This is a genomic window from Stenotrophomonas mexicanensis (genome assembly GCF_032911605.1).
Lineage (GTDB): Bacteria > Pseudomonadota > Gammaproteobacteria > Xanthomonadales > Xanthomonadaceae > Stenotrophomonas > Stenotrophomonas maltophilia_A.
Map to the genome: position 1 here is coordinate 1 of NZ_JAWJTG010000037.1, position 46,499 is coordinate 46,499.

Consider the following 46,499-nt stretch of genomic DNA (forward strand, 5'->3'; position numbering starts at 1 on the left):
GGCGGTGTGGGTTGGCAGGACCGTTGGCGCCATGGATGGCGCCATCGAGCCCCCAAGAACGGGTTTACGGCGTGTCCTGCCAACCCACACCGCCCCGCCCAACCCGCAGAAACGCAGAGCCGCTTTGGCTTTGGCTTCTGCCGTAGATTCTGCCCGCCGCAGGCGGACCTCCGCGCGTCAGCGCGGCGCCTCCACATCCAATCCGATCGGACAGCTCACCCCGGTGCCGCCGATACCGCAGTAGCCGTTCGGATTCTTCGCCAGGTACTGCTGGTGATAGTCCTCGGCGTAGTAGTACGCCGGTGCCGGGTACACGATCTCGGTGGTGATCGGCCCGTAGCCGGCTGCGGCCAGCTGCGCCTGGTAGGCCTCGCGGCTGGCCAGCGCGGTGGCGTACTGCGCCTCGTCGGTGGCGTGGATCGCCGAACGGTACTGGGTGCCGGTGTCGTTGCCCTGGCGCATGCCCTGGGTCGGGTCGTGGCTTTCCCAGAACAGCTGCAGCAGCCGCTCCAGGCTCACCACCGCCGGGTCGAACACCACCTGCACCACTTCGGTGTGGCCGGTCAGGCCCGAGCACACCTCTTCATAGGTCGGGTTCGGGGTGATGCCGCCGGCATAGCCCACCGATGTGCTGTACACGCCCGGTTCGGTCCAGAACTTGCGCTCGGCGCCCCAGAAGCAGCCCAGCGCGAAGCGGATCTGCTGCAGGCCGGCGAAACGGTCCTTCAGCGGATGGCTGTTCACGAAGTGCTGGTTGCTGTGCAGCGGCAGCGGTTGGTCACGCCCCGGCAGTGCTTCTTCCGGGCGCGGCAGGCGCTGCTTGAAGGCGCCGATGCCGAGGATGCCCTGGCCAATTCCCAACATGATGCGCTCCTACGCCGGAAGGCCGGCTATGTCGTCTGCATCGGAAATGGGGGCGTCCGGCGCGTGGCCCAAGTCCAGCGCCGCCACGATGTCCTCGGCCTGCGGCCGTGCCGCATCAGGGATGCCCACCCGCAGCACGCCGAACAGTGGCAGCTCGCCCATGCCGCCCAACAACGACTCGCCGAACACGAAGGCCGGGATGCCGGCATCCTCCAGCGCGTGCTTGACCAGGTGGGCGTCGAACAGGTTGTCGGCCTTGTACACGATGTGCATGCGGCAGCTCCGTGGGACAGGGTTCCAGCATACGCCCGGGGGCTGAATAGTGGTGGTGACGGCGCATGACCGTTCTGCCGGCCAGCGGCCGGCACTACCCAATTGCACGGCGATCCACATTCCGCCGGCCAGCGGCCGGCGCTTCCGGGAAGAGGGCCTAGTAGTGCCGGCCGCTGGCCGGCATCCCCACGCCCCACCGGGCAGCCCTGCCCGGTACGCGCTAGACTGTTGGTCTTTCTGCCTTTCTTTTCGCCGACTCATGTCCGAGCACACCCCCGCCAGCCCCGAGACCCCCGCCGACAGCCACGAAAAGCGCGATTTCATCCGCCAGATCGTGCGCGAGGACCTGGCCAGCGGAAAGCACCAGGCGATCAAGACCCGTTTCCCGCCGGAACCGAACGGCTACCTGCACATCGGCCATGCCAAGTCGATCTGCCTGAACTTCGGCATCGCCGGCGAGTTCAGCGGCGTGTGCAACCTGCGCTTCGATGACACCAACCCGGCCAAGGAAGACCCGGAATACGTGGCCGCGATCCAGGACGACGTGCGCTGGCTGGGCTTCAGCTGGAACGAACTGCGCCATGCTTCTGACTACTTCCAGACCTATTACCTGGCCGCCGAAAAGCTGATCGAACAGGGCAAGGCCTATGTCTGCGACCTGTCGGCCGAGGAAGTGCGCGCCTACCGCGGCACCCTGACCGAGCCGGGCCGCCCGTCGCCGTGGCGCGACCGCAGCGTCGAGGAAAACCTCGACCTGTTCCGCCGCATGCGCGCCGGTGAATTCCCGGATGGCGCGCGCACCCTGCGCGCGAAGATCGACATGGCCAGCGGCAACATCAACCTGCGCGATCCGGCGCTGTACCGCATCAAGCACGTCGAGCACCAGAACACCGGCAACGCGTGGCCGATCTACCCGATGTACGACTTCGCGCACGCGCTGGGCGACTCGATCGAGGGCATCACCCACTCGCTGTGCACGCTGGAATTCGAAGACCACCGCCCGCTGTACGACTGGTGCGTGGACAACGTCGATTTCGCCCATGACGACACGCTGACCCAGCCGCTGGTCGACGCCGGCCTGCCGCGCGAAGCCGCCAAGCCGCGCCAGATCGAGTTCTCGCGCCTGAACATCAATTACACGGTGATGAGCAAGCGCAAGCTGATGGCGCTGGTTACCGAGCAGCTGGTGGACGGCTGGGAAGACCCGCGCATGCCGACCCTGCAGGGCCTGCGTCGCCGTGGCTACACCCCGGCCGCGATGCGCCTGTTCGCCGAGCGCGTGGGCATCAGCAAGCAGAATTCGCTGATCGACTTCAGCGTGCTGGAAGGCGCGCTGCGCGAAGACCTGGACAGCGCCGCGCCGCGCCGCATGGCCGTGGTCGACCCGGTCAAGCTGGTGCTGACCAACCTCCCGGAAGGCCACGAAGAACAGCTGACCTTCAGCAACCACCCGAAGGACGAGAGCTTCGGCAGCCGCGAAGTGCCGTTCGCACGCGAAGTGTGGATCGACCGCGAGGACTTCGCCGAAGTGCCGCCGAAGGGCTGGAAGCGCTTGGTCCCGGGTGGCGAAGTGCGCCTGCGCGGTGCCGGCATCATCCGCTGCGATGAAGTGATCAAGGATGCCGACGGCACCATCACCGAGCTGCGTGGCTGGCTGGATCCGGAATCGCGTCCGGGCATGGAAGGCGCCAACCGCAAGGTCAAGGGCACCATCCACTGGGTCAGCGCCGTACATGGCGTGCCGGCCGAGATCCGCCTGTACGACCGCCTGTTCTCGGTGCCGAACCCCGACGACGAATCAGAAGGCAAGACCTATCGTGATTACCTCAATCCGGAATCGCGCCGCACTGTCACCGGCTATGTCGAGCCGGCCGCGGCCAGCGCTGCCCCGGAGCAGTCGTTCCAGTTCGAACGCACCGGCTACTTCGTGGCCGACCGCCGCGACCACACCGAAGCCAAGCCGGTGTTCAACCGCAGCGTGACCCTGCGCGACACCTGGTCGGCCTGAGGACCTGCGCGGGCGCCAGCACGGCGCCCGCATGACCCCGACGATGATCACCGCCCTCTCCGTCCTGTTCTGGTTCATCTCGCAGCATCCGCTGCTGACGTTCTTTTCGGCGATGGTGCTGGCCGGGCTGGTCTCGTGGTGGCGGCGTTTTCCGGGCTACGCCATCGTGGTGTTCCCGCTGGCGATGCTCAACATCTTCCTCGGCCACTTCCTCAACGCCGCCTTCCTCAACGTGGTGGGCGAGCCTGGTGAAGCGGTGATCGTGAAGTCCGAGCGCACAAGTTCGACGATGAACGAGCAGTACATCTGGCGCTACGAAGGGGTGCTGCGCACCGCCGAGGGCCGCGACGTGGAGGTGGTGTTCCACACCAACACCGCCTCGCTGTGGCCGCTGGAGAACGCGATCCGCATCCCGGCGCCCGACCAGCCGTTCGTGGTCAAGTACACGCCGGGTTTCCCGCGCAACTTCGTCATCCTCACCAATGAATCGCCGCACGGCATCGCCCAGGCCCGGGCCAGCGCGCGCGAGCGGGTGGAAGTGGCGGCGCGCAAGCTGCACTTCAGCCCGGGCAATGCCGATTTCCGCGCGGACTATCGCCGCGAGCTGGAAACCTGGCTGCGCGACCACGGCAACGATCCGCAGCAGCAGTCCGACGCGCAGCGATATCGCGCCGAACTTGACGCGCTCGACCGCTAGATCCCCAGGCGTTGCCTGGATGTTCCACCCCATCCATCCACAGGCCTGACATGACCACGACCTCCACCGACCTCCTCCCGCTGCTGCAGCAGGTCCTGCAGGAGGCCGGCATCGCCAGCTACGTCGACGGCGACGCGCTGCTGCTGGACAGCGGCCTGCGCCTGACCCCACATGCGATGGCCGCGCACGCGCGCGACAACGGCGGCTGGCAGACCTCCACCGTCATCGAAAGCCAGCATCCGCAGCTGTTCGCCGATGGCCTGTTCGAGTACCAGCACGCCAACGGTGCCGATGAGCAGGCATCGCTGTTGTCCGGCTTTCAGACCTGGGTGCGGGTGGACCTGGCAACGCTGCAGACCGCGATCGGCGCCGAAGACGCGCAGGGCCTGCCGATGATGGGCCTGACCTATCCAGCCGGTGACGATGGCGAGGAACACGAGCGCACCGTGGTGCTGGGGCCGTTGGCGCACTACCGCGCGCAGGAGGTGGATGCATCCACCTGCAGCGAGGACGACCACGGCTCCTGCCCCTGCTGCCTGTTCACCCGCAGCATGGACGCCTTCGATGAGCTGCTGAAAGCCCGCCAATTCCTCGCCATCCGCCTGTTCGCCTCGCGCGATGCCGACGGCCTGTGCGAAGCCGACTGCCGGGTCAACGGCCACGACTTCGCCGCCGCCCTGCCCCTGCTGCGCGCCTATGCCGCCAGCTGGCCGCAGGCCGGGCTGGAGTTCCGCAAGCAGTACGTGGTGATCCGCACCGGCTCGCCGGGCTGACCCACCGCCACACCCGATACAGGCCGGTGCGGCTACACTGCGCGCCGGTTTCCCAAGCAACCGCACCTTCTTCCATCCCATTACGAGGCACCCCGCGATGCTGTACGCGCAAGTCCACCTGACCCTTCCCGCCTGGATCCACGACCAGATCGACCTGGATCGTCGATATCCGGGCGATGAGGCCAAGGTCGCGCTGGCGATCGAGCTGTCGCGGTTGAACGTCGAGCACGCCAGTGGCGGCCCGTTCGGTGCAGTGGTGTTCGGCCCGGATGACAAGGTCATCGCCGCCGGCGTGAACCGGGTGATGCCGCACGCGACCTCGCTGGCGCACGCCGAGAACATGGCCTACATGCTGGCCCAGCAGCGCCTGCAGACCCCGCGCCTGAACGCGGTGCTGTCGCCGGTCACCCTGGCCACCAGTTCGCAGCCGTGCTGCCAGTGTTACGGCGCCACCGTGTGGGCCGGCATCGACCGCCTGCTGATCGGTGCCAACTCGGCCGACGTCGAAGAGCTGACCCCGTTCGACGAAGGCCCGCTGCCGGCCGACTGGGTGGGTGAACTCAACAAGCGCGGCATCGAAGTGGTGCAGGGCCTGAACCGCGACGCCGCACGCAGCGTGCTGCGCGCCTATGGGGAAAGCGATGGCGCCCGTTACTGAGGCCGGCATCGGCCTGCTGTGCCTGTGCCGGCAGGGCTTCGAGCCCGAGCTGGCCGGCGAACTGCAGTTCCGCGCCGGTGAAGCCGGTTTCGCCGGTTATGCGCGCACCCAGCGCAATGATGGCTACGTGCTGTTCATGTGCGACGAAGCTGCGGCACTGGCGCCGCGCCTGCGCTGGCGCGAACTGATCTTCGCACGGCAGAAGCTGGTGGTGCTGGCCGAGCTGCCGCAGCTGGACCCGGCCGACCGCATCACCCCGATGCTGGAGGTGCTGGCCGATGCGCCGCGCTTCGGCGACCTGTGGGTGGAACATCCCGATTCGGACGCCGGCAAGCCGCTGTCCGGGCTGGCCCGTGCCTTCGGCAATGCGCTGCGCCCGGCGCTGCGCAAGGCCGGCAAGCTCACCGACAAGCCGAGCGACCGCCTGCCGCGCCTGCACGTGGTGTTCGTCGACGGCACCCATGCCTTCGTCTGCGTGGCCGACCCGGCCGACAGCGCACCATGGGCACTGGGCATTCCGCGATTGAAGCTGCTGCCCGAAGCACCTTCGCGTTCGGCGCTGAAGCTGGACGAAGCGCTGCTGACCCTGCTGACGCCGGAAGAGCGCGAGACGCTGGCCAGGCCGGGCATGCGCGCGGCCGACCTGGGTGCCGCACCGGGCGGCTGGACCTGGGTGCTGACCCGCCAGCACATGCACGTGCTGAGCATCGACAACGGCCCACTGCGCCAGCACGTGCTGGACACCGGCCTGGTCGAGCACCTGCGCGCCGATGGCTTCCACTGGCACCCGGAACAGCCGCTGGACTGGATGGTCTGCGACATGGTCGAGCAGCCGCGGCGCGTGGCCGAACGCATGGCCACCTGGTTCCGCGAAGGCTGGTGCAGGCACGCGATCTTCAACCTGAAACTGCCGATGAAGAAGCGCTGGGACGAAACCCGCTTGTGCCTGGACCTGTTCCAGGAGCAGGCCTGCAAGCCGCTGGTGGTACGCGCCAAGCAGCTCTATCACGACCGTGAGGAGATCACGGTACTGGCCTCGCCGCTGCGCTGAGGAACATGCCCGCCGGGCATGGCCCGGCGCTACCGAGGAAGGGAACCATGCGATACCACCCGCTCGCCATGCTGATCACCGTGCTGGCAGCCGCACCGGCCATTGCCCAGCAGCTGCCGCACACCCCTGCACAGAGCCAGCCACTGGGCCCGACCGGCGGCGCGATCCGCCAGCAACCGCTGGATGCCGGCCGGGTCAGCGGCAGCGTCGAGATTGCACGGCCGGCCGGCGAGGCACAGGTGACCGTGCGTTCGCTGGAACCAAGCAGCGTGGTCGGCCAGTACCGCATCCACTTCGCTGCGCTGGATGTGAACAGCGATGGTTTCATCAGCCGCGAGGAAGCGCAGGCCAATCCGGCGCTGGCCGATGAGTTCAATGCGTTGGACGTGAAGCGTCGCGGCAAGCTGGATCGTGCCGACCTGGCTGGTTGGCTGGTTGATTGAAAAAGGGGACGGAGGGGATTAAGTCGTATGTGCACATACGACTTAATCCCCTCCGTCCCCTTTTTTGCATCAGACCCCGGCGGCGCGCTTCCAGAACGCCTGCACCAGCGGCGGCCATTTGCCGACGCAGCCCAGTGCGCGTCCACGGGCCAGGGTCAGGTGCATTTCGTCGTTGGAGAACAGGCGGTTGATCGCATCGAAACTGTAGGCGGCGATGTGGTTGTCGCTGCGCCGTTCGCGTGCCCAGCGCTGCAGGCGCTGCGGCGACAGCCGCGGCTGGCCGCGGCGTTCGGCCGACGGCGCCAGCCACTGCTGCAGGGCGGCGACATCGCGCAGGCCCAGGTTCACGCCCTGCCCGGCCAGCGGATGCACCACATGCGCAGCATCACCCAGCGCCAGCACGCGGCCAGCCACGTAGTGACGGGCCAGCTGGCGACGCAGCGGGAAGGCCGCACGCGGTGACGCCAATCGCAGTTCGCCCAGGCGCGCAGCGAAGGCACGGGTCAGTTCGCGGTTGAAGGCGTCCTCGTCCAGGGCCAGCACGCGAGCCGCTTCATCCTCGGGCAGGGTCCAGACGATCGAACTGCGGCGCTCGGCCACCGGCAGCAGCGCCAGCGGCCCGGTCGGCAGGAAGCGCTGCCAGGCCGTGGCCTGGTTGGGAAGATCGCTGTCCACATAGGCCACCACGCCACGCTGGTGGTAGTCATGCTTTTCAACCTCGATCCCGGCCAGCTGGCGCAGGGTTGACTCGGCACCGTCGGCGGCCACCGCCAGTGCCGCTTCCAGGCGGCGCCCGTCATCCAGCCGCAGGCGCACGCCGTCTTCATCCTGTTCCAGCGCTTCCACCCGTGCCGGGCAGTGCAGCTGCACGCCCGCCGCCGGCAGCGCCGCCCACAGGCGATCCTGCAGCAGGCCGTTCTCGACGATGTAGCCCAGCTCACGACGGCCGAAGCGATCGGCGTCGAACAGCAGATCCTCGCCACCGGCCGCATCCCACACCTGCATGCGCCGGTAAGGCCAGGCGCGGGCCTGCGCGATCGCCGGCCACACACCCAGGCGGCTCAACAGCTGCACGTTGTCAGCGGCGAAGGCGAACACGCGCACGTCCGGCTGTGCGGCCTGCCACGGTGCCGGTTCACGGCCTTCCACCAGCGCTACCGACAGGCCGGCATCGGCCAGCGCCAGCGCACACGCGGCACCGACCACGCCCCCACCGACGATGGCCACATCAAGCCGCGTGCGCCGGCTCATGCGGCTTCTCCACGGCACAGGCGCGGCACTTCACCACGGAAGCCCATCGCACCACCAACCAGCATCGACTGCACCGACGCGCGCTGCGCGGCCACCAGGCCGAGGCTGCGCAGCGGCCGCATCAGCGGTGCCGCGTTGCTGGTCAATCGTGCCAGCCCACCGGAGAACGCCACCGTCTGCCGGCGATCTTCCTCGCGACGCGCGACGTAGGCCTTCAGCAGTGCATCACTGCCGGCATCCTCATGCGCATCCTCCAGCAGTTCGGCCAGAGTCAGCGCATCGCGAAGGCCCAGGTTGAAGCCCTGTGCGCCCAGCGGATGGATGGTCTGCGCGGCATTGCCGAGCAGCACCGTGCGCTCACCGGCCAGCGCGCGCGCCAGCACCTGGATGAGCGGGTAGGCGCTGCGCGGGCCGGACTCGAGCAGGCGGCCGGCACGCCAGCCGATCGCGCTCTGCAGGCGTTGCAGCCAGGCCGCATCGTCCAACGCCATCACCGCATCGGCCTGGTCGCGCGCTACGCCGTGCACGGTTCCGAAGTGGCGGTCACCGCGAGGCAGCAGGGCGGTTGGGCCGGTATCGGTGAACCGCTCCCAGGCGGTGCCGTCCGGCGCACGCTGGCTGCGCACGCGGGCCACGAACAGGGTCTGCTGGAAATCATGACGGTCGACCTCGATGCCCAGCGCGCCACGCACGCCGCTGGTGGTGCCATCGGCCCCGACCACCAGCCGTGCCAGCAGCACGCGCTCGCCGGCCTCGTCAGCCACCCGTACCTGGCGGTAACCATCGACCACCTCACCCAGCCCAAGGAACCGCATCGGCCGGTAACGGCGCAGGCGCGGCAGTTCCTGCAGGCGCGCTTCCAGCGCCTGGCCGAAATCGCGCGCGACCACCACCTGGCCGAACCACGGCCGGTCGTAATTGGCCGCTTCGAGCTGCACACGGCCGAAATCGCCGGCACGACTGACATGGATGCGCCGGATCGGGCCCGGTGCCATCGCCAGCTTCTGCATCACCCCCAGCGCGGTCAGCGCATTGACGGTGGCAGCGGCGAAACTGAGATTGCGCTGGTCGAACACCGCAGGCAGCTCGCCGGCCGGGCTGGCCTCAAGCAGGCCCACGTCGCGGCCCAGGCGGTCCAGGGCGATGGCCAGGCTGGCACCGACCAGGCCACCACCGACAATCAGCACGTCATGTCGTTCACTCATGTGTTCATGATACGCGCTCGCCCCGACTGTACGCCGAACGGGCGGCACCTGCGCCAGCCTGCGCGGCGGGCTAGAATGAAACCTGAATCCGCTCCGGGCCCCCACCATGTCCGATACCGCCAACCGCGCCTTCGTCCTGTCCGTACTCGTACTGCTGCTGGCGGCGACCCGGGTCAATCACTTCGCGGCCATTCCGGATGCCTCCTGGGCCGTGTTCTTCATCGGTGGCTTCTACCTGGCGCGCTGGACGCGCTGGGCGTTCCCGCTGCTGATGGTGTTCGCGGTGCTGGTGGACTGGATCGTAATCCGCAGCAGCGGTCTGGATTTCTGGCAGCACTACTGCGTGTCGCCGGGCTACTGGCTGCTGCTGCCGGCCTACTTCTCTTTGTGGGCCGGCGGCATGCTGCTGGGCCGCAACTACCAGAGCGCGCGCTGGCCGGTACTGGCCAAGGGCGCACTGCTGCTGGTCGCTTCGGTGGCGGTCTGCCACCTGCTGGCACAGGGCGGTTTCTACTGGAGCAGCCGCAACGTGGCCGAGCCGACCCTGGCCGGCTGGGCACAGAACTACGCGCAGTGGTTCGGGCCCTACCTGCGCACCACGGCGATCTATGTGGCGCTGGCCGCCGCCCTGCAGCTGGCCGTGGAGCAGGTGCTGAAGCTCCAGCAGGCCCGCCGCGACATCCGCCACTGAGCCGCGCCATGGGTCATCGCCTCTCGCGCATCTACACCCGCACCGGCGACGACGGCAGTACCGGCCTTGGCGACGGCCAGCGCGTAGCCAAGGATGACGCCCGCGTGGCGTCCTTCGGCACCGTCGACGAGGCCAATGCCGCGCTCGGCCTGCTGTTGGCCGCGCCCCTGCCCGAGGATGTGCGCGCGCTGGTGGTGCATCTGCAGCACCAGTTGTTCGACCTGGGCGCCGAGCTGTGCATTCCCGGCCATGCCGCGATCCACGCCGCCGACGTCTCGGCGCTGGAACAGCAGCTGGACCATTACAACGCCGACCTGCCGATGCTGAAGGAATTCATCCTGCCGGCCGGCGGCGAAGCCGCCGCGCGCTGCCATCTGGCCCGCACCATCGTCCGCCGCGCCGAGCGCGAAACGGTCACCCTGGCCCGCCACGAGGCCGTGCGCAGCGAGGCGCTGCAGTACCTCAACCGGCTGTCGGACCTGCTGTTCGTGCTGGCCCGGGTGCTGGCCCGTGCCGATGGCCACGGCGAAGCGCTGTGGCAGCCACAGCAGCGCCAGCGCTGAGTCGGCACGATGCTGGTCTATACCCACCCGTCCTGCCTGCTGCATGACCCCGGCCCCGGCCATCCGGAGTGCCCGCAGCGCCTGCAGTACGTACTCGACGCACTGCACGCCGCCTTCCCTGATCAGCTGGACTGGCGCGAGGCGCCGCCGGCCAAGTTCGGCGAACTGACCCGGGTCCACGACAGCGCCCTGCTCGACTTCGTGCTGCAGCCGCAGACCGCGCCGCTGCGCCAGCTGGACATGGACACCTGGACCTCGCCCGGCTCGGCCAGCGCCGCCGTGCACGCCGCCGGTGCCGGTGTGGCCGCGGTCGATGCGGTGATGCTGGGCGAGGACCCGCTGGCCTTCTGCGCGGTACGCCCGCCGGGCCACCACGCCACCAGCAGCACGGCGATGGGCTTCTGCCTGCTGAACAACATCGCCATCGCTGCCGCCTATGCCCGCGACCGCCATGGCCTGGAGCGGATCGCGGTGGTCGATTTCGACGTCCACCACGGCAATGGCACCCAGGACATCTTCCAGCACGATGCCCGGGTCTCCTACTACAGCACCCACCAGGCCGGGCTGTTCCCCAATTCCGGCCTGCGCCGCGACCGCGGTGCCGGCAACCTGATGAACATCCTGTTGCCACCGGGCAGCGGCGGCTTCCGCTTCCGCAACGTCTGGGCCGACGAGATGCTGCCAGCCATCGACGACTTCCGTCCGCAGCTGCTGCTGATCTCCGCCGGCTTCGACGCCCACCTGCGCGACCCGCAGGCCGATCTGATGCTGGAGACCGACGATTTCGCCTGGATCACCCGTGAACTGCATGCGCTGGCACGCCGTCACGCCGCCGGCCGGGTGGTCTCGATGCTGGAGGGAGGCTACGACCTGCTGGCCCTGGCCGAGTGCAGCGTGGCCCATGTCCAGGCCCTGATCACACCCTCTGCGGGTGCCTCCGCCGGATGAACCCGAACCGGCAGGCTCCGGCGCCCTTCATTGCCCCTATGCAAGGGATGGGGCAAGCTACCGTCCGTTTTCGCCCGAATCCGAACCGCGTGCGCCGAGCCCTCCGCCTGCTTCCCCTGCCTCTGAGCATCGCCATCAGCCTGCCGGCGATGGCCGATGATAAGCCGCTCAACTGGGGCCTGTGCCCGGCCACCGACGTCATTCCCGCGTTCACCGACGCCCCCACCCCGGTCCCGGCACAGGACAAGGCTGCTGCCGCAGCCGCCCGCGAGAACCAGCCGACCGACATCGAAGGCGACCAGCTGCTGGGCACCACCACGGTGCCGCAGTACGAGGGCAACGTGGCGCTGCGCCGGGGTGACCAGTTCGTCGGTACCGACAAGCTCAGCTTCGACACCGAGACCGGCAACTACATCGCCGACGGCAATGTCCGCTACCAGGACGGGTCGATCCGGATGGTCGCCAAGCGCGCCGAAGGCAACCAGGAAAGCGACACCCACAAGATCTCCGACATCAAGTACCAGCTGGTATCGCGCCGGGGCAACGGTGATGCCGAGTCGGTCGACCTGCAGGGCGCGGTCGGCCAGATGCACCGCTCCACCTACACCACCTGCGACCCGTCGCAGCCGGTATGGAAGCTGTCGGCGCCGCAGATCGAAGTGGACAACGACGAAGGCTTCGGCACGGCCCGCAACGCCGTGCTGCGCATCGGCAAGGTGCCGGTGCTGTGGGCGCCCTACTTCAAGTTCCCGATCGATGACCGTCGCAAGACCGGCCTGCTGTTCCCGCAGCTTGGCATGTCCGGCCGCAACGGTGTCGACTACGCGCAGCCGATCTACTTCAATCTGGCGCCGAACTACGACGATACCCTGACCCCGCGCTACATGAGCCGGCGCGGCCTGCTGCTCGACAATGAGTTCCGCTACCTCTACAACGGCGGCCGTGGCGAGGTGCTGACCAGCTACATGCCCAACGACAAGCTGCGCGACCGCGACCGCGGCCGGGTGATGTTCGACGGCTACCACAACGTGAACAGCCACTGGCAGGCCCGCGCCAACCTGGCCTGGGTGAGCGACGAACGCTATGTCGAGGACTTCGCCAACCGCCTGGTGGGGGTGACCGCCTCCAACCTGCAGAGCACCATCGGCCTGTACGGCACAGGCCAGAACTGGACGGCCGGCATCATGGCCGACCGCTGGCAGCTGACCGACTACACCCTCGACGAGCGCGCCCTGCCCTACAACCGCGAGCCACGCCTGTTCTTCAACTGGAACAAGCCGGTGCTGCCGTGGCTGGAAACCGGCATCTACACCGAAGCGGTGCGTTTCACCCACGACGACGTCAACTTCAAGTACGACGCCAGTGCCGGCACCGACCTGCAGTACACCCGCAACGGGCAGGTGCAGCGCATGTTCGGTGGCTCGCGCCTGGACGTGAAGCCCTACGTGTCGTTCCCGATCAGTGGCGCAGCCTGGTACGTAACCCCGACCCTGGCCTACCGCTACACCGCCTATGACCTGGATCGCGGCCTGGCCGACAGCGTCCGCCGTACCGTGCTCACCTCCCAGGGCATCGATCCGAACACCGCCACGCCCGAGCAGCTGCGCGGCAATACCTCGCCCAGCCGCAGCCTGCCGATCGGCAGCCTCGATGCCGGCCTGTTCTTCGACCGCGAGACCACCATCCGCGGCAAGTCGTTCCTGCACACCCTGGAGCCGCGCCTGTTCTACCTGCGCACGCCCTACCGCAACCAGGACGAGCTGCCGATCTTCGACACCCGTGACTTCACCTTCAGCTGGGGCCAGCTGTTCCGCGACTCGCGCTATACCGGCGCCGACCGCCAGAACGATGCCAACCAGCTGACCCTGGCACTGGGCACCCGCTTCATCGACCAGACCACCGGCAAGGAACGCTTCTCGGCCGCGATCGGCCAGATCCAGTACTTCGACGAATCGCGGGTGAGCACCACGCCGGGCGGCGCGCCGGTGGAGAAGGGCAAGTCGGCGTGGATCGCCGACGGCAACTACATGATCAACGACCGCTGGACCCTGGGCGCCACCTACCAGTGGGACCCGAAGTACAAGCGCGAGGATCTGGCCAGCGTCCGCGCCCGTTATCTGATGCCCAACGATGGCGTGATCAACCTCAGCTACCGCTACCGCATCAATGCCGGCGCCCCGGCGACCGCCAACAAGCATGACCGGACCCTGCTGGAGCAGGCCGACCTGTCGTTCCTGTACCCGCTGAATGCGCGCTGGAGCCTGGTGGGCCGGTATTACTACTCGCTGCAGGACAAGGAACCGCTGGAGATCATCGCCGGCGTGCAGTGGGACAGCTGCTGCCTGGCCGTGCGTGCAGTGGCCCGCCGCTACGTGCGCAACCGCGAAGGCGACATGAACAATTCCATCCAGCTGGAGTTCGTCCTCAAGGGCCTCAGCTCCATCGGCCAGGACACGGACCGTACGCTGCGCCGTGCTATCCTCGGCTACAACCGCGACGACCTCTATCTCGTGCCGCCCAGCAACACCGGGGCGACCCGGGATGACTACGATCCGAATCAGATCCCATGACCAAGCGCTTCCCCGTTCTTCTCGCCTCCCTGCTGGCGGTGTCCAGCGTGTCCGCCCCCCTGCAGGTGCTCGCGCAGGAGGCGCAGCCGTTGGACCGCATCGCCGCCGTCGTCGACGAGGACGTGATCCTGCAGAGCGAGCTCCAGCGTGCGATCGCCAACATCAAGGCGCAGTACGCCGGCCGTGAAAACCAGCTGCCGCCGGAAGACGTGCTCAGCCGCCAGGTGCTCGAGCGCCTGGTGCTGGTCAAGCTGCAGGTGGCCCGCGCCCAGGGCAGCGGCATCCGCGTCAGCGACCAGGAGCTGAACCAGGCGATGAATGCCATCGCCCAGCAGAACGGCTCGAACCTGGATGCACTGCGCCAGCGCCTGGCCCACGACGGCATCGACTTCAACGATTTCCGCGCTTCGGTGCGCGATGAAATCACCGTGCAGCGCCTGCGCCAGAGCTTCGCGCAGAGCCGCATCAGCGTCAGCGAGGGCGAAGTCGACGCCGCCCTGAAGCAGCAGGCCACGGTTGGCAACCAGTACCACCTGGCGCACATCCTGATCGCCCTGCCCGACGGCTCCAACGCCGACCAGATCGCCACCGGCCAGAAGAAGGCCGAAGGCGTGAAGGCCCTGCTGGACAAGGGTGAGCTGGACTTCAACGCCGCCGCCGTGCGTTATTCGGACAGCCCCAACGCGCTGGAAGGCGGCGACCTAGGCTGGCGCAGCCTGGACGAAATCCCGCAGGCCTTCGCGCAGATGATGGAAAAGATGAAACCCGGCGAAGTGGTCGGCCCGATCCGCGGCCCCAGCGGCTTCCAGCTGCTGAAGCTGGTGGAAGTGCGTGATGCCAGCGCCGCCAGCGGTGGCGAGCACACGGTCACCGAGTACCACGGCCGCCACATCCTGGTGCGCGTGGACGATCACCAGACCGACGCTGCCGCCAAGGCCAAGATCGATACCCTGCGTGCCCGCATCGCCGGTGGCGCGGACTTCGAGACCGTGGCCAAGGAGTCCTCCGAGGACAACAACAGCAAGGGCCAGGGCGGCGATCTGGGCTGGTTCCCGGCCGACGCGTTCGGTCCGGCGTTCGGCCAGCAGGTGTCCGGCATCCAGGATGGCGGCGTCAGCCAGCCGTTCCGCACCGATGCCGGCTGGCACATCGTGCAGCGCGTGGGCACCCGCCAGACCGACGTGACCACTGACAACCAGCGTGCCCAGGTCCGCGAGACCATCGGCCGCCGCAAGCTGGAAGACGAGTACAACCGCTTCCTGCAGGAACTGCGTGGCGAAGCCTACGTCAGCTTCCGCAGCGGCGACCGCGCGGAAAACACCGCCACGCCGCCGCAGTCCTGACCGATGCGCCCCGAGCTCGCTCTGGTACCGGGCGAGCCCGCCGGGATCGGCCCGGAGCTGTGTGTCCGCCTCGTCCAGCAGCCGCGTGAAGATTGCCGGCTGCTGGCCTTCGCCGACCCGGATACCCTGCGCGCGGCCGCGGCCGCGCTGAACCTGCCCCTGCAGCTGTTGCCCGAGGACGCCGAAGCACGCGTCCCCGGCGATCTGCGTGTGCGTGTGGTGGCCAATACCGTGCCCAGCCACTTCGGCCAGGCCAATCCGGCCAACGCCGGCGCCGTCATCGGCGCCCTGCTCGGTGCCGGCCAGGCGTGCCTGTCCGGCGAACTGCACGGCGTAGTCACCGGCCCGGTGCACAAGGCGGTCATCAACGAAGGCGGCATCGCCTACAGCGGCACCACCGAACTGCTGGCCGACCAGGCCGGGGTGAAGGTGGTGATGATGCTGGCCAACCACATCGTGCGCGTGGCCCTGGCCACCACCCACCTGCCACTGCGCGAGGTGGCCGACGCGATCACCGCGCCCGGCCTGGAACACACCCTGCGCACCGTGCACGCTGCGCTGCGCCGCGAATTCGGCCTGCCCGCGCCACGCATCGCCGTGCTCGGCCTGAACCCGCATGCCGGTGAAGACGGTCATCTGGGCCGCGAGGAACTGGACCTGGTCATCCCGCTGCTGCAGCGCCTGCGCGCGGAGGGCATGGACCTGATCGGGCCGCTGCCGGCCGATACCGCCTTCCTGCCGGCCAAGCTGGCAGGCTTCGACACCGTGCTGGCGATGTACCACGACCAGGGCCTGCCGGTGCTGAAGTATTCGGGCTTCGAGCAGGCGGTGAACCTGACCCTGGGCCTGCCCTACCCGCGCGTGGCGGTGGACCATGGCACCGCGCTGGACCTTGCCGGCCGCGGCATTGCCGATCCTTCCAGCCTCCAGGCGGCAACGACGTTGTGTGCGCAGCTTGCGCGGCAACGTACACTGAGCGCATGAATTCCCCGCATTCCCCCTCCGGCCCGGTGTTCACCGCCCCGGCCAAGAAGCAGCTTGGCCAGCATTTCCTGGCCGACCGCCACTACATCGACAAGATCGTGATGGCGGTCAACCCGAAAGACGGTGACCGCCTGGTCGAGATCGGCCCCGGCCAGGGCGCGATCACCCTGCCGCTGCTCCGCGTGCATCCGAAACTGACGGTGATCGAGTTCGACCGCGACCTGATCGCGCCACTGACCGCCGCCGCCGAGCCGCTGGGCGAGCTGACCATCGTCCACCGCGACGTGCTGCGCGTGGACTTCACCGAGCTGGCTGCCGGCCAGTCGATCCGCCTGGTCGGCAACCTGCCCTACAACATCTCCTCGCCGATCCTGTTCCATGCACTGGAACATGCGGCGGTGATCCGCGACATGCACTTCATGCTGCAGAAGGAAGTGGTCGACCGCATGGCCGCCGGCCCCGGCAGCAAGGTGTACGGCCGGCTCAGCGTGATGCTGCAGGCCTACTGCCAGGTGACCTCGCTGTTCGTGGTGCCGCCGGGCGCGTTCCGGCCGCCGCCGAAGGTCGATTCGGCCGTGGTGCGGCTGGTGCCGCGTGACCCGGCCACGATCAACATCCACGACCACGAGCGTTTCGCCGAGGTGGTCAAGGCCGCCTTCGGGCAGCGCCGCAAGACCCTGCGCAACGCCCTGAACAACGTGGTGTCCGCCGAACAGTTCGTTGCCGCCGGCGTGCGTCCCGATGCCCGCGCCGAACAGCTGGACGTGGCCGAATTCATCGCTTTGGCCAATGCCTCCTGATTACACTGCCGGTATGGAAGACGCTGACGTTTATGCCATCTCCGTCGAAGTCGCACCGCGCTTCCTCGACGATCAATCCGCGCCGGAAGACGGGCGCTATGCGTTCGCCTACACGATCCGCATCCACAACCAGGGGCGTGTTGCCGCGCGTCTGGTCGCACGCCACTGGCGCATCACCGATGCCAACGGCCGCGTCGAGCACGTCGATGGTGACGGGGTGATCGGCGAGCAGCCGCGCCTGCGTCCCGGTGAAGACTTCCATTACACGTCCGGTGTCATGCTGGGGACCGATCACGGGACCATGCAGGGCCACTACGACATGGTCGCCGACGACGGCACCGAATTTGCCGCGCCGGTCGCACCTTTCGTGCTGGCCATCCCGCGTACCCTGCACTGACACGGAGGCCGAACGATGAGTGTGTGGGCGATCGGCGACCTGCAGGGCTGCTATGACGTCACCCAGCGACTGCTGGAGAAGATCCGTTTCGACCCGGCGCAGGACACCCTGTGGTTCTGCGGTGACCTGGTCAACCGCGGTGGCCAGTCACTGGAAACGCTGCGGCTGGTGCATTCGCTGCGCGAGCACAGCGTGGTGGTGCTGGGCAACCATGACCTTTCGCTGCTGGCCGTCGGTGCGCGCACCGAAGAGGAACAGCGCAAGGTCAACCCGGACCTGCTGCGCATCGTGCAGGCCGAGGACCGCGACGAACTGCTGGACTGGCTGCGCCTGCAGAAGCTGGTGCACGTGGACCGCGAGCTGGGCTGGATGATGGTGCACGCCGGCCTGGCGCCGAAGTGGACCACGCAGATGGCCGAGAAGCATGCGGCCGAAGTCGAGGTGCAGCTGCACGGCGCCGGCTACCGCAAGCTGTTCCGCAACATGTACGGCGACAAGCCGAGCTGGGCACCGAACCTGTCCGGCTACGACCGCTCGCGCGCGATCATCAACGTGCTCACCCGCATGCGCTACTGCACCCCGCGCGGGCGCATCGGCATCGAGGACAAGGGCACGCCGGGCACCCAGGAACAGGGGCTGTATCCCTGGTTCGAAGTGCCGGGCCGGGTCGAGCGTGACCTCAAGGTCGTCTGCGGCCACTGGTCGGCGCTGGGCCTGACCATCACCCAGGGCGTGCACGCCATCGACACCGGCGCGGTCTGGGGCGGCAAGCTGACCGCGATCCAGCTCGATACCGATGAACTGCGCGTGGTGCAGGTGCCAGGCCGCGACGTACCGGCACCCGTGCCCAACGCCCGCCCACCCGCACGACCGGCGCACGAGCGCCCGGCCGCACCGGCGCAGGGCAAGGAACAGGGCGGCGGCAATGCTCCGGCCGCCAACCCGGGCAACCGCGGCCCGCGCCGTCGTCGTCGCCGTGGTGGCGGTGGTGGTGGCTCCGGCGGCCCCAACAACAACAGCACCCCGCCGCAGGCATGACGCGGCACGGCTGGGCACCATGGACGGTGCTGCTGTCGCTGGCCCTGGCCAGCGGCTGCCAGCCCGGCTCGCCGACTGCTCCCACGGCTGCGGACAGCGCTGAACGCACACCGACGCCACTACAGGCGCCTTCACCACCACTGGTGGCAGCGGCGCGCGCGCAGATCGGCGTCACCACCCGCTACGACCCTGCCTATCAAGTGCTGGCCTATCCCGGCGGAGACGTGCCACTGGATCGCGGCGTGTGCACCGATGTGGTGGTGCGCGCCCTGCGCAGCCAGGGCCTGGACCTGCAGGCACGCGTGCATGAAGACATGCGCGGCAACTTCAGTGCCTATCCGGCGATCTGGGGCCTGTCACGGCCGGACCGCAACATCGATCATCGTCGTGTACCGAACCTGATGCGCTGGTTCGAACGGCAGGGCTGGCAGCAACCGATCACCGCCCTCGTCACCGACTATGCGGCCGGTGACATCGTTGCCTGGAAGCTCAACGGCAACGGCCTGCTGCATGTGGGCATCGTCTCCGACCGGCAGCTGGCCGATGGCACGCCGCTGGTGCTGCACAACATCGCGCGCGGCACCCGCGAAGAGAACCTGCTGTTCCGGCACGCCATCATCGGGCATTACCGGATGCCGTAGGCAATCCTGTAGAGCCGGGCCATGCTCGGCTATCGGATGTGTCCGCGGAAAGCAGCCGAGCATGGCTCGGCTCTACAGGTGCGTTGCGATCAGCGGCGCACGTAGTGCACGAAGCGGAACGCGTACGCGTGACGTTCGTCGGCCGGGTGCGGCTCGCTGCTCACTTCCCGCCAGTCCTGCACGTCCACTTCGGGGAAATGGGTATCGGCGGGGACTTCAGCATCCACCCAGGTAAGGTACAGGTCATTGGCCTGCTCCAGCAGCTGGTGGAAGATCTCACCGCCGCCGATGATGCACAGCTCGCTGGCGCCCTCGCCTTCGGCAATCGACTTCGCTTCGTCCAGCGACGCCACCGCACGCATGCCCTCGAACGGCACCTGGCCGCTGCGGGTCAGCACCAGGTTGGTCCGCCCCGGCAGCACGCGGCCGATCGACTCGGCGGTCTTGCGCCCCATCAGGATCGGCTTGCCCAGGGTGAGCGCCTTGAAATGCTTGAAATCATCCGGCAGGTGCCAGGGCATGGCATTGCCCTGGCCGATGCCACGGTTGCGGTCCAGCGCCACGATCATCGACAGCTTCATTGCTACCACCTCCTCAGCTGGCGTCGATCTGCAGGCGTTCGCAGGCAGCGTTTGCGGCACTGGCGGCCTGCAACGCCGTAGCCAGCGCAGGGCTGGACGTGGTCTGCTCATCCAGGCCAGCGAGGATCTTCTGCTTCTGCGCCTCTTCGATCTCCTTCAGGCCCGGTCCCGACAGGATCTCTGCCGACAGCGCAGCGATATCGTCGCTGGCGCCGCGCGCCAGGAACGCTTTCAGCTGGTCGTTGGAATAGACGGTGGCCAGACCCTGTTCAAGCTCACGCTGATACGCCGGGTTCTCGACGCCCGCCTTCAGGTGCTCGGTCATCGCCGTGTACATGCCGGTTACCGCCTCACGCATCTGCGCCCGGCAGCCTTCCGGAACATCCTGGGGCAGCATCGTGCTGCCGTTGAATGCTCCGGCGAACGCCTGCACTTCCTCGCGCATGTGCTTGTGCACGATCTGCTCATTGACCTGCCTGGCCAGCGACAGTGTATCCGCCGCTGCGGCCTGGGCCATGCCCAGAGGCAGCGCAGCGCACAGCGCCAACAGGCACCGGGACAGCATGCGCGCGCTCATACCGCCACCGGCGCCTTGATCGCCGGATGCGGATCGTAGCCGTCGATGCGGATGTCGTCGAACTGGAAGCCGAACAGATCGGTCACCTCCGGGTTCAACCACAACTTCGGCAACACGCGCGGTTCACGCGACAGCTGCTCGCGGGCCTGCTCGAAGTGGTTCGAATACAGGTGCGCATCGCCCAGCGTGTGCACGAAGTCACCCACGCCCAGGCCGGTGGCCTGCGCCACCATGTGGGTCAGCAGCGCGTAGCTGGCAATGTTGAACGGCACGCCGAGGAAGATGTCGCCGCTGCGCTGGTAGAGCTGGCAGCTGAGCTTGCCGTCCACCACGTAGAACTGGAACAGGTTGTGGCACGGCATCAGCGCCATCTGCGAGAGCTCGCCCACGTTCCAGGCGCTGACTACCAGCCGGCGCGAGTCGGGGTTGCGCCTGATCTCGTCCACCAGCCATTGCATCTGGTCGATCTCACCGCCATCGGCGGTAGCCCAGCTACGCCACTGCTTGCCGTAGACCGGGCCGAGGTCGCCGTTCTCGTCGGCCCACTCGTCCCAGATCCGCACCTGGTTGTCCTTCAGGTAGCCGATGTTGGTGTCGCCCTTCAGGAACCACAGCAGCTCGTGGATGATCGAGCGCAGGTGCAGTTTCTTGGTGGTGACCAGCGGGAAGCCTTCGGCCAGGTTGAAACGCATCTGCCAGCCAAACACGCTGCGGGTGCCGGTGCCGGTGCGATCGCTCTTCTCGGCGCCGTGTTCCAGCACGTGCGAGAGCAGGTCCAGGTAAGCCTTCATGCCTTGCCCTCGGCAGCTACCGGCGGCTGCGGCTGCAGTACCGGCGCGCGGCGCGACATCACCAGCAGCACCAGGCCGAAGGCGATCAGCGGCAGGCTGAGGATCTGGCCACGGGTCAGCCAGTCGAAGGCCACGTAGACGCCGTTGTCGGGCATGCGCACGAACTCGACGGCGAAGCGGAACAGGCCGTACATCAGCGCGAACAGGCCACCGACCAGGTAGCGGTGGCGCGGCTTGGCCGACACCGTCCACAGCACCACGAACATCACCAGCCCTTCCAGCAACGCTTCATACAGCTGCGAGGGATGGCGTGCGAACTGATTCAGCGCGCCGGTGGCGAACTGCGCCTGCAGGGTGGCGTGGTCAAGCTGGTTCAGCGGCGCCGGCAGGCCGGACGGGAACACCACGCCCCAGCTACCGTCGGTGTACTTGCCCCACAGCTCGGCACCGATGAAATTGCCGATACGGCCGAAGCCCAGGCCCAGCGGCACCAGCGGCGCCATGAAGTCCATGGTGTCGAAGAAGTGCAGCTTGTGCTTGCGCGACCACCACCAGCAGGCGGCAATCACGCCCAACAGGCCGCCGTGGAAACTCATGCCGCCATCCCACACCTTGAACAGCAGCAGCGGGTTGTGCAGGAAATCGCCCAGCGCGTAGAACAGCATGTAGCCGATGCGCCCGCCCAGCACCACGCCGAGCATGGCGTAGAACAGCAGGTCGGAGAAGCCGTTGGCATCGACACCCGGCAGGCGCCCGTCAGCGATGCGCTTGCGGCCCAGCAGCCAGGCTGCGGTGAAGCCGAGCAGGTACATGATGCCGTACCAGTGCACCTTGATCGGCCCCAGCGAGAGGGCGATGGGGTCGATGTCGTGGAAATAGATCATGGAAGGTGCCTTGCGGTTGAACGCCTATTCTCGGGCCAGTGCCGCCCCGGCTCAACCAAGGAGCTGGGGCGAGTTCGGCAACGCGTCATCGTTCGACCGCGTCGAGGCCGGAAAGTGCCCTTCGATCAGGCTGGAGACCTCGTCGATGGCATCCTGCAGCGCTTCCACCGGATGGGAACCACGCAGGCCCTCGCGCAGGTGGGTGCAGACCCGCTGCCACTGCGCCGGACTGACCCGGCCCTGCAGGCCCCGGTCGGCGACGATCTCGATGGCGTGGTCAGCCAGCAGCAGGTAGATCAGTACACCGTTGTTGTGGGTGGTATCCCAGGTGCGCAGGCGGGCAAAGGCATGCTCGGCGGCCTGGCGCGGGGTCACCCTGTGCCACAGCGCCCCCAGCGGCAGGTCCGCTTCCACCGCGAACATCACCTGCCCACCGTGGCGCTGCTCACCGGCCGCGATGGCCTCGGTGATCGCCTGCAATGTGGCGGGCGGGAACGCGCGCCGTACCGACGGCGAAAACACGTGCCGACATAGACGTTGGATCATCACCAGCCCCCCGAAGCACCGCCACCACCGGAGCGGCCACCACCGCCACCCCAGCCGCCGCCGCCACCAAATCCACCGCCCCCGCCGAAGCCGCCTCCGCCACCCCAGCTGCCACCGCCCCTGCCACCGCCCCAGCCGCCGCCACCGGCAAAGCGGCCCGGATGACCGGAGAGCATGGCCACGATCAGCCCTACGACGCCGGCCAGGCCACTGGCCAGCAGCGTGGACGTGAACAGGAACGCCGCCAGCGCCGCACCGGCACCGCCGAGCAGGCCGCGCAGCGGTCGCGGCACGCGCGAGAACACGCCGCGCAGGATGCTGCCGGCGAACACACCGATGAACAACGCCAGGAACCAGGTATCGCCGCCACCGCCGGGTTCCCGACCGCGATGGCCGCTGACCGGTGCCGGCAGCGTTTCGCCGTCGATCAGCTTGACCAGCACCGCCGTGGCGTCGGTGATGCCACCGGCGTAGTCGCCGCTGCGGAAGCGCGGCACCAGGTATTCCTGGATGACCCGGTTGGCGATGGCATCGGGAATGGCGCCTTCCAGACCGTAGCCCGGCTCGATGCGCACGCGCCGGTCGTCCTTGGCCACCACCAGCAGCACCCCGTCATCCACGCTCTTGCGGCCGATCTGCCACTGGTCGAAGACCCGCGTGGTGTACTGCGCGATGTCCTCCGGCTGGGTGGTCGGCACCACCAGCACCTGCAGCTGGCTGCCCTTGCGCTGCTGCAGTTCGATCGCCTGCTGCACCAGCGCCTGCTTCTGCGTGGCGTCCAGCGTGCCGGTGGTATCGACCACCGGCGAATCCAGCGCAGGAACCGGCGCCAGCTGCTGCGCATGCGAGGCCAGCGGCAGCCACAGCAGCAGGGCCAGCAGCGCAGAGGCCAGGCGCATCGATCAGGTCCCCGGCTGCGGTGCCGGCTGCTGCTGCGGCGCGTTGCCGAAATCGACCGCCGGCGCGTTGGAGATCTGCGCTTCGTTGTCCACGGTGAAGTTCGGCTTGGTCTTGTAGCCGAAGATCTTGGCGGTGATCACCTGCGGGAACGAGCGGATGTAGGTGTTGTAGTCCTGCACCTGCTGGATGTAACGGCCGCGGGCGACGGTGACCCGGTTCTCGGTACCTTCCAGCTGCGCCTGCAGGTCGCGGAAGTTCTGGTTCGACTTCAGTTCCGGGTAGTTCTCGGTGACCACCAGCAGACGCGACAGCGCGCTGCCAAGTTCGCCCTGGGCCTGCTGGAACTGCTTGAGCGAGGCTTCGTCGTCGGCATTGACGTTGATCTGGCCGACACGCGAACGGGCGTTGGTCACTTCAGTCAGCACGCGCTCTTCCTGGCTGGCGAAGCCCTTCACGGTCTGCACCAGGTTGGGCACCAGGTCGGCGCGGCGCTTGTACTGGTTGATGACCTCCGACCAGCTGGCCTTGACCGCTTCATCCTTCTGCTGGATGGCGTTGTAGCCGCAGCCGGAGAGCAGGGAGGCCAACAGCATCAGGGGCAGGACACGGGTGAACAGGCGCATGGCGGAGGTTCCGGGTGGGCTTGGCGCCGAGCATGCCATGGTTCGGGTGAAAGACCGGCCATCGGGCGCCGCCCCCTCCGCGGTGGTTGTGTTTGCTGGATATCGGGGTTGGCCGGGAGGGTGGGTTGGCTGGGGGGCGCTGCAAGTACGTCCATGTAAGCTCGATCGCCGCATCCATGCGGCTCACGCCCCCAGCCAACCCACCCTCCCGGCCACGGACAATTTCCTGCGTACCGCGGGAAGATCAAAAGAAAAAAACAAAAGCAAAAGCCGGTTCTTCAGGCATTCGTGTCGACCAAGGTCGACACCTACCAGAGCGGAACGCCGTTCCGACAGACCGCGGGAATCTGTCGAAGGCGGGGTGGGTCCGATTGCGGGGGTGTCCGCGGCATGGATGCCGCGGCCAAGCCTCCATGGACGGATTCACGGCGTCCCCCGCAACCGGACCCACCCCGCCAACCCACGGAATGCACGCCTTTGCTTTTGAAGTTGCCGGCCAGCGGCCGGCACTACCGCGGGTGCAGGGCTGCAAGCCCTGCCGGAACCCCACATCACTCAGCAAGCCTCGGCCACCGCAGTGCGCGGACGCCCCAGCCATGCCAGCAGCAACCCTGAGGCCGCCAGCAGGCCACCGGCCACCGGAATCGCGGCATAGCCCAGGCCCGAACTGATCACCGCACCGCCCAGCGCCGCACCCACGGCATTGCCCAGGTTGAACGCACCGACGTTGATCGACGACGCCAGTCCCGGCGCCTCGCTGGCCGCCTGCATCACCCGGATCTGCAACGGCGACACGATGGCGAAAGTCGCCGCACCGAACAGCAGCACGCCCAGCGCCGCCGTGGCGTGATTCATGAAGGCCAGCGGCAGCACGAACATCAACACGGCCAGGACCGCCAGCAGGATGCGGGTGGCGCCATCCAGCGACCAGTCGGCCATGCGCCCGCCGATGCCGTTGCCGAAGGTGAAGCCGATGCCGATCAGCGCCAGCGACATCGCAATGAAGGCGTTGGACGCGCCGGTCAGCTCGGTCAGCACCGGCGCCACGTAGGTATAGAGGGTGAACATCGCGCCGGCGCCAAGCACGGTGGTAGCCATCGCCAGCAGCACCTGCGGCTGCAGGATCGCTCTCAGTTCGCGGCGCACGTCCGGGCGCGGCCCCGGCGCGGATGCCGGCAGCGCGAGGCCGAGCGCGGTGATCGCGACCAGGCCCAGCACCGCAGTACCGGCGAAGGACAGACGCCAGCCGAGCTGCTGGCCCACCCAGGTGGCCAACGGCACACCGCCGATGTTGGCGATGGTCAGGCCCATGAACATGGTGGCCACGGCGGCAGCCTGCTTGTCCTTCGGCACCAGGCTGGCGGCAACCACCGCACCGATGCCGAAGAAGGCACCGTGATTGAGGCTGGTGACCAGACGCGACAGCAACAGCAGGCCGTAGTTCGGGGCCAGTGCCGAGAGCAGGTTGCCGACCACGAAGATCGACATCAGCAGCATCAGCGCGGTGCGCTTGCCAAACCGTCCCATCAGCAGGGTCATCACCGGCGCGCCCAGCATCACGCCCACGGCATAGGCGGTGATCAGCATGCCGGCGGTGGGAATGTTCACGCCGACGCCGTCGGCAATGACAGGCAGCAGGCCCATCGGCGCGAATTCAGTGGTGCCGATGGCGAAGGCGCCGACGGCAAGGGCCAACAATGCGGCTCTGGAGTTCATGGGGTCATCCTGCGTGGGGCAGGTCCTGGAAAAGAGCGCGTAGCCTGCGCGCTTTGCTGCCGCGGATTAAGCCTCGCCCCGGGAAAACACTGTTGACCTCAATTCACAGCTGGCGGGAACCTCCCCGCCGGGCATGGCCCGGCGAGCCCAATGGGTCCCATAACGCAGAACCCCCGGCGCTGGCCGGGGGTTCTGGACACACATTTGCCTGTGATCTGCTTACCAGTCGCCAGCACCCGGCACGTGGTGATCGCGTGCGCGGCGGCGCATCAGCAGGTTCAGCCATTCCACCAGCACCGAGAAGCCCATGGCGGCATAGATGTAGGGCTTGGGCACGTGCACGTCCAGGCCATCCAGGATCAGCACCGCACCGATCAGCAGGATGAAGGCCAGTGCCAGCATCTTCACGGTCGGGTTTGCGTCGATGAAGCGGCCCAGCGGGTTGGCGGCCAGCAGCATCACCAGCACCGACAGCAGGATGGCGGCGACCATCACCGGGATGTGATCGGCGATGCCGACGGCGGTGATCACCGAGTCCAGCGAGAACACGATGTCGATGATGGCGATCTGCAGGATGACCATGCCGAATACACCCGAGGCCTTGCTGGTGGCTGGGTTCTCGTCTTCGCCACCGGTGATCAGTTCCTTGATCTCCATGTAGCCCTTGATGATCAGGAACAGGCCACCGACGATCAGCACCAGGTCGCGGATGGAGATGCCCATACCAGCCACGGTGAACAGGTTGGCGGACATGTGCGCCAGATAGGCCAGCGACACCAGCAGGGCGATGCGGGTAATGCAGGCCACGGCGATGCCGAGCTTGCGCGCGAACGGGCGACGCTCTTCCGGCAGCTTGCTGACCGCGATGGAAATGAACACCAGGTTGTCGATGCCGAGCACGATTTCCAGTGCGCTCAGGGTGAACAGGGTCACCCAGGCATTGGGGTCGGCGAGGAACTCAAAGGACATGGAAACTCTTCAGGGCAGTGGGGGAATGGGGATCAGCCGTAATTGCCGGCCATTGCATGCGGGACCACGACCAGCGCCCAGCACAGAAGCACGTTCATCATCAGCACGAACACTGCCGCCGAACCCATGTCCTTGGCGCGGCCGGCCAGCTCGTGGATCTCGCTGCCGTAACGTTCGATCACCGCCTCGATGGCCGAGTTGGCCAGTTCCATCGCCAGCACCAGCAGCATCGAGCCGATCAGCAGCGCACGCTCGACCGGGGTCTGGCCCAGCCAGACCGCGACCGGGGTCAGCAGGATCAGCAGGTAGACCTCCAGCCGGAACGAGGACTCATGCAGCCAGGCGGCGCGCAGGCCCTGCCAGGACCAGCGCGCGGCCTGGAAGATGCGGCGCGGGCCGCGGGGCAGATGGCCGAACTGATCAGCCACGGGTGGAACATCCAGCAACAGGGGCGCGGCGCAGCGACCGCTCAGACGCACGGCAGGGAATCATGGGTGCACAGGGATAGGCAGATGGCCGCCATTTTGCCACAAGGCCGCCAGCCGCATCCCGGCACCGGCCCGGTGAATGGACTGCCAGGGGCAAGCCCCGGCCCGCCCCAGCTTCTATGATGGCTTTCCCCTTCCCTGCTGGAGCGCCTGATGTCCCGTCGCCGTACCTGCCTGCTGATGCTGGGCCTGCTGACCGCCGCCCCCCTGGCCCAGGCGCTGAGCCCGGCCAAGCCGCCGCGCGTGCCCGAGCAGGTCTCCAACGTGGCCTGGGCCGGCGACATGGCCCACTTTGCCAGCGCCGACCAGGCCAGCCCGCCGCCACGGGGCGGCATCGAGTTCATCGGCAGCTCCTCGATCCGCTTCTGGGAGAGCCTGGCCACCGACTTCCCCGGCCAGCCGGTGTTCAACCGTGGTTTCGGCGGTTCGGAAGTGCGTGACAGCACCTGGTATGCCGACCGCATCGTGGTGCCGTATGCACCGTGCAAGGTGTTCTTCTACGCCGGTGACAACGACCTCAACAGCGGCCGCAGCGCCGTGCAGGTGCGCGACGATGTGGTTGCCTTCGTGCAGCGCGTGCACCGCGACCTGCCGAAGACGAAGGTGGAGTACCTGTCGATCAAGCCAAGCCCGTCGCGCGCACACCTGCTGCCGGCGATCAACGAGGCCAACACGCTGATCAGGGCCGCCCTGGCCAAGCTGCCCAACACCGGTTTCACCGACGTCTACACGCCGATGCTCGGCACCGACGGCCAGCCGGATGCGTCGCTGTTCCGCGAGGACATGCTGCACATGACCCCGGCCGGCTATGCGATCTGGACCAGGGCGCTGGCGCCGAAGGTGAAGTGCGATTGAGTCAGGCGTGCGTCGGGCATGGCCCGGCGCTACCGCAACTTCATCCACGCATGGCGTGGATCTACTGAATTCATCCACGCATGGCGTGGATCTACTGCGGATCGCGGGAAACTGTCAAAGGCGGGGCGGTGTGGGTTTGCAGGACCGTTGGCGCCATGGATGGCGCCATCGAGCCCCCATGGACGGGTTTACGGCGTGTCCTGCAAACCCACACCGCCCCGCCATTTCACGGAATGCCCGCTTTTGATGTTGATGTCGCCTCGGCGGGTGCCGGGCGCAGCCCGGCAAAAGCCCTCTACCGGAAGATCACCGTCGCCTCGGTGCCCTGACCCGGCTCGCTGGCCAGGCTGACCTTCCAGCCGAAGCGGTCGCACAGCCGGCGCACGATCGACAGGCCCAGGCCGGTGCCCTGCGGACGGCTCGGCTCGGCGCGGTAGAACGGCTCGAAGGCCCGCGACAGTGCGTCGGCCGACATGCCGATACCGGTATCGCGCACCACCACCCGATCGTTGTGCACATGCACGTCGATGCGCCCCTCATCGGTGTAACTGCACGCGTTGCGCACCAGGTTGCTGACCACCACCTGCAGCACCCGCGGCGGCGCATGCAGCTGCACCGGGCCATCGCTGTGCAGGTGCACCGACACCGGGCGCGTACCCAGCAGTTCGTTGGCGTTGTCCACTTCATAGCGGACGATGTCGTTGACGTCGAACAGCTCGACCTGGGGCTCGACGTCGGCCTCGCGGGCCAGGATCAGGAAGGCATCGATCACCGCCTCCATGTCACGGCCGGCACGCTGGATGCGCTGCAGGCTGCGGCGCAGGCGCGGCTCCAGGCTGTCATCGCCCAGCGCCATGTCGCTGGCCACGCGGATGACGGTCAGCGGTGTGCGCAGTTCATGGCTGGCATCGCGGGTGAAATTGCGCTCGCGCGCCACGTGCGCGCTGACCCGGTTGGCCAGCGAATGCAGTGCGGCCGCCAGCTGGCGGGTTTCGCCCTGCATGTCCGCCGGCAGCTTGTTCGGCTCCAGGTCGGCCGCCTCCGGGTGGCCCGGGTCCCAGCGCGAGACGCGTCGCGCCAGCCAGTTCACCGGCGATACCAGGCGCTTGGACGCACGATAGGTGACCCAGCTGGCGCCATACACCGCCAGCAGGGTCAGCAGCACCGGCACGATGCCGAACCAGAACGCCAGCATTTCCGCGCGCGATCGCAGGAACACCAGGTACAGGCGGCCGGCCGGGCGCACATCGACCAGCACCAGCTGGTCGTCCTTGGGCAGTTCGTGGAAGCCGGGCTCCAGGTTGCGCAGATTGGCTGGCAACGACAGAGCCGACTGCCCGCTTTCCAGCAGGTAGCCACGGATGTTCTGGGTGTTGGGTGGCGGCTGCACCGGCGAGGCCTCGTGCAGCGTCCAGAAGTACGCCGCCTCCTCGCGCAGGGCGGCGCCGACCAGGCTGTGCTTGATCACCAGCGAAACCAGCCACGCACCGAGCAGGATGCCCAGGCTGGCCAGCACTGCCTGCAGGATGAAAGCGATACGGATCTTGCGCGGCAGGCCGTGCGGCATTGCGGGGTCCCGGTCAGAGCGCTGCGATTATAGGCAGCGCACCGCGCCGTTGGGATGCACGGGCGATGACCGGCGGCACTGCCGGACGGTCATCCCCTGCCCTTGTGCCTGGCCGCAGCCCGGCCCGGCCTGCGACTGCACCGGCGCGGGCCTGCTCAGGCCATCGGCTGGGCGATGTCGGCAATGCGGTAGCCGGCACTCTGCACGGTATGCAGCAGCGGACGGTCGAACGGCTTGTCGATGATCTTGCGCAGGTTGTACAGGTGGCTGCGCAGGGTGTCCGAATCCGGCAGGCCGTTGCCCCAGATCTCGCGTTCGATCTCCTGGCGGGTGACCACGCGCGGCGATTCGCGCATCAGGATGGTCAGCAGGCGCAGGCCGATCGGCGACAGCTGCAGCTCGGTACCGGCACGGGTGGCACGCATGCTGACCGGATCGAGCACCAGGTCGGCGACCTTCAGCACTTCCGAACCGACCTGGCGACGCTCGCGGCGGATCAGCGCGCGCAGGCGGGCTTCCAGCTCCTGGATCGCGAACGGCTTGGTCAGGTAGTCATCGGCGCCGAAACCGAGGCCGGTGAGCTTGTCGTCCAGCGTGTCGCGTGCCGTGAGCATCAGCACCGGGGTGGACTTGCGCGCATCGTTGCGCAGGCGACGGCACACTTCGATGCCATCCAGGCGCGGCAACATCAAGTCGAGCACCACGACGTCATAGCTGTTTTCCGCCGCAAGGCGGTAGCCATCCAGGCCGTCCTGTGCATAGTCGACTTCGAAGCCGCGACCTTCCAGGTATTCCCCGATCATCTCGGAGATGTTGCGGTTGTCTTCGACCACCAGCACCAAGCCGGAGGTCTCCTTCGTCTGACGCATGTGATTCCCTCTAACTTCAGCTTTGTGAAACATGCCGGATCGACGGTGGACGCGATGTGAAGTTCCGTCAAGAGGTAAACAAACGGTTCAGAGCAACGGTCTGAGCAGCGGCCAGACGTTGTCCAGCACCTTCGGCTGCGCCTGTGCAGTCGGGTGCAGCCCGTCGGCCTGCATCATGCCCGGCTGCAGGGCCACGCCCTCCAGCAGGAACGGCAGCAGCGGCACCTTGTACTGCGTGGCCAGCGCCTTGTAGGCCGCCGCCAGGCGCTGGCGATAGGCTGGCCCGTAGTTGGGCGGCACGTCGATGCCCAGCAGCAGCACCTTGGCACCGGCCTTCTGGCTGGCCTGCACCATCTTTTCCAGGTTGCCCTGCACCTGCGCCGGGGTCAGCCCCCGCAGTGCGTCATTGCCGCCGAGGGCAATCACCACCACGGTCGGCTTTTCCTTCGCCAGCAGGCCCGGCAGGCGGGTCAGCGCGCCGGCGGTGGTTTCCCCGCTCATGCTGGCGTTGACGATGCGCGCCGGTGTTTTCGACTGCTGCCTGACCCGCTGCTGCAGCAGGCTCACCCACCCGGCGTCGGCAGGGATATTGTGGGCAGCACTGAGGCTGTCGCCGAGCACCAGCACGGTGCCGGCCGGACCTTTGGCACAGGCCAGCCCAGGCAGCAGCAGGAACCCTAGCAGCAGCACCATCATCACGCCGGCTCGCCGGCTCCATCCCGTCTTGCGCATTGGAGTCTCCTCATCGACAGCCTGTCCCCCCGCAGCGCGTCCGTTGCCATCGCCGTCGACCAGGTCGGCAAATCCGTGCAGGGCCCGGAGGGTGAAGTCCACATACTGGACAACATCACCCTGACCGTCCATGAAGGGACCAGCGCGGCCATCGTCGGCGCCTCCGGTTCCGGCAAGACCACCCTGCTCGGCCTGCTGGCCGGGCTGGACCTGCCCAGCCGCGGCCGCATCGCGCTGGCCGGCCAGGACCTGGCGGCGCTGGACGAGGAGACCCGCGCCCAGCTGCGCGCGCGTGAGGTCGGCTTCGTGTTCCAGAGCTTCCATCTGCTGCCGGCACTGACCGCCGCCGAGAATGTCGCGCTGCCGCTGGAACTGGCTGGGCGCGAAGACCGGGCGCGGGTGGAAGAAGTGCTGGCCCAGGTCGGCCTGGCCCATCGCGCCCGCCACTATCCGCGCCAGTTGTCGGGCGGCGAGCAGCAGCGCGTGGCACTGGCACGTGCCTTCGTCACCCGCCCGCGCATCCTGTTCGCCGACGAACCGACCGGCTCGCTGGACCACGCCACCGGCCAGCACATCAGCGACCTGCTGTTCGAACTCAACGCCGGCAGCGGCACCACCCTGGTGCTGGTCACTCACGACCTGCGCCTGGCCCAGCGTTGCCAGTACATCCACCGCATCGACGACGGCCGCCTGCTGCCGGTCGAGCGTGGGGCGCAGGCATGAACCTGCTGCGGCACGCGTGGCGCGCGCTGCGCCGCGAGGCGCTGGCCGGCGACCTGCTGACCGTGTTCGCCGCGCTGGTGCTGGGCGTGGCGGTGATGACCGCGGTCGGCACGCTGGTGAACCGGGTCAACCTGGCACTGACCGGCAGCGCAGCGGAAATGCTAGGCGGCGACCTCGGCATCGCCGGGCGCGATGACCCGCCGCAGGCGTTCGCCGACGAGGCGCAGCGGCGCGGACTTTCCTACACCCGTATCGCCAGCTTCGGCAGCGTGCTGTTCAACGCCGATGCCAGCCAGATGGCCAGCATCAAGGCGGTGCAGGCGGGCTATCCGCTGCGTGGCACGCTGCGGGTGCGGGCCACGCCCGGGGGCGCCCTGATCGACAACGCCGGCATGCCGGCCAAGGGCCAGGCCTATGCCGACCCACGCCTTCTCCAGGGGCTGGGACTGAAGGCCGGTGACGACCTTGAATTCGGCGCTGGCACGCTGCGCATCGCCGGCATCATCGAGGCCGAGCCGGATACCGGCGGCGATCTGCTTACGCTTTCCCCCACCCTGCTGGTCAACCGCGCCGATGTGGAAGGCACCGGCCTGCTCGGTCCGGGCAGCCGCATCAACTACCGGCTGATGTTCGCCGGAGCAGCAGAGCCGATCGCGGCACTTCGGCAATGGCTGCTGCCGCAGGTGAAGGGCCTGCGCCTGCTGAGTGTGGACGACACCCAGCGTGGCGTGCGCCAGGCCTTCGACCTGGCCGGGCGCTTCCTCGGCCTCAGCGCGCTGCTGGCGGTATTGCTGGCCGGTGTTGCCACGGCGCTGGCGGCGAACCGCTTCGCCCTGCGCCGCATCGACCAGGTGGCGATCCTGCGCTGCCTGGGCGCGCGCCAGCGCGACATCCTGTCCGGTCTGGCACTGCAGCTGCTGATGCTGGCGGTGCCGGCCTGCGCACTCGGCATCGGCCTGGGCATGGCGGCGCAGGAGGGCCTGGTGCAGGTGCTGGGCAGCCTGGTGCCGCAGCGCCTGCCGCTGCCCGAGGCAATGCCTGCGCTGACCGGTGCCGGCATCGGGCTGTTGCTGCTGTTCGGCTTCGGCCTGCCACCGCTGCTGCGCCTGCGCGGGGTACCGCCGATGCGGGTGCTCAACCGCTCCTTCGCCGCCCTGCCGCCGGCCTCGCTGCTGGCCTACGTGGCTGCCCTGGCGGCCAGTCTGCTGCTGGCGGTGCAGGTCACCGGTGATCTCAAGCTGGCGCTGTGGGTGCTGGGCGGGTTGGCCGCGCTGGCGGTGGCGGCCGGCGTGGTCGGCTTCGTGCTGCTGCAGCTGCTGCGCGGCCTGCAGCACCGCCTGCATGGCCACTGGCGGCTGGGTCTGGCCGCGCTGACCCGGCGCCGGATGCTGGCGGTGATGCAGCTGGTGGGGCTGTCGCTGTCGCTGTGCGCGCTGTTGCTGCTGGCGGTGACCGGCCCCGGCCTGCTGCAGCAGTGGCGCGAGCGACTGCCCGCGGATACGCCGAACTACTTCCTGATCAACATCCAGCCCGAACAGCGCGACAGCGTGCTGGCCGCACTGCGTGGACTGGGCGCCAACGACGCCAGCATCGAACCGATGGCCACTGGCCGCCTGATCGCGATCAACGGCAAGCCGCCGCTGCGCGTGGACCGCTCGCCGGAGCAGAACGGGCAGCCGGCACAGGGCGAAGGCCAGCGCGATGACGACGACGAGAACCGGCCGTTGAACTTCAGCTGGCGCAACAGCTTCCCGCCGGCCAACACACTGGTCAACGGCACCTTCTGGAAGGCAGACAGCACCGCCGCCGAAGCCTCGGTGGAAATCGGCTGGGCCAAGCGCTACGGCGTGCATCCCGGCGACCGCATCACCATTGCGGTGGGCGAGCAGGAACGCGAGTTCACTGTCACCAGCGTGCGCAAGGCCGACTGGAACACTTTCCGGCCGAACTTCTTCGTGCTGCTGAACCCGAATGCGGTGGGCGATACGCCACACAACCTGCTGTCGGCATTCCATCTACCGGCCGGCAAGGCCGCCGGACTGGGCGAGCTGGTACGCGCGCAGCCGAACCTGTCGCTACTGGACGTGGACGCGGTGATCTCGCAGGTGCGCGATGTGATGGAACGGGTGGCACAGGCGGTGCAGCTGGTGATGGTGTTCAGTCTGCTGGCCGGCGTGCTGGTACTGCTGGCCGCGCTGCAGGCCACGGCGGGCGAACGGCGCTACGACAGCGCGGTGCTGCGCACGCTGGGCGCGACCCGTCGCCAGCTGCGTGGCGCGGTGCTGGTGGAATTCGGTGCGCTGGGCACGCTGGCCGCGTTGCTGGCGGTGGGCGCGGCCGCTGCGATCGGCGTGGCGGTTTCGCAGAAGGTGTTCGAGCTGCCGTTGCTGCCGCCCTGGCCGGGCCTGCTGATCGGCGGCGTGGTCGGCATCGGCTTGAGCCTGCTGGCAGGCTGGTGGGGTACGCGCGCGATCCTGCATACGCCACCGGCACTGGCCCTGCGCGAAGCCTGACGCGATCGTGACCCACTCGGGTGGGGCGCTATGCTGCGCGCCCCACCCGATCAGATCGTCCGGAAGCGCGGAAGGTTGCTCCCGTGCTCCCGAGGTTCAAGGAATGAAGATGAAATACGGCCTCTGTCTGCGCATCCTTCTGGCCAGTTCCCCGCTGCTCACCGCGGTGCTGCCCGCAGGCGCCCGCGCGGCGGAGGGCTATGTTCCTGACGCGGTGCAGGCCTTCGTGCTGGAAACGGTGCTGGCTGATGAAGCGCAAGCCTTCCACGAGGGCCACCCGACCTATCTGGTTCCGGTCAGCATGTCACGCACGCGCAGCGATGCCGACGTGGTGGCCGACCTGCGTGCTGAGTTCGACCGGTTCTACCGGGGCCAACCGAAGCCGAGAAAGGAAGTGGCGCACATGGCGATCCTCGTCGCACAGACCGCGCTGCTGCTGCCGGACCGTAGCGCCTGCAGCACGGATCGAGTGCGTTGCCACCAAGCTGCCATGGGCGTCCGCACCCGCGATGACGAGGCCAGCCTGCAGGCTACCCTGCGTGCCTTCCAGGACGCCGGGCTGGACCTGACCACCTTGAGTGGGCCGGCGTCCTGAGTGCATCGCATCCACGCATGGCATGGATGCAGCGTGTGATCACCGATGGTGAGCGTGCCGAGCAAGCTCGGCACCTACCAGAAGCGGATATGCGGCATGGCAGATCCACGCCATGCGTGGATGCGGTGTGCGATCACCGACGAAGAGCGTGCCGAGCAAGCTCGGCACCTACCAGGAGCGGATATGCGGCACGGTAGATCCACGCCATGCGTGGATGCGGTGTGCAATCGCCAACGAAGAGCGTGCCGAGCAAGCTCGGCACCTACCAGGCGCGGATATCCAGCACGTCACATCCAAACCACGCGTGGATGCGGTGTGCAATCGCCGGCGAAGAGCGTGCCGAGCAAGCTCGGCACCTACCAGAAGCGGATACGCGGCGCTGCACCTGACCAGAGGATCCGCGCCATGAGTCGAGCAGGGCTCGACTTACTGGGCCTTTTCCACGTACTTGGCGAACACGTCGTCGATCTGCTTGTCCTTCACCTTCTTGCCGGCCTGGATCTCTTCGGCCTGGGTGAACATCGGGATGATCATCGCCATGCCGTCGATCTTGGTCTTCAGGTGCACGCCCGGGGCCTGGCCGAGGAAGCCGTCCCAGCGCTGGCGCACCTTGGCCCAGTAACCGGCAGTGGCCTTCCAGTAGTTTCGCGCCGGGGTGAAGTCGACCTCGGTGGTCTTCACGTAGTCGTTGAAGCCGAACTCGCGGGCGATCTCCACCTGGCTGCCATCGGCGTTGCGCTGCACCTTGGTGTTGAACTGCTCGTGGGTCCAGCCGTTCGGGGTCAGCGTGTGGCGGTTGATCACGGCCAGCGCGTTGTAGTCACTGCGCTTGGTGTACTCACGGCGCGGCAGCGGACGCCAGCTCAGGTCGCTGGTCCAGCTCGGCACGTTGTTGGTGTAGGTCCACGTGCCGGTGCCGCAATAGCGCGGTGCGTCGCTCACTTCGTATACGCACTGGGTCCAGGCGCCCTGGTTCACCGCCGCCGGAATGCTGCGCACCTTCCAGGTCTGGTCGGCACTGAACTCGAAACGGTTCGGTGCTTCGTACACCCAGTCCTGACGCCAGTGCTTGGTGATGTGGCCGCTCTTCTCGTCCAGCAGCAGGTGCTGCAGCACGATGCGCTTCGGCGTGTCTTCGACCACGATGACCACTTCGCTGCCACCGCTGCGCATCGCCGACGCGCGCTCGTAGCCCGGCTTCAGCAGCACGGTCTCGTCGAAGGCGAAGTCCACGGTGTACTCACCCTGCATGGCAAGGATGCTGTCGTGGTCACGGGCGATATCGGAGGGCTGCGCGCTGGCCACGCCGCTGGCGGCGAGCACAAGCAGGGCGCTGGCTGTCTGGAGCTTCATCGGGGTCTTCCTTCGGGGTTGCAGATGCGTTGAGAGGCCGTCCGTGGCCGACAGGCGTTCCATCAGGAGTGGGTCACAGGCGGATCAGCGGCAGGTCGCCGGGAATCCGCGGCGCCGGACGCCGCGCGGCATCGGCACAGCAGCAATCGTCGATTGCCAGCTCGCCTTCGGCACCTTCCAGCCGTGCAATGCGGCGCGCGGTGGCTGCGCCCAGCGAGGACAGGGTCGACAGACTGGCGGCCAGCGTGCGGCCATCGTCGGCGGCATGCAGGCGCAGCGCGCACAGGCGCCAGCGCTGGCCACCCAGATGACCAGCCAGGCGCCGCCACAGGCGTTCGCCGACACTGCCGTCGCTGTCGTGCTCGGGCCCCGGCGGCAACGCAGCCACCAGCCGGTCCCAGGCCAGGAAGTCGCTGTCCGGCAGCAGGTACAGGCGCCACACGCAGCGGCCGCGGCCATCGAGGAAACACAGGCTTTCGCGCAGGCCTTCGCTGTCCACGCCCTGGCAGGCATGCACGCGTACGGCCTGGCGCCAGCCGCCCAGCTCGTTGCCGTCGGCGTGGTACAGGCACAACACGGTGCCGAGCGTGGCCAGCTGTGCCGGGGTCGGCCAGGCCGCGCTGTACGGCGCGGCGATGGAGTCATTCCTGCGTGCGGACAGTGCTCGGCTCATGAGGTCACCAGGAAACGGCAAGGCTGGCGGAGAAGGTGCGGCCCGGGCTGCTGAAACGATCGCTCAGTGCGCGATTGGTGATCAGGCTCGGAGTGATGGACGACCATTCGATGTAGCGCTTGTCGGCCAGGTTGAACACGCCGACATTGAAGGTGGCACCCGGTGCGAAGTTCCAGTGCGCCATCAGGTCCAGCACGCCGTAGCCGGCCGGCTGGTAGACGAACGGCGCCGGTGCGTTCGGATTGGTCTGCGCAGCAGGCGGCGGCAGGCGCCTCTTGCGCTGCACGAAGGTGCCGGCCAGTTCGACGCCCCAGGTATCGGTGTCGTACATCAGGCCCAGCGTGCCACGCAACGGATCGACCGAGGCCAGCGGTTCGTCATCGGTCCGGTTGTCACCACGCGACCAGGCCAACGCACTGCGCAGCGCCCAGCCCTTCAGCGCCGGACTGAGTTCACCGAATTCGATGCCGGCCTTCATTTCCGCACCATGGATGCGCGCGTCGGCGATGTTCTGCGACTGGAACACCATCAGGCCCTGTGCGTTGCGGCCGGTGTTGACGTTGGACTGGATGAAGTCCTTGTAGTCGTTGTAGTAGCCACTGACGCTGACGTACGCCGCCGGCGCGATGAAGCGCAGGCCAAGCTCGTAGCCGTCGCTGGTTTCCGGCTTCAGGTCCGGGTTGGCGATGGCGGTGTAGCCGAAGGCCACGTTGGTCAGGCCGATGTTGACGTCGTTGTACGGCGGCGAACGGAAGCCACGCGCATAGCCGGCGAACAGCGACCACTGGTCGGTGAAGCGCCAGACCATGCCCAGCTTCGGCGACACGCTGGTCTTCTTGAGCTGCGCTACGGCGGTAGTCGGATTGTCTTCGGCGAAGATGCTGTCCACTTCCGGCTTCAGCTCGTAACGGTCCACGCGCACGCCCGGCACCAGCGACAGCTTGCCGTCGGCCAGGCGCATTTCATCCTGCGCGTACAGGCCCAACTCGGTGGTCTTGCTGATCGGGAAGTCACGCACCGGGAAGGTGTCGGGGGTAACGATGTTGCTGACCACACCGGCACGGTTGACCTGGTAGCCGTCGCGCTTCTGGCGGATCTCGGTACGGGTGCCTTCGAAGCCGTAGGTCAATGCGTGCTCGACGCTGCCGGTGCTGAACGCCTTGTTGAACTGCGCCTGCAGGCCAAAGGCATGCTGGTCGAAGGAGAACACGCGGTGACGGCGGCTGCCGTCGGTGCGGGTCTCGTCGGTCTGCTGCCGCGTTTCGCTGTTCTGCGCATACACCTGCCAATGCAGGCTGTCGGCGAACGGCTGGTCCAGCGCATCCATTTCGTGGGCAAAGGACACGCGGGTACGCTTCTGCGTGTCGTGGGACTTCATGCCAGTAGCCGCAGCCATCGCGCCGGGGCGCGGTGCAACGCTGGCAATCGCCGACAACACATTGGTATCGGTGGTGTCTTCGTTGCCTTCCACGGTCAGGCGGAAGCGCTGGTCTTCGCTCGGTGCGTAGACCAGCTTGCTGAGCAGGCTGCGGCCGTCGCGGTCCTGCGGATTGGACGCGGTACGGGTATCGTTGTCGCTGCGCACCGTGCCCTTGTTGTCCGTTTCCTGGCCCTGGTGGTGGTTGACGTTGACCAGGCCGCTCCAGTGGTCGCCACCAAAGGCGGCGGTGGCACCGCCGAGCAGGCCCTTCCACTCACCGTCGTAGCCGAACTTCAGGCCGAAGTAGCTGTTCTTGCCGTCCTTGAGGTAGTCGGCCGGGTCCTTGGTGACGAACGCCACCACGCCGCCCAGTGCATCGGAGCCGTACAGCGAGCTGGCCGGGCCGCGCACGATCTCCACGCGCTTGAGCGTATCGAGGTCGGTGAAGTTGCGGTTGGAACTGGCGAACGAACCGATGTCGAACCGGGTCGGCATGACGATGCCATCGGTCTGGATGCGCACACGGTTGCCGTCCAGGCCACGGATGCGGAAACCATCCAGGCCGAAGCGGGTCGCGCTGCGGGTGACCGACAGGCCCGGCTCGTAGCGCACCAGATCCTTGATGTCCTGCACCAGGTGCCGGTCCATCTGCTCGCGGTCGATGACGTCCACGGTGGCCGCCACGTCGCTCACCGCCCGCTCGGTGCGGGTCGCGGTGACCTGCACCCGGTCAAATTCGCGCGCGTCGGGCGCAGCGGCGGCAGCAGCGTGGGCGGACAGCGGCAAAGCCATCCAGACAGCAAGACACAGGGCGGTATGGCGGGTCATCGGGTTCATTCGGTCAGGCAGGGGAACCCCCGGTTACCGGCACACCCGGAAGGTGCACGCGGTAGACCGAGGGGGAGAGAGCGGGAGCGGACGGGTCGCCCACCCTGTCGGCGCTGCCGGCAGGAGGGAGGGAGGCGGGCGACCAGGCCGCGATTACTTGGTCAGGATCAGCTTGTCGTTGCTGGTGTGCCGCAGGCGATAGAAGCGGTCACCGTGCTGGATCAGGATTTCACGACGGCCCTTGAGCAGGGCTTCACTGTCGATGACCTCTTCCGGCGGAACGACGCGGACCGGTCGATCGCGGAGGGTCAGCGTTTCGGGGCGCAGCAGTACAGGTTGAGCATTCATGAGCATCTGGACTCGTGCGAGGGACGAGTTAAATGATAATGATTCTCAGTTGACAATCAACAACCATTCTCAATTTCATTGATGAGATTAATGATCGAATTCTGAAATTCGATAGATTTCATCTATTGGGAGATGGGGGCACACGGCTTTTGCAGAGTCGAGCCACGCTCGACTGCTCTCGCGCCGTCGCCTGGAAATGCCCGCGCTACATGCGGAGTCGAGCATGGCTCGACTCTACAAAGGCCCGACCAACCTGGAGTCGAGCGTGGCTCGACTCCCCAAAGGGCTGTCAGGCGAAGACGGCTTCGACCTGGGCCCAGCCGGCCGCGTCGACCTGCTCCAGCACGTCCAGTGCCTGCAGGTTCTGCAGCAACTGGCTGACCCGGCTTGCGCCGAGGATCACGCTGGAAACGTTCGGGTTGCGCAGGCACCAGGCAATCGCCAGCGTCGCCGGGGCGTGGCCGAGCGCGCGTGCCACCTCGCTGAAGCGCCGCACCTGGCCCAGGCGGGCGCCGGCGTCGGCCCCCAGCACCAGGTCCTGCAACCACTCCATGCCTTCCCGCCCCAGCCGCGCATCGGCCTGGATGCCCTGGTCGTACTTGCCAGTGAGCAGGCCCGAGGCGAGCGGCGAGAAGATGGTGGTGCCCAGGCCGGCACCCGCATACAGCGGCGCGTACTCGACCTCGACCCGCTCGCGGTGCAACAGGTTGTACTGCGGCTGCTCCATCGATGGGCCCTGCAGGTTGCGCGCCTCGGCGATGTCCAGCGCCTGCTGGATCTGCGCCGCCGACCACTCCGAAGTGCCCCAGTAGAGGATCTTGCCCTGCCGTACCAGGGTATCCATGGCGTGCACGGTCTCGGCGATCGGCGCGTCCGGATCCGGGCGGTGGCAGTAATAAAGGTCCAGGTAGTCCACCCTCAGGCGCTTGAGCGCGGCATGGCAGGCGTCGGTCACGTGCTTGCGCGACAAGCCGCGCTGGGTCGGCCGCGGGTCCTTGGCACTGCCGAAGAACACCTTGCTGGACACGCAGAAACCGTCGCGCGGCAGGCGCAGATCGGTGATCACGTCGCCCATGACCTGTTCGGCACGGCCGTTGGCATAACCCTCGGCGTTGTCGAAGAAGTTGACGCCATGATCCCAGGCGGCGGCCACCAGGTTGCGGGCCTCATCGCGCGGGATCTGGTCGCCGAAGGTCACCCAGGCGCCGAAGGACAAGGCGGAAATCGGCAGGCCGGTGGAGCCCAGGCGACGGTATTGCATGCGAATCTCCTGCTGCGGGCCCGCATCCGGGCCGGGATCGAACCCCATTCTACCCGCCGCCGCCAGCCGCAAGCCCTTGCCGTTGCTGGCCTGATCGGTACCGTTGGCCGCGCACACGCTGCTTTTTCTTGCCCCGGCCCCTGCCCTGCACTAGGCTTCCCGTTTTTCGCGACGCCCCAGGGGAGTCACTCACATGGTCGAAGGTTTGGGCAGGATCGGCTTCGGCCTGTTCGGGTTGGCGGTGCTGATCGGCATCACCTGGTTGTTTTCCAATAACAAGCGCGCGGTTGACTGGAAGCTGGTTGCCACCGGTATCACCCTGCAGATCGCCTTCGCGGCGCTGGTGATCCTGGTGCCGGGCGGACGCGACGTGTTCGACGCACTGGGCAAGGGCTTCGTCAAGATCCTCAGCTACGTCAACGAGGGCTCGGGCTTCATCTTCGGCTCGTTGATGGACACCAAGAACTACGGCTTCATCTTCGCCTTCCAGGTGTTGCCGACCATCATCTTCTTCTCTGCGTTGATGGGGGTGATGTACCACCTCAACGTCATGCAGGGCATCGTGCGCGTGATGGCCTGGTCGATCACCAAGGTGATGCGCGTGTCGGGTGCGGAAACCACCAGCGTCTGCGCCAGCGTCTTCATCGGCCAGACCGAGGCGCCGCTGACCGTGCGCCCGTACATCGCCAAGATGACCCAGTCCGAGCTGCTGACCATGATGATCGGCGGCATGGCGCACATCGCCGGCGGCGTGCTGGCGGCCTACGTGGGCATGCTCGGCGGTGGCGATCCGGCGCAGCAGGCCTTCTACGCCAAGCACCTGCTGGCGGCCAGCATCATGGCGGCCCCGGCCACCCTGGTCGTGGCCAAGCTGCTGATCCCGGAGACCGGCACCCCGCTGACCCGCGGCACGGTGAAGATGGAAGTCGAGAAGACCTCCAGCAACATCATCGACGCGGCCGCCGCCGGCGCCGGTGACGGCCTGAAGCTGGCGCTGAACATCGGTGCGATGCTGCTGGCCTTCATCGCCCTGATCGCGCTGCTGAACGCCCCGCTGACCTGGATCGGCGATGTGACCGGCCTGGCCGCCGCCATCGGCAAGCCGACCAACCTGTCGACCATCTTCGGTTACGTGCTGGCCCCGATCGCCTGGGTGATCGGCACCCCGTGGGCCGATGCCACCACCGTCGGTTCGCTGATCGGCCAGAAGGTCGTGATCAACGAGTTCGTGGCCTACACCGAGCTGTCGCAGATCGTGAACGGCCAGATCGCCGGCGTGAGCCTGTCCGAGGAAGGTCGCCTGATCGCCACCTACGCGCTGTGCGGCTTCGCCAACTTCAGCTCGATCGCGATCCAGATCGGCGGCATTGGCGGCCTGGCCCCGGAACGTCGCCACGATCTGGCCAAGTTCGGCCTGCGCGCGGTGTTGGGCGGTACCATTGCCACCTTCATGACGGCGACCATCGCCGGCGTGCTGACGCACTTCAGTTGAACCCTTGGTTGAGAAAAGATTCCCTATGAGCAGCAGTGTCGTTGTCGTCGGTTCCTTCAATGTCGATCACGTGTGGCGGTGCGAGTCGCTGCCGGCACCGGGTGCGACCATTGCCGGCCGTTACAGCACCGGCCCCGGTGGCAAGGGCTTCAACCAGGCCGTGGCGGCCTGCCGCGCCGGTGCCGACACGCACTTCGTATGCGCGCTGGGCGACGACGCCGGTGGTGCCACCGCCCGTGAGCTGGCCGCGCAGGATGGATTCGCGCTGATCGCCGAGGCCAGCAGCGAGCCGACCGGCACCGCCGGCATCTACGTCGATGCCCGTGGCCGCAACACCATCGTGATCGGACCGGGTGCCAACGCCGCGCTGAGCACCGACTTCCTGCAACAGCAGCAGGCCCTGCTGACCGGCGCCAAGGTGGTGCTGGTGCAGCTGGAATCGCCGGTGCAGACCATCGAAGCGGCACTGGCCACGGCCCGCGAGGCCGGCGTCACCACCGTGCTCAACACCGCACCGGCCGACGCCCCTTCGACCATCGGCCTGCTCAAGCTGGCCGATGTGATCACCCCGAACGAGACCGAGTTCGCCGCCCTGCTCGGCCGCCATGTCGGTGAGCGCGTGGATGCCAACGACGTCGCCGCGCTGGATGGTGCCAGCCTGCATGCGCTCTGCCGCAAGCTGGTCGGCAACGGTACCGTGGTGGTGACCCTGGGTTCGGTGGGTGTGTTCGTGTCGCATGCCGACGAGAACCTGCGCGGCGATACCCAGCCGTACTACCGCGTGGGTGCCGAACAGGTGCAGGCGATCGACACCACCGGTGCCGGTGACGCCTTCAACGGTGCGCTGGCCGCGTCGCTGGCGCAGGTGGCCGACGCCCCGTTCGCCCGCCACGTGCGCTTCGCCAACCAGTTCGCCGGTCGTTCGACCGAGAAGGAAGGCGCTGCTGCGGCAATGCCGCGCTTCACCCCGGCCGACGTGGAAGTGAAGTAGATCCACGCCATGCGTGGATGGGAAGGCCCGGGTGCGCTGGCATCCGGGCCTTTCTTTTGCCCATTGTCCAGCTCTGCGACCGCCTGCCGCATTGCCCTCACCCCGCCCCTCGCCGAACATCCGCGCAGCTTCTCTGCACGGGCAGGACATGGACGGATTCCCCTGGTTGCTGGTTGCCGCCGCCGGCAGTGCCATCGCAGCCTTGCTGCATATCGGCTGCATTGCCTTTGGGGCACCCTGGTACCGGTGGTTCGGCGCTGGCCCGCGCATGGTCCGGCTGGCACAGGCGGGGCATTGGTGGCCACCACTGATGACCGCCGGCATTACTGCCGTGCTGGTGGCCTGGACGCTGTATGCGCTGGCAGCCGCAGGCTGGCATTCGCCGCTGCCGGCCAGCCGTCCGGTGCTGTCGGGCATCGCCCTGCTGTTGCTGCTGCGCGCGGCGATGGGATTCGGGCTGGCGCTGCTCCGGCCCGGCTACAACGGCCGGTACTTCTGGGTAGTCAGTTCACTGGCCTGCCTCAGCCTGGGGCTGGCCTTCGCGTTGGGTACCCGCCAGGCCTGGCAGAGCCTGGGGTAGCCGCCTACCATCGCCCACCCTTGGGGGCGGCGGAAGCAACCGTCAAGCATCTGTTGATGCCGGTACGGCATGAGCTGGGTGCGGATCGGCCTGAACCGGAACGCCTCCGACACGGCCGTACCGCCGCCCGCGCCCTACAATGGGCGCATGCAGATCGGCCCGTACACCATTGCCCCCAACGTCGTGCTGGCGCCCATGGCCGGCGTCACCGACAAGCCTTTCCGCCTGCTGTGCAAACGGCTGGGCGCGGGACTGGCCGCCTCGGAAATGACCATCAGCGACCCGCGCTTCTGGACCACGCGCAAGTCGATCCATCGCATGGACCATGACGGCGAGCCGGCACCGATCAGCGTGCAGATCGCCGGCACCGAGCCGCAGCAGTTGGCCGAAGCCGCCCGCTACAACGTGGACCACGGCGCGCAGATCATCGACATCAACATGGGCTGCCCGGCCAAGAAGGTGTGCAACGCCTGGGCCGGTTCGGCACTGATGCGCGACGAGCAGCTGGTGGCGCGCATCCTCCAAGCCGTGGTCAACGCGGTGGACGTGCCGGTCACGCTGAAGATCCGTACCGGTTGGGACTGCGACCATCGCAATGGTCCGGTGATCGCGCGCATCGCCGAGGACAGCGGCATCGCCGCACTGGCGGTGCACGGCCGCACCCGCGACCAGCACTACACCGGCCAGGCCGAGTACGCCACGATCGGCGAGATCAAGGCCGCACTCCGCATTCCGGTGATCGCCAACGGCGATATCGATTCGCCGCAGAAGGCCGCCTACGTCCTGAAGGAAACCGGCGTGGACGCAGTGATGATCGGCCGCTCGGCACAGGGCCGGCCATGGATCTTCCGCGAGGTGGCGCACTACCTGGCCACCGGCGAGGAACTGCCGCCACCGTCGCTGGATGAAGTGCGCGACATCCTGCTCGGTCACCTGCATGCGCTGCATGCGTTTTATGGCGAGCCGCAGGGCGTGCGCATCGCGCGCAAGCACCTGGGCTGGTACGCCAAGGACCGGCCGGAGAATGCCGCCTTCCGCGCGGTGGTCAACCGTGCCGAAGACCCGCAGAGCCAGATCGCGCTGACCACCGAGTACTTCGACCGCCTGATCGCCGGGGAACCGGCGTTGTCTTCGGCAGCCTGAGCGCGCCAGCCCCTCGTAACCCGCCCGACTGCCTTGATCCGTAGAGTCGAGCTTGCTCGACTGCTCCACACCGTAGAGTCGAGCGTGCTCGACTGGCTTTCTGAACAGTCGAGCACGCTCGACTCTACGCGCCCCTTCCATTGATCACGCTCGACGCTACAAGAGCCCGCCCCCATGACCCCGCCGATTTCCTCCCCGACCTACCTGCACGGATTCTCCGGCACCGAGCAGCAGCGCCTGATGACCCAGGCACGGCTGCTGGAATCGAGCATCTTCGGCCAGATCGACTACAGCGGCGCGCGTCGCCTGCTGGAAGTCGGCAGCGGCGTCGGCGCGCAGACCGAAATCCTGCTGCGCCGCTTCCCCGATCTGCACGTGACCGGCGTGGACCTGAGCGAAACACAGCTGGCCACCGCGCGCGAGAACCTGGCGCGCACACCGTGGTGCAGCGACCGCTACACCCTGCAGCAGGCCGACGCCGGGGAGCTGCCGTTCGAAGCACGCAGCTTCGACGCGGCGTTCCTGTGCTGGGTGCTGGAGCACGTGCCGTCACCAGCACGCGTATTGAGCGAAGTGCGCCGCGTGCTGGCCCCGGGTTCGCCGGTCTACATCACCGAGGTGATGAATGCCTCGTTCCTGCTCGACCCGTATTCGCCGCATATCTGGCGCTACTGGATGGCCTTCAACGATTTCCAGTACGACCACGGGGGCGACCCGTTCGTCGGCGCCAAGCTGGGCAACCTGCTGCTGGCCGGCGGCTTCCGCGACGTGCACACCGAGATCAAGACCATCCACCTGGACAACCGCGAACCGGCCCGTCGCAAGACGATGATCGCGTTCTGGGAACAGCTGCTGCTGTCGGCTGCCGACCAGCTGTTGCAGGCCGGATCGGTGGACGAGGAAACCGTGGAAGGCATGCGTCGCGAGTTCCGCCTGGTGCAGAACGATCCGAACGCGGTGTTCTTCTATTCGTTCGTGCAGGGCCGCGCCACGGTGTATTGATTCGGTGGAGCCACGTCATGCGTGGCTGTCTTCGCCAATGTCCGCGCCATCCATGCATGGCGTGGATCTACGGATGCGACACTGCACCGCCGATGGAGGCAGTAGAGCCACGCCATGCGTGGCTGCCTTCGCCGATGCCCGCGCCATCCACGCATGGCGTGGATCTACGGATGCGACACCGCACTGCCGATTGATGCCCGCACCATCCACGCATGGCGTGGATCTGCGGATGCGACACTGCACCGCCGATGGAGGCAGTAGAGCCACGCCATGCGTGGCTG

47 protein-coding genes are annotated in these 46,499 nt (G+C 67.5%); 25 read left to right on the top strand and 22 right to left on the bottom strand.

All coding sequences use genetic code 11. The features are described from left to right. Positions 1–177: 177 nt before the first annotated feature. The gene (gene msrA, locus R1L06_RS15195) at positions 178–843 is read right to left on the bottom strand and encodes a peptide-methionine (S)-S-oxide reductase MsrA (protein ID WP_188348077.1); all 666 of its coding nucleotides are present in this window, start codon (positions 841–843) and stop codon (positions 178–180) included. Positions 844–873: 30 nt separating this feature from the next. After that, complete coding sequence (locus R1L06_RS15200) at positions 874–1,137, bottom strand: putative signal transducing protein (RefSeq protein WP_010481810.1); 264 nt, start codon at positions 1,135–1,137, stop codon at positions 874–876. A gap of 259 nt (positions 1,138–1,396) precedes the next feature. Here R1L06_RS15200 and R1L06_RS15205 point away from each other — a divergent pair, with 259 nt between their 5' ends. The 6 genes from R1L06_RS15205 to R1L06_RS15230 all read left to right on the top strand — a co-directional run bounded on the left by R1L06_RS15205 (position 1,397) and on the right by R1L06_RS15230 (position 6,767). After that, complete coding sequence (locus R1L06_RS15205; RefSeq protein WP_049398150.1) at positions 1,397–3,145, top strand: glutamine--tRNA ligase/YqeY domain fusion protein; 1,749 nt, start codon at positions 1,397–1,399, stop codon at positions 3,143–3,145. Positions 3,146–3,188: 43 nt separating this feature from the next. Continuing rightward, positions 3,189–3,842, top strand: a complete 654-nt coding sequence (locus R1L06_RS15210) for a membrane protein (protein WP_032129916.1) — start codon at positions 3,189–3,191, stop codon at positions 3,840–3,842. A 50-nt stretch (positions 3,843–3,892) separates the two neighbouring features. Then, positions 3,893–4,615, top strand: coding sequence for a DUF6348 family protein (locus R1L06_RS15215; RefSeq protein WP_317218125.1), 723 nt, complete (start codon positions 3,893–3,895; stop codon positions 4,613–4,615). 97 nt (positions 4,616–4,712) lie between these two features. Further along, the gene (locus R1L06_RS15220; RefSeq protein WP_004154307.1) at positions 4,713–5,273 is read left to right on the top strand and encodes a nucleoside deaminase; all 561 of its coding nucleotides are present in this window, start codon (positions 4,713–4,715) and stop codon (positions 5,271–5,273) included. Next, entirely contained in the window at positions 5,257–6,324 is a 1,068-nt protein-coding gene (gene rlmM, locus R1L06_RS15225) for a 23S rRNA (cytidine(2498)-2'-O)-methyltransferase RlmM (protein ID WP_317218126.1), read from the top strand. The genes R1L06_RS15220 and rlmM overlap by 17 nt, the downstream gene beginning before the upstream one ends. A 47-nt stretch (positions 6,325–6,371) precedes the next feature. Then, on the top strand, positions 6,372–6,767 hold the full coding sequence (locus tag R1L06_RS15230; RefSeq protein WP_100437916.1) for an EF-hand domain-containing protein: 396 nt from the start codon (positions 6,372–6,374) through the stop codon (positions 6,765–6,767). A gap of 69 nt (positions 6,768–6,836) precedes the next feature. Here the strand turns inward: R1L06_RS15230 and R1L06_RS15235 are convergent, their stop codons facing one another. Together R1L06_RS15235 and ubiH are read right to left on the bottom strand one after the other, a co-directional pair. Further along, positions 6,837–8,018: a UbiH/UbiF family hydroxylase gene (locus R1L06_RS15235; RefSeq protein ID WP_317218127.1), complete on the bottom strand. Its 1,182-nt coding sequence runs from the start codon at positions 8,016–8,018 to the stop codon at positions 6,837–6,839. Then, positions 8,015–9,223, bottom strand: a complete 1,209-nt coding sequence (ubiH, locus tag R1L06_RS15240; protein ID WP_317218128.1) for a 2-octaprenyl-6-methoxyphenyl hydroxylase — start codon at positions 9,221–9,223, stop codon at positions 8,015–8,017. Before ubiH ends, R1L06_RS15235 begins: the two co-directional genes overlap by 4 nt. Before the next feature lie 106 nt (positions 9,224–9,329). Here ubiH and R1L06_RS15245 point away from each other — a divergent pair, with 106 nt between their 5' ends. The 10 genes from R1L06_RS15245 to R1L06_RS15290 all read left to right on the top strand — a co-directional run bounded on the left by R1L06_RS15245 (position 9,330) and on the right by R1L06_RS15290 (position 19,198). Then, the gene (locus R1L06_RS15245; RefSeq protein ID WP_019338105.1) at positions 9,330–9,914 is read left to right on the top strand and encodes a hypothetical protein; all 585 of its coding nucleotides are present in this window, start codon (positions 9,330–9,332) and stop codon (positions 9,912–9,914) included. Between the two features lie 8 nt (positions 9,915–9,922). Further along, positions 9,923–10,477, top strand: a complete 555-nt coding sequence (locus R1L06_RS15250) for a cob(I)yrinic acid a,c-diamide adenosyltransferase (RefSeq protein WP_049398143.1) — start codon at positions 9,923–9,925, stop codon at positions 10,475–10,477. Positions 10,478–10,486: 9 nt separating this feature from the next. After that, complete coding sequence (locus R1L06_RS15255; protein WP_317218129.1) at positions 10,487–11,425, top strand: histone deacetylase family protein; 939 nt, start codon at positions 10,487–10,489, stop codon at positions 11,423–11,425. Positions 11,426–11,514: 89 nt separating this feature from the next. Continuing rightward, positions 11,515–13,995 (top strand): LPS-assembly protein LptD, encoded by a 2,481-nt coding sequence (gene lptD / locus R1L06_RS15260; protein WP_125895688.1) that lies wholly within the window; start codon positions 11,515–11,517, stop codon positions 13,993–13,995. Then, positions 13,992–15,338 (top strand): peptidylprolyl isomerase, encoded by a 1,347-nt coding sequence (locus tag R1L06_RS15265; protein WP_032129906.1) that lies wholly within the window; start codon positions 13,992–13,994, stop codon positions 15,336–15,338. Before lptD ends, R1L06_RS15265 begins: the two co-directional genes overlap by 4 nt. Positions 15,339–15,341: 3 nt before the next feature. Continuing rightward, positions 15,342–16,322 (top strand): 4-hydroxythreonine-4-phosphate dehydrogenase PdxA, encoded by a 981-nt coding sequence (pdxA, locus tag R1L06_RS15270; RefSeq protein ID WP_049398141.1) that lies wholly within the window; start codon positions 15,342–15,344, stop codon positions 16,320–16,322. Further along, positions 16,319–17,122, top strand: a complete 804-nt coding sequence (gene rsmA / locus R1L06_RS15275) for a 16S rRNA (adenine(1518)-N(6)/adenine(1519)-N(6))-dimethyltransferase RsmA (protein WP_317218130.1) — start codon at positions 16,319–16,321, stop codon at positions 17,120–17,122. Before pdxA ends, rsmA begins: the two co-directional genes overlap by 4 nt. A gap of 13 nt (positions 17,123–17,135) precedes the next feature. Then, positions 17,136–17,519, top strand: coding sequence for a Co2+/Mg2+ efflux facilitator ApaG/CorD (apaG, locus tag R1L06_RS15280; RefSeq protein ID WP_005412297.1), 384 nt, complete (start codon positions 17,136–17,138; stop codon positions 17,517–17,519). A gap of 15 nt (positions 17,520–17,534) precedes the next feature. Then, positions 17,535–18,557 carry a symmetrical bis(5'-nucleosyl)-tetraphosphatase gene (locus tag R1L06_RS15285; RefSeq protein ID WP_317218131.1) on the top strand — a complete coding sequence of 341 codons (1,023 nt, stop codon included), beginning with the start codon at positions 17,535–17,537 and terminating at the stop codon, positions 18,555–18,557. Beyond that, entirely contained in the window at positions 18,554–19,198 is a 645-nt protein-coding gene (locus tag R1L06_RS15290; protein ID WP_317218132.1) for a DUF1287 domain-containing protein, read from the top strand. The genes R1L06_RS15285 and R1L06_RS15290 overlap by 4 nt, the downstream gene beginning before the upstream one ends. An 89-nt stretch (positions 19,199–19,287) precedes the next feature. On the opposite strand, the gene R1L06_RS15295 is transcribed toward R1L06_RS15290, so the two are convergent. The 10 genes from R1L06_RS15295 to R1L06_RS15340 form a co-directional block, all read right to left on the bottom strand. Beyond that, on the bottom strand, positions 19,288–19,779 hold the full coding sequence (locus R1L06_RS15295; RefSeq protein WP_317218133.1) for a dihydrofolate reductase: 492 nt from the start codon (positions 19,777–19,779) through the stop codon (positions 19,288–19,290). Positions 19,780–19,792: 13 nt separating this feature from the next. After that, entirely contained in the window at positions 19,793–20,356 is a 564-nt protein-coding gene (locus R1L06_RS15300) for a hypothetical protein (RefSeq protein WP_317218134.1), read from the bottom strand. Next, a complete protein-coding gene (locus R1L06_RS15305; protein ID WP_317218135.1) occupies positions 20,353–21,147 on the bottom strand; it encodes a thymidylate synthase in 795 nt (264 codons plus the stop codon). Before R1L06_RS15305 ends, R1L06_RS15300 begins: the two co-directional genes overlap by 4 nt. Next, positions 21,144–22,031, bottom strand: a complete 888-nt coding sequence (gene lgt, locus R1L06_RS15310) for a prolipoprotein diacylglyceryl transferase (protein ID WP_121504901.1) — start codon at positions 22,029–22,031, stop codon at positions 21,144–21,146. Before lgt ends, R1L06_RS15305 begins: the two co-directional genes overlap by 4 nt. Positions 22,032–22,082: 51 nt before the next feature. Beyond that, positions 22,083–22,577 (bottom strand): TPM domain-containing protein, encoded by a 495-nt coding sequence (locus tag R1L06_RS15315; RefSeq protein ID WP_032129898.1) that lies wholly within the window; start codon positions 22,575–22,577, stop codon positions 22,083–22,085. Next, positions 22,577–23,476, bottom strand: a complete 900-nt coding sequence (locus R1L06_RS15320) for a TPM domain-containing protein (protein ID WP_317218136.1) — start codon at positions 23,474–23,476, stop codon at positions 22,577–22,579. The genes R1L06_RS15315 and R1L06_RS15320 overlap by 1 nt, the downstream gene beginning before the upstream one ends. Positions 23,477–23,479: 3 nt before the next feature. Next, on the bottom strand, positions 23,480–24,100 hold the full coding sequence (locus R1L06_RS15325; protein WP_032130538.1) for a LemA family protein: 621 nt from the start codon (positions 24,098–24,100) through the stop codon (positions 23,480–23,482). A 555-nt stretch (positions 24,101–24,655) separates the two neighbouring features. Then, a complete protein-coding gene (locus R1L06_RS15330; protein WP_317218137.1) occupies positions 24,656–25,816 on the bottom strand; it encodes an MFS transporter in 1,161 nt (386 codons plus the stop codon). 219 nt (positions 25,817–26,035) lie between these two features. Beyond that, positions 26,036–26,785: a TerC family protein gene (locus R1L06_RS15335; protein WP_004144462.1), complete on the bottom strand. Its 750-nt coding sequence runs from the start codon at positions 26,783–26,785 to the stop codon at positions 26,036–26,038. Between the two features lie 32 nt (positions 26,786–26,817). Then, on the bottom strand, positions 26,818–27,213 hold the full coding sequence (locus R1L06_RS15340; protein ID WP_032129924.1) for a diacylglycerol kinase: 396 nt from the start codon (positions 27,211–27,213) through the stop codon (positions 26,818–26,820). Between the two features lie 213 nt (positions 27,214–27,426). On the opposite strand from R1L06_RS15340, the gene R1L06_RS15345 reads away from it, so the two are divergent. Further along, complete coding sequence (locus R1L06_RS15345) at positions 27,427–28,128, top strand: SGNH/GDSL hydrolase family protein (protein ID WP_317218138.1); 702 nt, start codon at positions 27,427–27,429, stop codon at positions 28,126–28,128. Positions 28,129–28,423: 295 nt separating this feature from the next. On the opposite strand, the gene R1L06_RS15350 is transcribed toward R1L06_RS15345, so the two are convergent. The 3 genes from R1L06_RS15350 to R1L06_RS15360 form a co-directional block, all read right to left on the bottom strand. Further along, complete coding sequence (locus R1L06_RS15350) at positions 28,424–29,695, bottom strand: sensor histidine kinase (protein ID WP_032129926.1); 1,272 nt, start codon at positions 29,693–29,695, stop codon at positions 28,424–28,426. A gap of 155 nt (positions 29,696–29,850) precedes the next feature. Then, on the bottom strand, positions 29,851–30,564 hold the full coding sequence (locus tag R1L06_RS15355) for a response regulator transcription factor (RefSeq protein WP_002811889.1): 714 nt from the start codon (positions 30,562–30,564) through the stop codon (positions 29,851–29,853). Between the two features lie 87 nt (positions 30,565–30,651). Next, positions 30,652–31,296: an arylesterase gene (locus tag R1L06_RS15360; RefSeq protein ID WP_049422849.1), complete on the bottom strand. Its 645-nt coding sequence runs from the start codon at positions 31,294–31,296 to the stop codon at positions 30,652–30,654. Positions 31,297–31,371: 75 nt separating this feature from the next. Between R1L06_RS15360 and R1L06_RS15365 the strand changes: the two genes are divergently transcribed. From R1L06_RS15365 to R1L06_RS15375, 3 genes are all read left to right on the top strand, one after another. Continuing rightward, positions 31,372–32,019, top strand: a complete 648-nt coding sequence (locus tag R1L06_RS15365; RefSeq protein ID WP_100437902.1) for an ABC transporter ATP-binding protein — start codon at positions 31,372–31,374, stop codon at positions 32,017–32,019. Beyond that, positions 32,016–34,532 (top strand): ABC transporter permease, encoded by a 2,517-nt coding sequence (locus R1L06_RS15370; RefSeq protein ID WP_317218139.1) that lies wholly within the window; start codon positions 32,016–32,018, stop codon positions 34,530–34,532. The genes R1L06_RS15365 and R1L06_RS15370 overlap by 4 nt, the downstream gene beginning before the upstream one ends. 109 nt (positions 34,533–34,641) lie before the next feature. Then, a complete protein-coding gene (locus R1L06_RS15375) occupies positions 34,642–35,127 on the top strand; it encodes a hypothetical protein (protein WP_317218140.1) in 486 nt (161 codons plus the stop codon). A 426-nt stretch (positions 35,128–35,553) separates the two neighbouring features. Here R1L06_RS15375 and R1L06_RS15380 read toward each other — a convergent pair whose 3' ends face one another. The 5 genes from R1L06_RS15380 to R1L06_RS15400 form a co-directional block, all read right to left on the bottom strand. Next, entirely contained in the window at positions 35,554–36,480 is a 927-nt protein-coding gene (locus R1L06_RS15380; RefSeq protein WP_317218141.1) for a DUF6607 family protein, read from the bottom strand. Positions 36,481–36,553: 73 nt separating this feature from the next. Next, positions 36,554–37,153: a ChuX/HutX family heme-like substrate-binding protein gene (locus tag R1L06_RS15385; RefSeq protein WP_049399785.1), complete on the bottom strand. Its 600-nt coding sequence runs from the start codon at positions 37,151–37,153 to the stop codon at positions 36,554–36,556. A 4-nt stretch (positions 37,154–37,157) separates the two neighbouring features. Next, on the bottom strand, positions 37,158–39,401 hold the full coding sequence (locus tag R1L06_RS15390) for a TonB-dependent hemoglobin/transferrin/lactoferrin family receptor (RefSeq protein ID WP_373695429.1): 2,244 nt from the start codon (positions 39,399–39,401) through the stop codon (positions 37,158–37,160). Positions 39,402–39,554: 153 nt separating this feature from the next. Then, positions 39,555–39,749, bottom strand: a complete 195-nt coding sequence (gene hemP / locus R1L06_RS15395) for a hemin uptake protein HemP (RefSeq protein ID WP_005412278.1) — start codon at positions 39,747–39,749, stop codon at positions 39,555–39,557. Between the two features lie 289 nt (positions 39,750–40,038). After that, a complete protein-coding gene (locus tag R1L06_RS15400) occupies positions 40,039–41,010 on the bottom strand; it encodes an aldo/keto reductase (protein ID WP_317218142.1) in 972 nt (323 codons plus the stop codon). A 193-nt stretch (positions 41,011–41,203) separates the two neighbouring features. On the opposite strand from R1L06_RS15400, the gene R1L06_RS15405 reads away from it, so the two are divergent. The 5 genes from R1L06_RS15405 (at position 41,204) to R1L06_RS15425 (ending at position 46,218) form a co-directional block, all read left to right on the top strand. Next, on the top strand, positions 41,204–42,502 hold the full coding sequence (locus R1L06_RS15405; protein WP_110711071.1) for a NupC/NupG family nucleoside CNT transporter: 1,299 nt from the start codon (positions 41,204–41,206) through the stop codon (positions 42,500–42,502). Positions 42,503–42,527: 25 nt separating this feature from the next. Continuing rightward, positions 42,528–43,493, top strand: a complete 966-nt coding sequence (locus tag R1L06_RS15410) for a ribokinase (protein ID WP_032129936.1) — start codon at positions 42,528–42,530, stop codon at positions 43,491–43,493. Positions 43,494–43,641: 148 nt separating this feature from the next. Continuing rightward, positions 43,642–44,073 carry a hypothetical protein gene (locus R1L06_RS15415; protein WP_317218143.1) on the top strand — a complete coding sequence of 144 codons (432 nt, stop codon included), beginning with the start codon at positions 43,642–43,644 and terminating at the stop codon, positions 44,071–44,073. Between the two features lie 147 nt (positions 44,074–44,220). Further along, complete coding sequence (gene dusB / locus R1L06_RS15420) at positions 44,221–45,216, top strand: tRNA dihydrouridine synthase DusB (RefSeq protein ID WP_317218144.1); 996 nt, start codon at positions 44,221–44,223, stop codon at positions 45,214–45,216. Positions 45,217–45,390: 174 nt separating this feature from the next. Further along, positions 45,391–46,218 (top strand): class I SAM-dependent methyltransferase, encoded by an 828-nt coding sequence (locus R1L06_RS15425; protein ID WP_032129690.1) that lies wholly within the window; start codon positions 45,391–45,393, stop codon positions 46,216–46,218. Positions 46,219–46,499 lie beyond the last annotated feature (281 nt).

Coding starts and splice junctions, on each gene's coding strand:
- R1L06_RS15200 (WP_010481810.1), bottom strand. CDS start 1,137: ATGCACATCGTGTACAAGGCCGACAACCTGTTCGACGCCCACCTGGTC.
- R1L06_RS15205 (WP_049398150.1), top strand. CDS start 1,397: ATGTCCGAGCACACCCCCGCCAGCCCCGAGACCCCCGCCGACAGCCAC.
- R1L06_RS15210 (WP_032129916.1), top strand. CDS start 3,189: ATGATCACCGCCCTCTCCGTCCTGTTCTGGTTCATCTCGCAGCATCCG.
- R1L06_RS15215 (WP_317218125.1), top strand. CDS start 3,893: ATGACCACGACCTCCACCGACCTCCTCCCGCTGCTGCAGCAGGTCCTG.
- R1L06_RS15220 (WP_004154307.1), top strand. CDS start 4,713: ATGCTGTACGCGCAAGTCCACCTGACCCTTCCCGCCTGGATCCACGAC.
- rlmM (WP_317218126.1), top strand. CDS start 5,257: ATGGCGCCCGTTACTGAGGCCGGCATCGGCCTGCTGTGCCTGTGCCGG.
- R1L06_RS15230 (WP_100437916.1), top strand. CDS start 6,372: ATGCGATACCACCCGCTCGCCATGCTGATCACCGTGCTGGCAGCCGCA.
- R1L06_RS15235 (WP_317218127.1), bottom strand. CDS start 8,018: ATGAGCCGGCGCACGCGGCTTGATGTGGCCATCGTCGGTGGGGGCGTG.
- ubiH (WP_317218128.1), bottom strand. CDS start 9,223: ATGAGTGAACGACATGACGTGCTGATTGTCGGTGGTGGCCTGGTCGGT.
- R1L06_RS15245 (WP_019338105.1), top strand. CDS start 9,330: ATGTCCGATACCGCCAACCGCGCCTTCGTCCTGTCCGTACTCGTACTG.
- R1L06_RS15250 (WP_049398143.1), top strand. CDS start 9,923: ATGGGTCATCGCCTCTCGCGCATCTACACCCGCACCGGCGACGACGGC.
- R1L06_RS15255 (WP_317218129.1), top strand. CDS start 10,487: ATGCTGGTCTATACCCACCCGTCCTGCCTGCTGCATGACCCCGGCCCC.
- R1L06_RS15265 (WP_032129906.1), top strand. CDS start 13,992: ATGACCAAGCGCTTCCCCGTTCTTCTCGCCTCCCTGCTGGCGGTGTCC.
- pdxA (WP_049398141.1), top strand. CDS start 15,342: ATGCGCCCCGAGCTCGCTCTGGTACCGGGCGAGCCCGCCGGGATCGGC.
- rsmA (WP_317218130.1), top strand. CDS start 16,319: ATGAATTCCCCGCATTCCCCCTCCGGCCCGGTGTTCACCGCCCCGGCC.
- apaG (WP_005412297.1), top strand. CDS start 17,136: ATGGAAGACGCTGACGTTTATGCCATCTCCGTCGAAGTCGCACCGCGC.
- R1L06_RS15285 (WP_317218131.1), top strand. CDS start 17,535: ATGAGTGTGTGGGCGATCGGCGACCTGCAGGGCTGCTATGACGTCACC.
- R1L06_RS15290 (WP_317218132.1), top strand. CDS start 18,554: ATGACGCGGCACGGCTGGGCACCATGGACGGTGCTGCTGTCGCTGGCC.
- R1L06_RS15295 (WP_317218133.1), bottom strand. CDS start 19,779: ATGAAGCTGTCGATGATCGTGGCGCTGGACCGCAACCGTGGCATCGGC.
- R1L06_RS15300 (WP_317218134.1), bottom strand. CDS start 20,356: ATGAGCGCGCGCATGCTGTCCCGGTGCCTGTTGGCGCTGTGCGCTGCG.
- R1L06_RS15305 (WP_317218135.1), bottom strand. CDS start 21,147: ATGAAGGCTTACCTGGACCTGCTCTCGCACGTGCTGGAACACGGCGCC.
- lgt (WP_121504901.1), bottom strand. CDS start 22,031: ATGATCTATTTCCACGACATCGACCCCATCGCCCTCTCGCTGGGGCCG.
- R1L06_RS15315 (WP_032129898.1), bottom strand. CDS start 22,577: ATGATCCAACGTCTATGTCGGCACGTGTTTTCGCCGTCGGTACGGCGC.
- R1L06_RS15320 (WP_317218136.1), bottom strand. CDS start 23,476: ATGCGCCTGGCCTCTGCGCTGCTGGCCCTGCTGCTGTGGCTGCCGCTG.
- R1L06_RS15325 (WP_032130538.1), bottom strand. CDS start 24,100: ATGCGCCTGTTCACCCGTGTCCTGCCCCTGATGCTGTTGGCCTCCCTG.
- R1L06_RS15330 (WP_317218137.1), bottom strand. CDS start 25,816: ATGAACTCCAGAGCCGCATTGTTGGCCCTTGCCGTCGGCGCCTTCGCC.
- R1L06_RS15335 (WP_004144462.1), bottom strand. CDS start 26,785: ATGTCCTTTGAGTTCCTCGCCGACCCCAATGCCTGGGTGACCCTGTTC.
- R1L06_RS15345 (WP_317218138.1), top strand. CDS start 27,427: ATGTCCCGTCGCCGTACCTGCCTGCTGATGCTGGGCCTGCTGACCGCC.
- R1L06_RS15350 (WP_032129926.1), bottom strand. CDS start 29,695: ATGCCGCACGGCCTGCCGCGCAAGATCCGTATCGCTTTCATCCTGCAG.
- R1L06_RS15355 (WP_002811889.1), bottom strand. CDS start 30,564: ATGCGTCAGACGAAGGAGACCTCCGGCTTGGTGCTGGTGGTCGAAGAC.
- R1L06_RS15360 (WP_049422849.1), bottom strand. CDS start 31,296: ATGCGCAAGACGGGATGGAGCCGGCGAGCCGGCGTGATGATGGTGCTG.
- R1L06_RS15370 (WP_317218139.1), top strand. CDS start 32,016: ATGAACCTGCTGCGGCACGCGTGGCGCGCGCTGCGCCGCGAGGCGCTG.
- R1L06_RS15375 (WP_317218140.1), top strand. CDS start 34,642: ATGAAATACGGCCTCTGTCTGCGCATCCTTCTGGCCAGTTCCCCGCTG.
- R1L06_RS15380 (WP_317218141.1), bottom strand. CDS start 36,480: ATGAAGCTCCAGACAGCCAGCGCCCTGCTTGTGCTCGCCGCCAGCGGC.
- R1L06_RS15385 (WP_049399785.1), bottom strand. CDS start 37,153: ATGAGCCGAGCACTGTCCGCACGCAGGAATGACTCCATCGCCGCGCCG.
- R1L06_RS15390 (WP_373695429.1), bottom strand. CDS start 39,401: ATGACCCGCCATACCGCCCTGTGTCTTGCTGTCTGGATGGCTTTGCCG.
- hemP (WP_005412278.1), bottom strand. CDS start 39,749: ATGAATGCTCAACCTGTACTGCTGCGCCCCGAAACGCTGACCCTCCGC.
- R1L06_RS15400 (WP_317218142.1), bottom strand. CDS start 41,010: ATGCAATACCGTCGCCTGGGCTCCACCGGCCTGCCGATTTCCGCCTTG.
- R1L06_RS15405 (WP_110711071.1), top strand. CDS start 41,204: ATGGTCGAAGGTTTGGGCAGGATCGGCTTCGGCCTGTTCGGGTTGGCG.
- R1L06_RS15410 (WP_032129936.1), top strand. CDS start 42,528: ATGAGCAGCAGTGTCGTTGTCGTCGGTTCCTTCAATGTCGATCACGTG.
- R1L06_RS15415 (WP_317218143.1), top strand. CDS start 43,642: ATGGACGGATTCCCCTGGTTGCTGGTTGCCGCCGCCGGCAGTGCCATC.
- dusB (WP_317218144.1), top strand. CDS start 44,221: ATGCAGATCGGCCCGTACACCATTGCCCCCAACGTCGTGCTGGCGCCC.
- R1L06_RS15425 (WP_032129690.1), top strand. CDS start 45,391: ATGACCCCGCCGATTTCCTCCCCGACCTACCTGCACGGATTCTCCGGC.